Origin of the sequence: Roseobacter sp. (assembly GCF_039970775.1) — a bacterium.
GTDB lineage: Bacteria > Pseudomonadota > Alphaproteobacteria > Rhodobacterales > Rhodobacteraceae > Roseobacter.
In genome coordinates this window covers 1-57,671 of sequence record NZ_JBDVLG010000049.1, presented here as the reverse complement: position 1 = coordinate 57,671, position 57,671 = coordinate 1, and the positions used below count along the sequence as shown (strand labels likewise).

Annotated in this window: 50 protein-coding genes and 3 tRNA genes (1 of these 53 running past the window's edge); 26 read left to right on the top strand and 27 right to left on the bottom strand. The window is 58.0% G+C overall.

All coding sequences use genetic code 11. The features are described from left to right. On the bottom strand, positions 1-91 hold the beginning of the coding sequence (locus ABJH13_RS12320; RefSeq protein ID WP_348406509.1) for a GNAT family N-acetyltransferase. It extends 407 nt beyond the left edge of the window; only the first 91 of its 498 coding nucleotides appear in the window; its start codon is at positions 89-91; the stop codon falls past the left edge of the window. Between the two features lie 86 nt (positions 92-177). After that, on the bottom strand, positions 178-723 hold the full coding sequence (infC, locus tag ABJH13_RS12315; protein ID WP_348406605.1) for a translation initiation factor IF-3: 546 nt from the start codon (positions 721-723) through the stop codon (positions 178-180). Positions 724-922: 199 nt separating this feature from the next. On the opposite strand from infC, the gene ABJH13_RS12310 reads away from it, so the two are divergent. After that, positions 923-1,615 carry a translation initiation factor 3 gene (locus ABJH13_RS12310; protein WP_348406508.1) on the top strand — a complete coding sequence of 231 codons (693 nt, stop codon included), beginning with the start codon at positions 923-925 and terminating at the stop codon, positions 1,613-1,615. Between the two features lie 80 nt (positions 1,616-1,695). Here the strand turns inward: ABJH13_RS12310 and ABJH13_RS12305 are convergent, their stop codons facing one another. From ABJH13_RS12305 to cysG, 6 genes are all read right to left on the bottom strand, one after another. After that, positions 1,696-2,544 carry a ferredoxin--NADP reductase gene (locus ABJH13_RS12305; protein ID WP_348406507.1) on the bottom strand — a complete coding sequence of 283 codons (849 nt, stop codon included), beginning with the start codon at positions 2,542-2,544 and terminating at the stop codon, positions 1,696-1,698. Between the two features lie 89 nt (positions 2,545-2,633). After that, a complete protein-coding gene (locus ABJH13_RS12300; RefSeq protein WP_348406506.1) occupies positions 2,634-3,056 on the bottom strand; it encodes a DUF934 domain-containing protein in 423 nt (140 codons plus the stop codon). Beyond that, positions 3,053-3,802 carry a phosphoadenylyl-sulfate reductase gene (locus tag ABJH13_RS12295; RefSeq protein ID WP_348406505.1) on the bottom strand — a complete coding sequence of 250 codons (750 nt, stop codon included), beginning with the start codon at positions 3,800-3,802 and terminating at the stop codon, positions 3,053-3,055. The genes ABJH13_RS12300 and ABJH13_RS12295 overlap by 4 nt, the downstream gene beginning before the upstream one ends. Beyond that, positions 3,792-5,456 (bottom strand): nitrite/sulfite reductase, encoded by a 1,665-nt coding sequence (locus ABJH13_RS12290; RefSeq protein WP_348406504.1) that lies wholly within the window; start codon positions 5,454-5,456, stop codon positions 3,792-3,794. Before ABJH13_RS12290 ends, ABJH13_RS12295 begins: the two co-directional genes overlap by 11 nt. Continuing rightward, on the bottom strand, positions 5,449-5,754 hold the full coding sequence (locus tag ABJH13_RS12285) for a DUF2849 domain-containing protein (protein ID WP_348406503.1): 306 nt from the start codon (positions 5,752-5,754) through the stop codon (positions 5,449-5,451). The genes ABJH13_RS12290 and ABJH13_RS12285 overlap by 8 nt, the downstream gene beginning before the upstream one ends. A gap of 1 nt (position 5,755) precedes the next feature. Further along, positions 5,756-7,174, bottom strand: coding sequence for a siroheme synthase CysG (gene cysG, locus ABJH13_RS12280; RefSeq protein WP_348406502.1), 1,419 nt, complete (start codon positions 7,172-7,174; stop codon positions 5,756-5,758). A 142-nt stretch (positions 7,175-7,316) separates the two neighbouring features. Between cysG and ABJH13_RS12275 the strand changes: the two genes are divergently transcribed. After that, positions 7,317-7,778, top strand: coding sequence for an Lrp/AsnC family transcriptional regulator (locus ABJH13_RS12275; protein ID WP_348406501.1), 462 nt, complete (start codon positions 7,317-7,319; stop codon positions 7,776-7,778). A 72-nt stretch (positions 7,779-7,850) separates the two neighbouring features. On the opposite strand, the gene ABJH13_RS12270 is transcribed toward ABJH13_RS12275, so the two are convergent. From ABJH13_RS12270 to ABJH13_RS12255, 4 genes are all read right to left on the bottom strand, one after another. Continuing rightward, complete coding sequence (locus tag ABJH13_RS12270) at positions 7,851-9,032, bottom strand: cytochrome P450 (protein ID WP_348406500.1); 1,182 nt, start codon at positions 9,030-9,032, stop codon at positions 7,851-7,853. A 38-nt stretch (positions 9,033-9,070) separates the two neighbouring features. After that, complete coding sequence (gene tpiA / locus ABJH13_RS12265; RefSeq protein ID WP_348406499.1) at positions 9,071-9,820, bottom strand: triose-phosphate isomerase; 750 nt, start codon at positions 9,818-9,820, stop codon at positions 9,071-9,073. An 84-nt stretch (positions 9,821-9,904) separates the two neighbouring features. Then, positions 9,905-10,249 (bottom strand): iron-sulfur cluster assembly accessory protein, encoded by a 345-nt coding sequence (locus ABJH13_RS12260; RefSeq protein WP_348406498.1) that lies wholly within the window; start codon positions 10,247-10,249, stop codon positions 9,905-9,907. Between the two features lie 141 nt (positions 10,250-10,390). After that, positions 10,391-10,753, bottom strand: a complete 363-nt coding sequence (locus ABJH13_RS12255; protein ID WP_348406497.1) for an SUF system Fe-S cluster assembly protein — start codon at positions 10,751-10,753, stop codon at positions 10,391-10,393. 204 nt (positions 10,754-10,957) lie between these two features. On the opposite strand from ABJH13_RS12255, the gene ABJH13_RS12250 reads away from it, so the two are divergent. Both ABJH13_RS12250 and ABJH13_RS12245 read left to right on the top strand, forming a co-directional pair. Next, positions 10,958-12,760 carry an NAD(P)/FAD-dependent oxidoreductase gene (locus ABJH13_RS12250; RefSeq protein WP_348406496.1) on the top strand — a complete coding sequence of 601 codons (1,803 nt, stop codon included), beginning with the start codon at positions 10,958-10,960 and terminating at the stop codon, positions 12,758-12,760. Positions 12,761-12,855: 95 nt separating this feature from the next. After that, positions 12,856-13,494, top strand: coding sequence for a CDP-alcohol phosphatidyltransferase family protein (locus ABJH13_RS12245; protein ID WP_348406495.1), 639 nt, complete (start codon positions 12,856-12,858; stop codon positions 13,492-13,494). A 1-nt stretch (position 13,495) separates the two neighbouring features. Here ABJH13_RS12245 and rimK read toward each other — a convergent pair whose 3' ends face one another. From rimK to ABJH13_RS12230, 3 genes are all read right to left on the bottom strand, one after another. After that, a complete protein-coding gene (gene rimK / locus ABJH13_RS12240) occupies positions 13,496-14,878 on the bottom strand; it encodes a 30S ribosomal protein S6--L-glutamate ligase (RefSeq protein WP_348406494.1) in 1,383 nt (460 codons plus the stop codon). Between the two features lie 85 nt (positions 14,879-14,963). Continuing rightward, positions 14,964-15,239, bottom strand: a complete 276-nt coding sequence (locus ABJH13_RS12235; protein WP_348406493.1) for a hypothetical protein — start codon at positions 15,237-15,239, stop codon at positions 14,964-14,966. Continuing rightward, positions 15,239-16,132, bottom strand: coding sequence for an SPFH domain-containing protein (locus ABJH13_RS12230; RefSeq protein WP_348406492.1), 894 nt, complete (start codon positions 16,130-16,132; stop codon positions 15,239-15,241). The genes ABJH13_RS12235 and ABJH13_RS12230 overlap by 1 nt, the downstream gene beginning before the upstream one ends. A gap of 168 nt (positions 16,133-16,300) precedes the next feature. Here ABJH13_RS12230 and tgt point away from each other — a divergent pair, with 168 nt between their 5' ends. The 9 genes from tgt to ABJH13_RS12185 all read left to right on the top strand — a co-directional run bounded on the left by tgt (position 16,301) and on the right by ABJH13_RS12185 (position 23,321). Continuing rightward, the gene (gene tgt / locus ABJH13_RS12225) at positions 16,301-17,425 is read left to right on the top strand and encodes a tRNA guanosine(34) transglycosylase Tgt (protein ID WP_348406604.1); all 1,125 of its coding nucleotides are present in this window, start codon (positions 16,301-16,303) and stop codon (positions 17,423-17,425) included. Between the two features lie 129 nt (positions 17,426-17,554). Then, entirely contained in the window at positions 17,555-18,217 is a 663-nt protein-coding gene (locus tag ABJH13_RS12220; RefSeq protein ID WP_348406491.1) for a methyl-accepting chemotaxis protein, read from the top strand. Between the two features lie 198 nt (positions 18,218-18,415). After that, entirely contained in the window at positions 18,416-20,824 is a 2,409-nt protein-coding gene (gene lon, locus ABJH13_RS12215) for an endopeptidase La (RefSeq protein WP_348406490.1), read from the top strand. A gap of 277 nt (positions 20,825-21,101) precedes the next feature. After that, positions 21,102-21,176 (top strand) — tRNA-Val (locus tag ABJH13_RS12210). Between the two features lie 65 nt (positions 21,177-21,241). Then, positions 21,242-21,820, top strand: coding sequence for a histidine phosphatase family protein (locus ABJH13_RS12205; RefSeq protein ID WP_348406489.1), 579 nt, complete (start codon positions 21,242-21,244; stop codon positions 21,818-21,820). A 34-nt stretch (positions 21,821-21,854) separates the two neighbouring features. Then, positions 21,855-21,930, top strand: a tRNA-Val gene (locus ABJH13_RS12200). Positions 21,931-22,102: 172 nt separating this feature from the next. Continuing rightward, on the top strand, positions 22,103-22,402 hold the full coding sequence (locus tag ABJH13_RS12195) for a hypothetical protein (RefSeq protein WP_348406488.1): 300 nt from the start codon (positions 22,103-22,105) through the stop codon (positions 22,400-22,402). Between the two features lie 239 nt (positions 22,403-22,641). Further along, positions 22,642-22,917, top strand: a complete 276-nt coding sequence (locus ABJH13_RS12190) for a hypothetical protein (RefSeq protein WP_348406487.1) — start codon at positions 22,642-22,644, stop codon at positions 22,915-22,917. Between the two features lie 327 nt (positions 22,918-23,244). Next, positions 23,245-23,321, top strand: a tRNA-Asp gene (locus ABJH13_RS12185). Positions 23,322-23,565: 244 nt separating this feature from the next. Here the strand turns inward: ABJH13_RS12185 and ABJH13_RS12180 are convergent. After that, positions 23,566-24,936, bottom strand: a complete 1,371-nt coding sequence (locus tag ABJH13_RS12180) for a M20/M25/M40 family metallo-hydrolase (RefSeq protein WP_348406486.1) — start codon at positions 24,934-24,936, stop codon at positions 23,566-23,568. 223 nt (positions 24,937-25,159) lie between these two features. On the opposite strand from ABJH13_RS12180, the gene hemA reads away from it, so the two are divergent. The 3 genes from hemA (at position 25,160) to ispG (ending at position 28,976) form a co-directional block, all read left to right on the top strand. Continuing rightward, positions 25,160-26,383: a 5-aminolevulinate synthase gene (hemA, locus tag ABJH13_RS12175; protein WP_348406485.1), complete on the top strand. Its 1,224-nt coding sequence runs from the start codon at positions 25,160-25,162 to the stop codon at positions 26,381-26,383. 128 nt (positions 26,384-26,511) lie between these two features. Next, positions 26,512-27,759, top strand: coding sequence for a RodZ domain-containing protein (locus ABJH13_RS12170; RefSeq protein ID WP_348406484.1), 1,248 nt, complete (start codon positions 26,512-26,514; stop codon positions 27,757-27,759). 86 nt (positions 27,760-27,845) lie between these two features. Beyond that, on the top strand, positions 27,846-28,976 hold the full coding sequence (gene ispG / locus ABJH13_RS12165) for a flavodoxin-dependent (E)-4-hydroxy-3-methylbut-2-enyl-diphosphate synthase (RefSeq protein WP_348406483.1): 1,131 nt from the start codon (positions 27,846-27,848) through the stop codon (positions 28,974-28,976). Positions 28,977-28,994: 18 nt separating this feature from the next. Here the strand turns inward: ispG and ABJH13_RS12160 are convergent, their stop codons facing one another. Together ABJH13_RS12160 and ABJH13_RS12155 are read right to left on the bottom strand one after the other, a co-directional pair. Next, positions 28,995-29,738, bottom strand: coding sequence for a DsbA family protein (locus tag ABJH13_RS12160; protein ID WP_348406482.1), 744 nt, complete (start codon positions 29,736-29,738; stop codon positions 28,995-28,997). A gap of 4 nt (positions 29,739-29,742) precedes the next feature. After that, entirely contained in the window at positions 29,743-31,110 is a 1,368-nt protein-coding gene (locus ABJH13_RS12155) for a M48 family metalloprotease (protein ID WP_348406481.1), read from the bottom strand. On the opposite strand from ABJH13_RS12155, the gene ABJH13_RS12150 reads away from it, so the two are divergent. From ABJH13_RS12150 to ABJH13_RS12130, 5 genes are all read left to right on the top strand, one after another. Further along, positions 31,098-32,240, top strand: a complete 1,143-nt coding sequence (locus ABJH13_RS12150; RefSeq protein WP_348406480.1) for an aminotransferase class I/II-fold pyridoxal phosphate-dependent enzyme — start codon at positions 31,098-31,100, stop codon at positions 32,238-32,240. The two genes, ABJH13_RS12155 and ABJH13_RS12150, sit on opposite strands and share 13 nt — an antisense overlap. A 64-nt stretch (positions 32,241-32,304) precedes the next feature. Continuing rightward, a complete protein-coding gene (locus tag ABJH13_RS12145) occupies positions 32,305-33,522 on the top strand; it encodes an N-acetylmuramoyl-L-alanine amidase (protein ID WP_348406479.1) in 1,218 nt (405 codons plus the stop codon). Positions 33,523-33,630: 108 nt separating this feature from the next. Next, a complete protein-coding gene (locus ABJH13_RS12140; protein WP_348406478.1) occupies positions 33,631-36,186 on the top strand; it encodes a PBP1A family penicillin-binding protein in 2,556 nt (851 codons plus the stop codon). 69 nt (positions 36,187-36,255) lie between these two features. Beyond that, positions 36,256-37,380, top strand: a complete 1,125-nt coding sequence (prfB, locus tag ABJH13_RS12135; RefSeq protein ID WP_348406477.1) for a peptide chain release factor 2 — start codon at positions 36,256-36,258, stop codon at positions 37,378-37,380. 68 nt (positions 37,381-37,448) lie between these two features. After that, positions 37,449-38,234 (top strand): DUF2189 domain-containing protein, encoded by a 786-nt coding sequence (locus ABJH13_RS12130; RefSeq protein ID WP_348406476.1) that lies wholly within the window; start codon positions 37,449-37,451, stop codon positions 38,232-38,234. Between the two features lie 31 nt (positions 38,235-38,265). Here the strand turns inward: ABJH13_RS12130 and ABJH13_RS12125 are convergent, their stop codons facing one another. The 7 genes from ABJH13_RS12125 to ABJH13_RS12095 form a co-directional block, all read right to left on the bottom strand. After that, entirely contained in the window at positions 38,266-39,063 is a 798-nt protein-coding gene (locus ABJH13_RS12125) for a helix-turn-helix transcriptional regulator (protein ID WP_348406475.1), read from the bottom strand. 266 nt (positions 39,064-39,329) lie between these two features. Beyond that, on the bottom strand, positions 39,330-39,617 hold the full coding sequence (locus ABJH13_RS12120; protein WP_348406474.1) for a hypothetical protein: 288 nt from the start codon (positions 39,615-39,617) through the stop codon (positions 39,330-39,332). Between the two features lie 31 nt (positions 39,618-39,648). Next, positions 39,649-40,209, bottom strand: a complete 561-nt coding sequence (gene ilvN, locus ABJH13_RS12115) for an acetolactate synthase small subunit (protein ID WP_348406473.1) — start codon at positions 40,207-40,209, stop codon at positions 39,649-39,651. A 111-nt stretch (positions 40,210-40,320) separates the two neighbouring features. After that, positions 40,321-42,072 carry an acetolactate synthase 3 large subunit gene (locus ABJH13_RS12110; protein WP_348406472.1) on the bottom strand — a complete coding sequence of 584 codons (1,752 nt, stop codon included), beginning with the start codon at positions 42,070-42,072 and terminating at the stop codon, positions 40,321-40,323. A 325-nt stretch (positions 42,073-42,397) separates the two neighbouring features. Further along, positions 42,398-43,120, bottom strand: a complete 723-nt coding sequence (locus tag ABJH13_RS12105; RefSeq protein WP_348406471.1) for a methyl-accepting chemotaxis protein — start codon at positions 43,118-43,120, stop codon at positions 42,398-42,400. Between the two features lie 76 nt (positions 43,121-43,196). After that, positions 43,197-43,847 (bottom strand): response regulator transcription factor, encoded by a 651-nt coding sequence (locus ABJH13_RS12100; protein ID WP_348406470.1) that lies wholly within the window; start codon positions 43,845-43,847, stop codon positions 43,197-43,199. Then, a complete protein-coding gene (locus ABJH13_RS12095) occupies positions 43,844-45,265 on the bottom strand; it encodes a cache domain-containing protein (RefSeq protein WP_348406469.1) in 1,422 nt (473 codons plus the stop codon). The genes ABJH13_RS12100 and ABJH13_RS12095 overlap by 4 nt, the downstream gene beginning before the upstream one ends. Positions 45,266-45,515: 250 nt before the next feature. On the opposite strand from ABJH13_RS12095, the gene ABJH13_RS12090 reads away from it, so the two are divergent. From ABJH13_RS12090 to ABJH13_RS12075, 4 genes are all read left to right on the top strand, one after another. Continuing rightward, positions 45,516-46,604 (top strand): TRAP transporter substrate-binding protein, encoded by a 1,089-nt coding sequence (locus tag ABJH13_RS12090; RefSeq protein WP_348406468.1) that lies wholly within the window; start codon positions 45,516-45,518, stop codon positions 46,602-46,604. 124 nt (positions 46,605-46,728) lie between these two features. Next, positions 46,729-47,649, top strand: coding sequence for a TRAP transporter small permease subunit (locus ABJH13_RS12085; RefSeq protein ID WP_348406467.1), 921 nt, complete (start codon positions 46,729-46,731; stop codon positions 47,647-47,649). A gap of 42 nt (positions 47,650-47,691) precedes the next feature. Beyond that, positions 47,692-50,046, top strand: a complete 2,355-nt coding sequence (locus ABJH13_RS12080; RefSeq protein WP_348406466.1) for a TRAP transporter large permease subunit — start codon at positions 47,692-47,694, stop codon at positions 50,044-50,046. A 154-nt stretch (positions 50,047-50,200) separates the two neighbouring features. Then, the gene (locus ABJH13_RS12075; RefSeq protein WP_348406465.1) at positions 50,201-51,562 is read left to right on the top strand and encodes an amidase; all 1,362 of its coding nucleotides are present in this window, start codon (positions 50,201-50,203) and stop codon (positions 51,560-51,562) included. Positions 51,563-51,576: 14 nt separating this feature from the next. Here ABJH13_RS12075 and ABJH13_RS12070 read toward each other — a convergent pair whose 3' ends face one another. Beyond that, complete coding sequence (locus ABJH13_RS12070; RefSeq protein WP_348406464.1) at positions 51,577-53,580, bottom strand: DEAD/DEAH box helicase; 2,004 nt, start codon at positions 53,578-53,580, stop codon at positions 51,577-51,579. A 250-nt stretch (positions 53,581-53,830) separates the two neighbouring features. Next, entirely contained in the window at positions 53,831-55,237 is a 1,407-nt protein-coding gene (locus tag ABJH13_RS12065) for a VPLPA-CTERM sorting domain-containing protein (protein ID WP_348406463.1), read from the bottom strand. A 247-nt stretch (positions 55,238-55,484) separates the two neighbouring features. Between ABJH13_RS12065 and ABJH13_RS12060 the strand changes: the two genes are divergently transcribed. Further along, complete coding sequence (locus tag ABJH13_RS12060; protein WP_348406462.1) at positions 55,485-57,392, top strand: bifunctional diguanylate cyclase/phosphodiesterase; 1,908 nt, start codon at positions 55,485-55,487, stop codon at positions 57,390-57,392. The last annotated feature ends 279 nt before the right edge of the window (positions 57,393-57,671 follow it).

Sequence of the window (57,671 nt, the reverse complement as noted above, 5' to 3'; positions counted from 1 at the left end):
TGTGGTCTGCCACACGCGGATCCGACATATGGGTGGCGATTTCGGAGGGATCAATCGTGGGCAGGCGGGTGAATGTGATCTGGGGTTTCATATGGGGGCCGGTCAATGCGGGTGTCTCACAAAAAACGCCCCGTCCGAAAGGGCAGGGCGTTTGTGTCGTACCATCTATAGCAGCCCTTATTTCGGCAGCGGGCCGATCAACATGACCATCTGGCGGCCTTCCATCTTGGGGAAGTTCTCGACGCGGCCAAAGTCTTTGGTGTCTTCGGAGACCCGTTCCAGCAGTTCGCGGCCCAGGTTCTGGTGCGCCATTTCGCGCCCACGAAACCGCAGCGTAACTTTGACTTTGTCGCCGTTTTCAAGAAACTTGAACACGTTGCGCATTTTCACATCGTAGTCATTGGTATCCGTATTCGGACGGAATTTGACTTCCTTGATCTCGATGATTTTCTGCTTCTTGCGTGCTTCGGCTTCGCGTTTCTGCGTCTCGTATTTGAACTTGCCAAAATCCATGATCTTACAAACCGGCGGGTTTGCGTTTGGTGAAATCTCCACCAGATCGAGACCAGCGTCATTCGCCATGACCATGGCGCGATCAGGGGTGACAACACCGACATTTTCGCCATCGGCGCCGATCAGTCGAATTTCAGTGCTTCGGATTTTGTCGTTCACGCGGGGGCCAGTGTCTCTTTGTGGCGGCGCGTTATGAGGTCTGCGAGCGATGATGGTCGTCCTTGATTTGTTGGCAATATAGCACCGCAAGGTAACCGCCAAACGACGCCTCTTCAAGCCGCAAAATAGGCCGATATGGGCCGATTGCGCCGGTTTTCCCCCTTGATGGTTTCCCTGCAGATGCCCAACTGCCATCACAACATGCAATTGGGCCCACTCGGGGCACCATCGTAACAAAAGGAAGACTGCGATGAAAAATCTGGTTTGGATCGTTTTAGCGGCTGTGATCGTGGCGGGGGGCTTTGTGCTCTATTCTGGGCAGACCCCGGATGTGGGTGTGCAAAAGGCCGCACAAGACGTCGAAGAGGCGGCACCACTGGCCGCAGCACAAGAGGCCGTTGAGGCAACCACAGACGCAGCAAGCGATGTGGCAAGTGCGGTTGCCGATGCCGCCAGCGACGCCGTTGATGCAACGACACAGGCGGTCACCGAGGCTGCGACAGACGCCGCAACCGTGATTGACGATGCGGCAACCGCAACGGCAGATGCGGCAAGTGATGTGGTCGACAGTGCCGTTGACGCCACACAAGACGCCGTTGATAGTGCGGCTGCGGCTGTGGACACGGCCCAAGACACCGCTGGTGATCTGGTGGCAGGCGCCACAGAGACGTCGCAAGACGCGGTTTCTGCTGTGACGGACGCTGTGACACCCACGCCCGACGATGCCGCAACCGATGCAGTTGCCGCAGTTGATACGGCCAAAGCCGCCGAAGCGCTGACCGTGGATGGGTTTGATTTCACGAAGGTTTCAGAGCTTATCAACAACTCTGATCTGGCCGAGACGCAAAAGCTGGTGCTGACCAGCACCGTGCAGCAGGCACAGGACAATCCTGAATTGTTGCAGGCCGCGTTGCAGCAGCTGCGGGGCGCGTTGGGGTTCTGATCACCCTGTCCACCACAGGCTAAAACGCAAAACGCCCGGGTGTTACATCCCGGGCGTTTTGACATCTGGTAAGGTGGTGATCAGCCGACGAAGGCTTTTTCCACCACGTAATGTTTGGGGTCCGAATTGGCACCCTCTTCCAGGCCGAACCCTTCGAGGATTTCCTTGATGTCGGTGTTCAACCCCAAAGACCCGCACACCATGGCGCGGTCTGTGTCGGCCGAAATGCCATCAATCCCCAGATCACCAAAGACGGTGCCGTCCTTCAAAAGATCGGTGATGCGGCCCATTTTAGGCGATGTTTCGCGGGTGGTTGTGGGGTAGTAAACCAGCTTGCTCAGGTTCTCTTCGCCCAGCAGCTCGACCATCATCTCGTCGGTGCGCAGCGTGTCGATCAATTCGCGCCCGTAGTCCAGCTCGGCCACATCGCGGCAGGTGTGGGTCATGATGATCTGGTCGTAGTCCTCAAATGTCTGCGGGTCGCGCAACAACGACGCAAAGGGCGCAAACCCCGTGCCCGTCGCAAACAACCACAACCGTTTGCCCGGCAGCAGCGCGTCATGCACCAGCGTGCCCACAGGTTTGGGGCGCAGGATGATTTCATCACCGGGCTGAATATGTTGCAGTTTCGACGTCAAAGGACCGTCCTGGACCTTGATCGAATAGAATTCCAGCTCTTCGTCCCAAGACGGCGAGGCGATGGAATAGGCCCGCAGCAGCGGTTTTTGTTTGCCCGTTTCGGGGTGCGGGTCGCCCATCAGGCCGATCATCACAAATTCGCCGGACCGGAACCGCAAGGATGCAGGGCGGGTCACGCGGAATGAAAACAGACGGTCCGTCCAATGTTTAACAGAGGTTACGGTCTGCGCGTCGGGCAGGGTGGGGATTTTTACGGCGGATGCTTCGGTCACTGGGTTATGCTCTGTCATAATTATATCACCGCAGGCTTATACCTGCGGTGCCTTTATTGAAAGAAGAATGAGGAGAACGGTGCGGGCGCCCCGTCTGGATGCCCCTTTTATGTGCCAGATGCAGGTGCGGTCCCGCGCAGGCGGGCCTGATAGTTGTGGGCCTGCCAATTGGCACGGAACTGCCATTGGTCTTCGGGTTGGCGGGCGGCCAGTTCATCCGAGATCTCAACCTCGTCAAACCCTGACCGGCGCGCCATGGCGTATTGGTCGGCCAACACATGGCCCTTGGCGCGCAACCGGCCTGTGAACCCACGCAGGCGCAATTGTTTGGCGATGGTAAAGCCACGCCCATCTGCCGACGACGGGAAATCTACACGGATCATATGCAACCCATCGCACAGCGGGATCGCTGCGGGGTCTGCATCTGCGGGCACGTCCAGCGCGGTTGCGTCATTGGCGGCGTCTAGGGTGATAAAGGGTTCGTTCCAATCGTCGGCGGAAAACCCGGTGTCTGTAACAACTGTGCTCATGAGGAAGCTCCTGTGCGGATCATTTTGCCATCCACAAAGTGGATGCCACATTCGTCTTTGTCTGAATCGCGCCAGCGCCCGGCGCGGGGGTCTTCGCCCTTGGCCACGGGGGATGTGCAGGGCGCACACCCAATGGAAGGATAGCCCTTGGCCACCAACGGGTGGCGCGGCAGGCGGTTTTCGGTGATGTAATCGGCCACGTCACCCGGTTGCCAAAAGGCCAGCGGGTTGACCTTGATCCGCGCGGCACCCGGTTCGACCTCAAAGAACGCCACATCGGCGCGCTTGCCCGATTGGAACCGTTTGCGCCCGGTGATCCAGCCGCCGTATTGGTCCAGCGCGTCTTGCAAGGGCTGGGTTTTACGCAGGGCGCAACAGGCATCGGTGTCGCGCTGATGCAACGTGCCATCGGGGTCGACGGTCGCGACCTGTGTGCTGCGGATGATCTGCAGATTGCGCAGGCCCAGGCGTTCTGCCAGTTCCTGTTGGTACACCAGCGTTTCGGCAAACAGCATCTCGGTGTCGATGAAAACCACCGGGATATTGCGGTCCGCCATGGCGGTCAGATGCAACAACGCCACCGATTCCGCGCCGAAACTGGACACCAGCGCCAGATCCGGTACCGCGCGCAGGGCTGCGCGTACGACATCCGTGGCGCTGTGGTGGCGCAGCTCGTCATTGAGGCGCGCCACCAAAGCGGTCAGGGTCGGATCAACGTGCTGGGGGGCAGGGTGATCAAGCGGCATTGGCCTGCGCCTCGGGGTAGAGAACCGATTTGAACGGCGCGAGACCCAACCGGCGGTAGGCCTGCAAGAATGTCTCGGCGGGGTCATTGCGCAGTTTGAGATACCCGCGCACCAACCGTTCGATGGCAGGAATGATCTCTTCTGCAGAAAAACCAGGACCTGCGCGTTCGCCGATCTGGGCGTTTTCAGTGCCGTCCCCGCCCAGCGTGATCTGGTAGTTTTCGACACCCGCACGGTCGAGACCCAATATCCCGATATGGCCCACGTGGTGGTGACCACAGGCGTTGATGCAGCCCGAGATCTTGATTTTCAGGGGGCCCACATCGTGCTCCAGCTTCAGCTCATCAAAGCGGGTTGCGATCTCTTGCGCAATCGGGATCGAACGGGCCGTGGCCAGCGCGCAATAATCCATGCCGGGGCAGGCGATGATGTCCGAAATCAGGCCAATGTTGGCCGTGCCCAGACCGGCCTCTTTGAGGGCGGCATGCAAGGCAGGCAGGTCTGATTTATGCACATGCGGCAAGATCACGTTCTGTTCGTGGCTGATGCGCAATTCATCGTGGCCGTATTGTTTGGCCAGATCCGCCATAACGCGCATTTGATGCGACGAGGCATCGCCCGGCGTGGCGCCATGGGCCTTGAGGCTGATCGACACGATCGCATAGCCCGGCGCGCGGTGATCGTCGAGGTTGGTATCGGCCCATGCACGGAACACCGGGTCGTTTGTGTAGGCGCTCTCGAATGTGGCCAGCGGTTTTGTGACAAACTTGGGGGCCGCGAAATCCGCCTCGATGCCGGCCAGCAATTGTTGGTCGACACCCGTAAACTGGGGGCGGATCAACGCATAACGTTCTTCGACACGGGCGCGGTATTCATCAAGACCGTTTTCGTGCACGGTGATCTTGATCCGCGCTTTGTATTTATTATCGCGGCGACCCAACAGGTTATAGACGCTGACGATGGCCTCCATGTAGGGCAACAGATCTTCGCGCGGCAGGAAGTCGCGCAGCACCTTGCCGATCATCGGCGTGCGGCCCAAACCACCACCCACGATGACCTCAAACCCGGGCTGGCCGTCGCGTTCAACCATGCGCAGGCCAATGTCATGCGCTTTGGTCACGGCGCGGTCGTTGGGGCTGCCCGTGACGGCGAATTTGAACTTGCGCGGCAGGAATTGGAATTCCGGGTGGTCGGTTGACCACTGGCGGATCAATTCGGCCACAGGGCGCGGATCCGCGATTTCATCGGCGGCGGCACCGGCAAGGTGGTCGGCGGTCACGTTGCGGATGGTGTTGCCCGAGGTCTGGATCGCGTGCATCTGCACTTCGCTTAATGCGTCCAGCATATCGGGCACGTCACGCAGCTGGGGCCAGTTGTACTGGATGTTCTGGCGCGTGGTGAAATGGCCGTAGCCCTTATCCCATTTGTCGGCGATGTCGGCCAGCACATGCATCTGGCCGCCGTTCAACGTGCCATAGGGGATCGCCACGCGCAGCATGTAGGCGTGCAGCTGCAGATACAGACCGTTCATCAGGCGCAGGGGCTTGAATTCATCCTCGGTGAGGGACCCGTCGATGCGGCGTTCTACCTGGCTGCGAAACTGGGCATTGCGCTCTTTGATGAAGGCGGTGTCAAAGTCGGTGTAATTATACATTGCTAGGTGCCTCTTGTTTGCCGTGGGCATAGTTGGAGGGGCCGCGCGCGCGGAAATCTTCGCGGAAATGGGTGGGCTTTGGGGTGTCGCCAGAGACGTCAACATTGGCCAGATAGGCGCCCACAACGACCTCAAGCTGCTGGGCGGCGTCGATCAGACGCACGTCGGCAACGGCCTCGTCGGTCAAGACTTCGGCGTCGGCCAGGGTGCGGGTCCAGCCGGTTGCGGTTTGATAGATGACATCGCCTTCTATGAGAGCGTTGGCGGTCACGACTTTGGGGGTGAAGGGCTTGGCCATGTCAAAGGGCCTCCTGTGCCAGATGTTCACGTTGGATATGCGTGGGTTTCGGGGTGTGGGCCTGCGCGGCGGCCCGTGCGGCCAACCCGTAAAAGGTCAGGGCAGGGCCGGACATTGCTGCGGCCTCAAGGGCGGCGGGCAGGGCGTCGAGCGTGGTTTCCAAGATGCGTTGTTCTGGGCGCGATGCGTTTTCAATCACGGTCACGGGGGTATGGCGGTCGGCGCCAAACATGATCAGACGACCCTGAATGAACCGCGCGGATTTCTTGCCCATGTAGATTGCGGCGACCTCTCCGGGCCGGGCCAGCGTGGCCCAGTCATGATCGGCAAAGCCTTTCATGTCGTGGCCGGTCAGCAACCGCACCGATGAATTGCGCCCGCGTTTTGTCAGGCTTTGCCCAATCTCGGCAACGGCGGCCGAGGCCGATGTGATACCGGGCACGATGCTCCATGCCAGCGCGTGGGCGTCAAGCGCGTCGATCTCTTCGTCGAGCCGGCCAAATATGGTCGCATCGCCGGATTTCAGCCGCACCACCTGCGCGCCGGTTTGGGCGTGCTCTACGATTAGCGCGTTGATGGTGTCTTGCGAGGTCGAGGGGCCAAAGGCCTCTTTGCCCACGTCAATCATGACGGCCTCGCGGCGGGCCAGCTCCAAAATGGGTTGGCTGATCAACCGGTCATAGATGACCACATCGGCCTCGTCCAACAACCGGCGCGCCTTCATGGTCAGCAAATCCGGGTCGCCCGGACCGCCGCCGACGAAATGCACGTGTCCGGGGCGGGCCTTGCGTGCGATATGATCTGTGAGCAACGTATCAAGTGCCGCGTTCACGGCGGTGTCGCCACCGGTGATCGCGGCGGGGCCCGACTGAAAGTAATAGTCACGCCAGAAGTCGCGCCGCGCCCGGCCAAAGGGCAAGGCATCGGCGGCTTTGCGAAAGGTCTTGCCGATACGCGCAAGGGGACCAAGCGCCGTGGGCAGGCGCGCTTCGAGGTCGGCTTTGATCGCGCGGGCCAGAACCGGGGCTGCGCCTTCGGTGCCGATGGCGATCGTGACAGGGTCGCGGTCCACGATGGCGGGGGTGATGAATTGGCTGTCTTGCAGGTTGTCGACCACATTGACCAAGGCGCCATCGGCGCGGGCAATGGCTGCGGTGCGGGCGTCTTCGACGTCGTCCTCATCGGCGGCATAAAAGAGCGCGGCACACAGGGTATCGCCGGGCGCCATAGCGCGGCGCACCAAGCGCAGTTTGTTATCTGCCGCCCAGGCGATGATTTCAGGCGCGGGGTCCGAGGCGAAGACAGTGATGTGACCGGTGGTTTTGAACAATAAACGCAGCTTGGCCAACGCCGCTTCGCCGCCACCTGACAGCACAATGCGGCGGCCTTCGACGCGCAGAAAGATTGGGAAGTGATCCATTCGGAGGCAGCCTTTTGAATTTGTGTGGGCTTAATATAGGAAATAATCCTGTATTTTGGCTAGGTTTGGCGGTTGATAAGGATGAACGTTCTGTTTTATCTGAAAACCAGAACAGATGGCCCATTTAGAGGGAGATGATAGAATGAACGTCCGAATAGATGAGACAGACCGGAAAATCCTTGGGCAGTTGCAACGGGACGCCAGTCAATCGCTGGATGAAATTGCGGTGCAAGTGGGCTCATCCAAGACCCCGGTGTGGAACCGGATTCGAAAATTGCGCGATGCCGGGGTGATTGGTCAGCAGACAGTTGTCTTGGATGCGGATGCATTGGGGTTTGAGGCCTGCTTTTTTGTATTGATCCGCACGTCCGAACACGAAGCGGACTGGCAGGGGGCATTCTTGAAGGCGCTGCGCGACCGACCCGAGGTGCAAGAGGCGCATCGCCTGGCAGGTGATATCGATTATATTCTTAAAGTGCGGGTGAAGAATGCGCGCGCTTATGACGCGTTCTATCAGGCGCTGATCTCGGAGGTGCGGGTGCACAATGTGACGGCGCTGTTGTCGATGGAGGAGATCAAGTCGACGACAATGTTGCCATTGTAGGGCGTGATCCAAAGGCGCGGCTGGCGCCGCATTCTTTTTGTAGGTGTGTGGGTCGGGTGTGAGCCCGCCTTATCACGCGGTCACGTGGAGATGGGTGAGCCCGTGGAAGTGGTAGCTGTTTGCGTAGCTGGGCGATGTGGCGAGTTTGAGGTTGGGTGCGTGGGCAAAGAGCCGTTGCAGGCCCATTTGCAGTTCGAGGCGTGCCAGCGGTGCGCCCACGCAAAAGTGCAGCCCGCCACCGAATGCCGCGTGGGGGTGTGGCGTGCGCGTTGGGTCGAAAACACTGGGGCGGTCAAACCGCGCGGGATCGCGCCCAGCTGATCCCAGCATGAGGGCCACTTGTTGGCCGCGTTTCAGCCGGTGGCCGCCCACGTCGATATCTTGGTAGGCATAGCGGGTGAACATGTGCAGCGGCGGGTCGAACCTGAGCGCTTCTTCGGTGGTGGCGGCAATGGCATCTGGGCTGAGGGCTGTGGCGGGTGTGTCGTGTTCGAGCAGGGCTTTGACGGTGTTGCCGAGGGTGTGCACCGTGGCTTCGTGCCCCGCATTCAGCAGCAAAATACACGTACCGATCATTTCCCCGTGCGAGAGTTTTTCGCCGTCTTCTTCGGCGGCGATCAGGTGGGTGAGCAGATCATCGCGCGGTGTCGTTTTGCGTTGTGTGATGTAGCCCGCCAGGAAGGCGCTGAAATCGGCGGCGGCTTGATTGGCGGCGACTTCGGTTTGGTGGGTGCGGCCGGCTTGGTACATCGCGACCATAGCATTTGACCACTGCAGCAGTTGGTCTGACATGTCTTCTGGCACACCCAGCAATCGCGCGATCACCCGCACCGGCAGGGTCGTGCAGTAGGCGGGGATCAGGTCAAACGTTCCCTTTGGGAACTGCGCCAGCAAATCGGTGCAGATGGCGTCAATATCGGGTGCCAGAGCTTTGACGCGCCGTGATGTAAACGCGCGCAGCACAAGGCCACGCAGGCGGGTGTGGCCGGGGGGTTCCATGTCCAGCATCGAATACCGTTCGACTGCGTGGAAATCTGTGAGGTGTTGGGGCACCGGTGTGTGTTGATCTTGCGGCATTGCACGACCCAGCCGTCGGTCGCGCAGCAGCGCCTGCACGGTGGCGGCGTCAAAGACCGCCATCATGCCGTAGTGATCCCAATATTGCACAGGGTCCTCGGCCAGCACCCGTGCGTAGACTGCATAAGGGTCTTGTACGAATTCTGGGTCGAGCGGTGACTGAGAGAGTGTTTTCATCGGTTTTGGCCGCGCGCCCGTGGCGCTGTGCGACTATGTCAGCTGTCGGCCAGTGCCGTGATGATGGGGGTGAAATCGGCAGCTGCAAGGCTGGCCCCACCCACAAGCGCGCCGTCAACATCAGGCACGGCGAAGATTTCGCTGGCGTTTCCCGGCTTGACCGACCCGCCATACAGCAGCCGGATTGCGCCGCCGATCTCGGGGCCGAACCGGGCGATCAGGTCTTGGCGCAGTTGCGCGTGGACTTCGCCGATCTGTGCCATTGTGGGGATCTTGCCGGTGCCGATAGCCCAGATGGGTTCATACGCCACGACCACGTTATCGCCGGTGCTGCCCTCGGGGACCGACCCTTGCAACTGGGCCGCGATCACGTCGAGCGCTGAGCCTGCCTCGCGTTCTGCTAAGCTTTCGCCGATGCACACAATCGCCGTCAAACGAACAGCGTGGGCCGCTATGGCCTTGGCACAGACCGTTGCATCCGTTTCGCCGTAGCCCTCGCGGCGTTCGGAATGGCCGACGATCACGTGGCTGGCACCGCTGTCGGCAATCATTTCTGCGCTGATATCCCCGGTAAACGCGCCTTTTGCGGCGGTGTGGGTGTCTTGTGCGCCGATCTCAACCGCGCCGGTTGCGCAGGCCTTGGCCGCGGGGATGAGCAGATGCGCAGGTGGGCAGATCACGATATCGCAGGGGGTGCTGACATGTGCCGCATTCAACGCATCGAGCACGTCAAGGCGTGCCTGCGTTCCGTTCATCTTCCAATTGCCTGCTGCCAGTTTGCGCCGCATGATGCCGTCCCCTTGGTGATTTGGTCTGTGGTAGCAGGGACAGACGCCGCCGTCGATACGGGGTGGCGGGGATTGCGCGCAGTGTTAGCCGAATTTGATCGATTCACCACATCCGCAGGCTTCGGTCACGTTGGGGTTGCGGAATTTGAACCCGCTTTCGAGCAGCGAGGTTTCATAGTCGATTTCTGTGCCAAACAGGAACATCTGCGCCATAGGGGCGATCATCACACGGGCGCCATCTTGTTCGACGACTTCGTCGTTGGGGTCGGTTTGTTCGACGTATTCCATGGTGTATTCCATGCCCGCGCAGCCGCCCTTTTTGATGCCAATGCGCAGGCCAGCGTGCCCTGCTGACGTCATCAGTTTGGACACCTGTGCGGCGGCCTTTGGGGTCAGTGTCACAGCTTGCTTGCCGGGGATACCAAACATGAGAGCGTCTCCTTTGGGTCTAATCTAGGCAGTCTGCCCGTCTCGAACAAGCGGGCAGGCCAAGATTTCGCGCGACGGGCCTGCGCGGCCACGTCAGTTGTGACATGCAGATTACCGCCAGGTTGCCCTGACGGAGGGGGCTTACATAAAGCCCAGTTCGAGACGCGCCTCGTCTGACATCATGTCCATGCCCCACGGGGGTTCCCAGACCAGTTCAACGTTGACATGTTTCACACCGGCCAACGGTTCGATGGCGTCTGCGACCCAGCCGGGCATTTCACCCGCAACAGGGCACCCCGGTGCGGTCAGCGACATTTTGACGGCAACCTCGTTTTCGGGATTAATATCAATCGTGTAGATCAGGCCCAATTCGTAGATGTTGACCGGGATCTCGGGGTCGTACACCGACCGACAAGCCTCGACGACCTGATCAAAAAGGGGGTGGTCAGTCGAAGAGGGAGCGATTAGGGGCGCGCCTTCAAGCTGTTCTGATGCGTCGGTCATCTAGGCCTCTCACGTTTATCTGACCTTTTAGATATGGTTTGACAGCGTCGGAGTAAAGGGGCGGCAGTACAAACCGGGGGGATGGCGCGGTTGAAACATGTCAAATCTTGCGGGATGGGTTGCTGATCCGGCGGGTTGTTAAGAAATAGTCGCTAAAATTGTCGAAATCTGGTTTGTTGGTTCTCGTCTAACGGGAGGTAGATGATGCTGGATTCAACGATAAACGATCAAGTGACAGAGTTTCTGGACCGCTTTGGCGCGGCCCTAGAGGAGGGAGATATAGACGCAGCGGTGGCGCTGTTTCAGGCCGATTGCTATTGGCGCGATCTGGTCAGCTTTACGTGGAACATCAAAACTGTGGAGGGCCCCGACCAAGTACGCGACATGTTGGCGGCACAGTTGGGCAGTACCAAACCCACGGGATGGCGCATCGCCGATGGTGAGTTGCCCACCGAAGACGGTGGGATCATCACCGCGTGGATTAGTTTTGAGACAGAGGTGGCGCGGGGCTACGGGCTGGTGCGTCTAAAAGACGGGCTGGTCTGGACGTTATTGACCACCATGGTGGAGCTAAAGGGTCATGAGGAACCGTTGGGGTATGACCGCCCGATGGGTGCCAAACATGGCGCGGGCAAGCACCGCAAAAGCTGGGCCGAAGAGATCGCGCAGGAGCGCGAGACCTTGGGGTACACCGAACAGCCCTATACGGTGATCATCGGTGGCGGGCAGGGCGGTATCGCGTTGGGCGCACGGTTGCGGCAGTTGGGCGTGCCCACGATCATCGTGGAAAAGAACGACAAACCCGGCGACAGCTGGCGCAACCGCTACAAGTCGCTGTGTCTGCATGACCCGGTCTGGTACGACCATCTGCCCTATCTGCCGTTCCCGCCAAACTGGCCGGTGTTCGCCCCCAAGGACAAGATCGGCGATTGGCTGGAAATGTACACCAAGATCATGGAACTCAACTACTGGACGCGTTCGACCGTGCAGGATGCGCAGTGGGATGCGGACGCGGGGCAATGGGTCGTCAAGGTGGACCGTGACGGCGCACAGGTCACGCTGCGGCCCACGCAGTTGGTGTTTGCCACCGGCATGTCGGGCAAGGCGAATGTGCCCGATTTCCCCGGTATGGAGACGTTCAAGGGTGATCAACATCATTCTAGCCGCCACCCAGGACCGGACGCCTATGCGGGCAAAAGGGCGGTTGTTGTAGGGTCGAACAATTCGGCCCATGATATCTGTGCCGCGTTATGGGAGGCCGACGTGGATGTCACCATGGTACAGCGGTCATCCACCCATATCGTGCGCTCAGAGCCGTTGATGGAGATCGGGCTGGGGGATTTATATTCCGAACGCGCGGTCGAGGCGGGTGTGACCCACCACAAGGCGGATCTGATCTTTGCGTCACTGCCCTACAAGATCCTGCATGAGTTCCAGATCCCGGTGTATGAAAAGATCGCCGAGGTTGACGCGGCGTTTTACGCGGGCCTCGAAAAGGCGGGGTTTCAGTTGGATTGGGGTGCGGATGGGTCTGGGTTGTTCATGAAATACCTGCGGCGTGGGTCGGGGTATTACATTGACGTGGGCGCCAGCCAGTTGATCATTGATGGCAAGGTCAAGCTTAAGGCGGGGCAGGTCACGCAGGTGGTCGAAGACGGCGTGATGTTGGACGATGGCGCCACCCTGAAGGCAGACGTGATTGTCTATGCAACGGGCTACGGGTCTATGAACGGGTGGGTCGCGGACCTGATCGGCCAGGACACCGCAGACCGGATCGGCAAGGTTTGGGGGCTGGGGTCTGACACGCCCAAAGATCCGGGCCCGTGGGAAGGCGAACAGCGCAACATGTGGAAGCCCACACAGGTCGAAAACCTATGGATGCATGGTGGGAACCTGCACCAATCGCGCCATTATTCGCAATTCCTGTCGTTGCAGATCAAGGCGCGCATGGAAGGGATCGCAACGCCTGTCTATGGGGCGCAACAGGTGCACCACAGCGGCCGTTAGACCCAACACAACGCTCCGGCGCGCCAAACCTGCGCGCCTGGGTCACGTTTGCGTATAAAGATTGCATGGTGCCGCCGGATCGGCCAGAAGAGCGCATGTTTGATAGCCGATTACGCCAGTTTATGGACCCGACATTGAACGCCTTGGGGCGCCGTTTGGCGCGCGCCGGGTGCACTGCCAACGGTATGACGCTTGCGGGGCTGTTGATCGGCCTGTCTGCGGCGGTGTTGATTGCCCTTGGGCTGACCTGGATGGCGCTGGCGCCCTTAGTTCTGAGCCGGCTGGCCGATGGATTGGATGGGGCCGTGGCACGTGCCACCCAACAGACTGACTTTGGCGGCTATTTTGATATCTCGGCCGATTTTCTGTTTTACGGCAGTGTGCCCTTTGCCTTTGTCCTGCTGGACCCGGCGCAAAACGGCGTGGCGGGGGCGTTCTTGCTGGCGGCGTTCTATTTCAATGGCACCAGCTTTTTGGGCTATGCGATCATGGCCGAAAAGCGCGGCATGAGCACCACCGCGCAGGGCCTCAAGTCGTTGTATTATTCCAATGGGTTGCTGGAAGGCGCAGAAACGATCGTGTTCTTTGTGGTGCTCTGTGCGTGGCCCGCCGCCTTTGCACCGTTTGCATGGGCCTTTGGGATTGCTTGTTTTGCCACCGGTCTGTTGCGCATCTATTCTGCGCAACAGATCTTTCTGCACGTAGACAACCCAGACGACGCGCCGACGCCCTAAGTCACCCCCGCGTGCGTTTGCGCACTGGCTGGGGCCGCACACGGGTCTCGATCTCGTCATATAGCTTGCCGACGATATCCTTGCCGGTGGCCTTTTCGATACCCTCAAAGCCGGGGGATGAATTGACCTCCAGCACCTTGGGCCCGCTCTCAGAGCGCAACAAATCCACCCCCGCTTTGCCCAAGCCAAACGCCCGCGCGGCGCGCACGGCTGTCTCGCGCTCTTCTTTGGTGATGCGCACCACTTTGGCTGACCCACCGCGGTGCAGGTTTGACCTAAAATCACCCTCGGCGCCGGTGCGTTTCATCGCCGCCACAACCTTGCCCGCAATCACCAAACACCGGATGTCTTCGCCGGCGGCCTCTTTGACGAAATCCTGAACCAGAAAGTTGGCTTTGAGCCCGCGAAACGCATCAATCACGGATTCGGCGGCCTTTTTGGTTTCGGCCAGCACGACGCCTTTGCCTTGGGTGGATTCGAGCAGTTTCACGATTAAGGGCGCAGTGCCCACCAACCCCATCAAATTCGACGTGTCCTTGGGCGAGGCAGCAAACGCCGTGGTGGGCATGCCGATCTTCTTGCTCGCCAAGATCTGATGCGCGTGCAGTTTGTCGCGGCTGGCGGTGATCCCGGCAGAACCGTTCACACAATAGGTGCCGATGGTTTCGAACTGCCGGATGACCGCAGTGCCGTATGACGTCACAGAGGCGCCGATACGTGGGATCACCGCATCATAGCGGGGCAGGCGTTTGCCATCGTAGTGCACTTCGGGGGCCATGGCGTTGATCGCCATATAGCAACGGCTGGTGTTGATAACCTCGACGGTGTGACCACGCGCCTCGCCGACCTCGACCAACCGCCCGGTGGAATAGTTATCTTCCCGGCTAAGCACAGCGATGCGCAGGGCGCGTTTGGGGGCGCGCTGTTTGAGGGCGGCTGTGTGGTAGTCATCATAGCTAAGTTCGGGCTGTAGGTGCTTTTCGGTGGGCGAGATAGAGATATGATCTGATAGGGCCTGCCGCCCCAGCAACATCCGCGATGACATCGACCCCCGGTTGGTCAGCGTGATTTCGATAGGCCAGCTTTGCCCAGCGACTGCCACCGTGGAAGAAATCACAAACCGCTGCTCGGTTTCGCCGTTGGATGACGTGACCTCGCGCCGGTCCACCAACGGGGCAGAGCAGGTGATCGCCATATCTGCGCGACCGGCAATCGGGTGTACATTGAAGCGCACCTTGGGGTGTTTGGCGGGGCCGAATACTTCGATGTCATGGGCATGCAGGGCAGAGGTCCGCGCGCCAGTGTCGATTTTGGCGTTAATCGCGGGTAGGCCCAGATCGGGCAGCGACACCCATTCTTCCCATCCGAATGTCAGCTTTTCCATGATACGCCCCCCCGTGTTTTGTTATCCCTTCGGGGGTAGCAGGTGGGCAGGATGATCTCAACCGGACGGTATGGTTGTGTCTGTGTTAGGTGTCGTTGATGTCGTCATGTATGATACGTGCGCCGCTGGATTGCTTGCGAAAGGCGATGCGCAATCCGACCCACGCCACCAACGACAGCCCGGCAAAGATGGCTAACAACGCCGGTGCGCTCGCGCTGGGCGCCACAAAGATGACCACCACCATCGCCAGCGCCCCAATCGCAAAGCCAAGAAAGATGAACCCCGGTGCCAGGACCTCGACAACGGCCAAGGCCAGCGCTGCGGCCACCCAAACCCACCACAGGTTCAGCAGGTCGCCCATTATCCGCGCCCTTTGAGCATTTTGAACGCATCGCCAAACGCCTCGATCGCTTGGGATGGCACCAGCACGGTCTGTTTGCCTTCGCCCGCGCCCAATGCGTTTAACGCTTCTACCTGTTTCAGGGCAATCTGGTACTGCGCCGCCTCAAGCCCGTTTTCGTTGATCGCCTTGGCGACTGTTTGGGTGGCGTAGGCTTCGGCTTCGGCCAGAATACGCCGCGCCTTTGCCGTTTGTTCCGAGGCATAAAGCTCTGCATCGGCGGCCAGTTCCACCGCGCGCTTAGATCCCTCGGCCTCGGTCACCTGGGCCCGGCGGGCGCGTTCTGCATTCAGCTGTTGCAGCATGGCGTCGCGGGTGGCCTGATCCAGGTTCACATCCAGGATCTCGGCGCGGGTGACTTCGATGCCCCAATCATCCACCTGACTTTCGACCAGCGATTTGATGGTGGTGATCAATTGCGCCCGGTTGGATTGCACCTCGTCCAGATCCATCTTGCCGATCTCGGCGCGCACGATACCCGCAACCGTCGTGGCAATCGCCGCATCGACATCGCGGATCCGGTAAACCGTGCGTTCGGGTTCGGTGATGCGGTAAAACACCGAGGTTTCGACCTGCACCAGCACGTTATCCTTGGTGATGGCGTCTTGGCTGGCGTTGGGCAATTGCCGTTCCAGAATAGAGATCTCATGCGCCACGCGGTCGATAAACGGAACGATCAGGTTGATGCCCGGTCCAAGGACCGCGCGCAGCCGGCCAAAGCGTTCGATCACGTATTTCTCGGACTGCGGCACGATCTTGACGGCCTTGAGGACCAGCACAATGAGCAATGCGGCCAGCAGTAAAAACACAAGCGAGCCTTCGACGGCAGAGATGATAAGCGCTTCGATATCCAAGACGGGTCCTTCCGGTTGATCTGACACAGATGTGATCACTTGCGAGCCGAATTGCAAGATTTGAACGCCGGGTTCCCATTTGGCCATCATACCATGACGCGGCGTATCGGAAGGGCCGCATGTATCAAGGGGGTTGGAATGGCGCGGGATTTGCGCCAAACGAACGGCATGAGTTTTTCCTTTGATCTGCAGGCCACCGATGGCCAGGCCCGCACCGGGGTGATTTCCACTCCGCGTGGGGATATTCGCACGCCCGCCTTTATGCCCGTGGGCACCGCCGCCACCGTCAAGGCGATGATGCCCGGGTCCGTCCGCGAGACGGGGGCCGATATTTTGCTGGGTAATACCTATCATTTGATGTTGCGACCGACGGCGGAACGCATTGACCGGTTGGGGGGGCTGCACCGTTTCATGAACTGGGAGCGCCCGATTTTGACGGATTCTGGCGGGTTTCAGGTGATGAGCTTGGCCGCCTTGCGCAAGCTGACCGAACGTGGCGTGACGTTCAAAAGCCATATTGATGGCTCCAAACACGAGATCACGCCAGAACGGTCAATGGAGATCCAGCGCCTGTTGGGGTCTGATATTGTGATGTGTTTTGATGAATGCCCTGCGCTGCCTGCGGATCGCGCGGCGATCTCTGAGAGCATGCGTTTGTCGATGCGCTGGGCGCAGCGGTCGCGTGATGCCTTTGGCGACCGGCCGGGGCATGCGCTGTTTGGCATCCAGCAGGGGGGCTTGGAGGAAGATTTCCGCGCCGAAAGTGCCGCAGCCCTGACCGAGATCGGGTTTGATGGGTATGCCGTGGGCGGGCTGGCCGTGGGTGAGGGCCAAGAGGCCATGTTTGGGTGTCTGGATTTCGCGACGGGGCAATTGCCGGTCGATAAACCGCGCTATCTGATGGGGGTCGGTAAACCCGATGATATCGTGGGGGCCGTGGCGCGGGGCATTGATATGATGGATTGCGTTTTGCCCAGCCGATCAGGACGCACGGGGCAGGTGTTCACCCGCCGCGGTGTGGTCAATATCAAGAACGCGCGCCACGCAGATGACCCACGCCCGCTGGACGAAGACTGCCGTTGCCCGGCGTGCCGCAGTTATTCGCGCGCCTACCTGCACCACGTGTTCCGCAGCCAAGAGATTATTTCGTCGATGCTGCTGACGTGGCACAACCTGACGTATTATCAGGATCTTATGCAGGGGATGCGAACGGCGATTGCGCAGGGGCAGTTTGCACAATGGGAATCAGATTTTCACGCAGGGCGCGCGCAAGGAGACATCGCACCGTTGTGAGTGTGGCATTTTTTACGAATTTTCTGTTTTGGTGGGGTGGGGTTTAAGACATGCTTAATATCCAAGGGACTATATGAGGGCTGAGTAAGAGTTAGAGGTGCAGAGATGTCGTCGAAATCGGATAAACGAATGCAAGACGGGGACCTGTCGCGCGACCAAACGCTAAACCTGATCTTGTCAACAATTTCGCCACTGCGCGTGGCCGCTATGGAAATCCTGATTTACCATATGGAAACGTTTGACGAAGCAGACAGCAACGTCACGGTTCAGGATCTCGCGGGTGCAGCGAAAGTTGTCGAACAAGGCTGGCGAACGTTACAAAATATGGTGGGCGAGCAGCTCGCTCCACATGATGTGCAATTGCCAGAAGAGCTGGCACGGCAAAAAGATGAAGTCATGGCATCTGTGGATGAATTGCATCGCATGTTGAGCCGCTGCACCATCACCAAAGAAGAAGTGCGTGGATTTCGCCCTGCCGACAACATGTATGACCTGTGTTGTGTGCGGGTGAGCCGTGGTGTGAGTAAGTTGTGCTCTAAGCTCGGCGACTTTTTTCTGGAACTGACCGACAAAGACCGGTCAAACGTGGATGATCATACCAGCGCAATCGCGACGGAAATTGGCAAAATCGGCCGCGTCATCAATATGGTCGCGACGAACGCTTCCATCGAAGCCGCGCGCGTGGGCGATGCGGGTAAGGGTTTTTCGGTCATTGCGGATGAGGTTAAGACGCTCTCGTCGCGGGTGTCGTCTTTGTCGGTGTCGTTGTCTGACAACCAAGTCGTTGGATGATGCATGTTGGTTGGCAGGGTAGGCCAATTGTAGTCTTGTGATTCGGGCGTTCACTGGCCATGTTGTGGCCAGTCAAAATTGACGGTGAGGTTGATTTCAGGGCGGCGCCGCCCCACCTGTATCATCTGATCCCGGAGACGGTCGAGTGTTGCTGCGTATGCGGGGCCGGAACCGTCTTGCCAATAACAAGGATAGAGCATGCAAGAGCCCTTAAACGCCTCGTACCCGGTATTGCCGTTGCGCGATATTGTGGTTTTCCCTCACATGATTGTCCCTCTCTTCGTCGGTCGCGAAAAATCGGTTCGTGCCCTAGAGGAGGTCATGGCGGACGACAAACAGATTTTGCTGTCCAGCCAGATCGACCCGGGCGTTGATGACCCTGATAACGATGGCATCTACAAAGCGGGCGTTTTGGCCAACGTGTTGCAGTTGCTGAAACTGCCGGACGGTACCGTCAAGGTATTGGTCGAGGGGCAGGCGCGTGTGCGTATCGCTGAATACTTGGAAAACGATAATTTCTTCGAGGCGCGCGCTGAGTACCTGACCGAGATGCCTGGTGATGTGGCAACGACCGAAGCGTTGTTGCGCACTGTATCAGATGAATTTGAGCGGTATGCAAAGGTTAAGAAAAACGTCCCCGAAGAGGCGCTTGCGGCGGTTGGAGAATCGACCGAACCTGCAAAATTAGCCGACTTGGTTGCGGGCCATCTGGGCATTGAGGTCCATCAAAAACAAGACCTTCTGGAGACACTCAGCGTCTCGGAGCGTTTGGAGAAAGTATATGGCTTGATGCAGGGCGAAATGTCTGTGCTGCAAGTCGAGAAGAAAATCAAAACACGTGTGAAGTCTCAAATGGAGCGGACCCAACGTGAGTATTATCTGAACGAACAGATGAAGGCGATTCAGCAAGAGCTTGGGGATGGCGAGGACGGTAAAAATGAGGTTGCCGAGCTTGAAGCCAAAGTCGCTGAGACCAAACTGAGTAAAGAGGCCCGCGAGAAAGCGGACGCTGAGATCAAAAAGCTCAAAAATATGAGCCCAATGTCAGCCGAAGCGACTGTGGTGCGCAACTACCTTGACTGGATGTTGTCGATTCCGTGGGGCGTGAAGTCTCGGGTGAACAAAAATCTGGGACGCGCGCAAAAAGTCTTGGATGACGATCATTATGGGTTGGAGAAAGTCAAAGAGCGCATTGTCGAATACCTCGCTGTGCAACAACGGTCCAGCAAGCTGAAGGGGCCGATCATGTGCCTCGTTGGCCCGCCCGGAGTCGGCAAGACGTCACTTGGTAAATCAGTCGCTAAGGCGACGGGGCGTGAATTTATACGCATTTCGCTTGGTGGCGTTCGGGACGAGTCCGAGATACGCGGACACCGTCGTACGTATATCGGGTCTATGCCCGGCAAGATCATTCAGGCTCTGAAAAAGGCGAAAACAACCAACCCGCTTATTTTGCTCGATGAGATCGATAAAATGGGCCAGGATTTTCGAGGCGATCCTGCATCTGCGATGTTGGAAGTGCTTGATCCAGAACAAAATTCTTCATTTGTGGACCACTATTTAGAAGTCGAGTACGACCTTTCCAACGTGATGTTTCTGACGACATCCAACAGCTATAACATGCCAGGTCCATTGCTTGACCGGATGGAGATCATCTCTTTGGCAGGCTACACCGAGGATGAAAAACGTGAGATTGCGACGCAGCATCTGTTACCGAAGCAGGTGAAAAACCACGGGTTGAAAGCCAAGGAATTCAGTCTAGAAGAGGCCGCGATTACGGAGATGATCCGCACCTACACCCGTGAGGCAGGTGTCCGGAACCTGGAGCGGGAGATCGCTAAAGTCGCACGGAAGGCTTTGACGAAGATTGTTAAAAAGGAAGCCGAAGAGGTGGCCGTCTCGGGCGAAAATATCGAAGAGTTCCTTGGCGTGAAGAAATATCGCTATGGCTTGGCGGAAAAAGAGGACCAGATCGGGGTTGTGACTGGCCTGGCCTATACGTCTGTTGGTGGTGAGTTGCTAAGCATTGAGGCGCTGCGTTTGCCGGGTAAGGGGCGGATGAAGACGACAGGTAAATTGGGCGATGTGATGAAGGAGTCGATCGATGCGGCGTCGAGTTATGTGCGTTCGATCAGCCCACAGATTGGCGTTAAACCACCGCAATTTGACAAGATCGACATTCATGTACACGTCCCCGACGGCGCCACACCAAAAGATGGCCCAAGTGCTGGCCTTGCAATGGTGACGTCGATTGTTTCAGTCCTCACCAAAATCCCAGTCCGCAAAGATATCGCGATGACAGGCGAGGTATCGTTACGCGGCAATGCAATGCCAATCGGAGGACTAAAGGAAAAACTCTTGGCGGCACTCCGTGGTGGCATCAAAACCGTGCTCATTCCGCAAGAAAACGCCAGAGATCTCCCGGAAATACCGGACAATGTGAAAGAGGGATTGGAGATTATTCCTGTCACTCACGTGTCTGAAGTGCTCATGTATGCGTTGGTGTCCGAACCGGAAGCGATTGAATGGGATCAGGAAGCCGAAGAAGCCGCCGCCGCAGCCTTAGCTGGATCCAGCGAGCCGGGCGATGCCGCGACCGCGCATTAACTTGACAAGAAACGCGGCCCTCGCTGGCCGCGTTTCGTCGTCTTGACGTCTAAAACCACCCAAAACCGACTGCAATTTTATCGAAGTGCAGCACTCAAGGTCCGTTCAAGTGGATAGAATGTCCCAATACCTGGGCCGCGTATCCTCATGCAAACCACAACATATGTGCAAGGAGAGCGTTGGTTTGGGAAATGATGCGTCGGTTCATTGTCGAATATACAATTATTCTTCTTAGTCACTTGCATGCATGTGTTGCTTTAGATAAATCACGGCGCGCGGGTGATTAGCTCAGTGGTAGAGCGCTTCGTTCACATCGAAGATGTCAGGAGTTCAAATCTCTTATCACCCACCATATCCCCATCCATAGGGGACAGTGCTTGCGCCGCGTAATTTCCGAACAAAATGAGTCATCACGACGTGTTTCCACCTGTTTATATTCTGCGCCACGGCCAGACTGAATGGAATGCGCAATTGCGGATCCAAGGACGGTTGGACTCTCGACTAACCGATTTAGGCCGCGATCAGGCGCGGGCGCAACGCGGCATCCTGCAGGCGCGCGACTTGTCTGGGTTTGGGGCGCTTAGTAGTCCGCAGGGGCGGGCGTTTCACACCGCTGCCATCGCGCTGGAAGGCATCGCACCCTGTATCGAAACCGATACCCGTCTGATGGAAATCGGTGTTGGCGCATGGGAGGGCCTGTACCGCGTGGACCTTCCATTGACCCAGCCCCAAGATCAGAGCGAAGAAAGCGCGCTGGAACTGTACCGGATGGCCCCCGGCGGTGAAGGATTCGCCGCATTACACCGCAGGTGCCATGAGTTCTTAACCGACCTATCCAAGCCGTCCATTTTGGTCACGCATGGGATCACGTCGCGCATGCTTAGGTTGGTTTTACTGGGCCGAGATATCAGTGAAATTGGTGATTTGCCGGGCGGGCAGGGTGTCATTTACCATTTAGAGCACGGCAAAATGCATCAGCTAACGATAGGGGCTTGAAGCCCGTCGCGTCATTGGCTAATACGCCCGCATCGGGTCGTTAGCTCAGTTGGTAGAGCGCTTCGTTTACACCGAAGATGTCGGGAGTTCGAGCCTCTCACGACCCACCATTTTCATACACGGTTCTGTGATGTCGGAAGCTGTGTCATGTTTTTCAAGTTCTTTTTCTGCTCGAAGATGAGGCAACAGCTGCCACAAACTGTGGCTTGCCAACCATAGGGTGCTGTGGTCCATCTTAGAAAAATGATCGGAATGATCACTAGGATTAAAAAGGGGACTGGTATGGGTGCGAGCAAACAGGATGGCATGCAACGCGATGTTGCGATGGATCAAACCGGGGAAGACCCTGTCGAATCTTTGATCGATGTGCTGCGCACTTTGCCTGCGTCCGCTCGGACAAGCAGTGCCCTTGGTATCGCATCACGATTGATCGAATTTGCGGCGTTTGAAATGGCGGGCAGAGAGTCCGCTACAGATGTGGCTGATTTGATTAATTGCGCGGCGCGTATGGATTTCGCGTCGACTGATTTGCAATCGCTACCATGTCTGCGGGCCAAGGTGCAGCCGCGCCGATTGCAATAGCGCTTTCCGGTCACTGCGATGATTTATAAGAATAAAATGGCGATACATTCCCTCTTTGGGTTGACACCCGTCTACACCTAAAGTTGAGTGATCTTTAAGAGTGTGAGCGAAGGTGGCGTGAATAGTCCTGATTTTGTGGTGTTGCCCTTGGGGGAACCTCGCATGTTCAGTGGCCATCAAGGCGGGATAGCGCGACGCGATTTTTAATCGTCTGCGCCTAAGGTGAGAACGGACGCGACATGGCCGTGCCGAAAGACGATTCGCCCGCTGGAGCTGCGGGTATAGAGCTGGTATTTGCCGCGCTGGATGAGATGTCCAACCCGTATCGTGTGCAGCGTGCAATGGAGTGCGCGGCAAAGTTTCTCGAATATGCGGCTTACGAAATGGCGCTTGATCAACCGGCGGGCGATGTCTCTGAAATCATCCATATTGCCGCGCGACTGGACCAGGCAGCCCGGCGGATCGAGGCGACACAAATGCATGCCGAACCTCGCGCCGATGGGGCCGACGTTTAACCGAACCTGCCAAAGGTTGGTGCGTTTTGCACAAAGCGGGTTGTCTGGCACGGCAGGGCGCGCGTGTTAAGATCAGCGTAGCACATCACTCAATCTGAACAGACCTGGCGTGCGACGCGACACGAAACACCGATGGTCCGCGTGACAGCGCCCCTGACGGCCCCACATCAACATTGCCGAAGGGTGTCGCCCTGCGAAAGGGGCCTTTTTCGACCGCAAATGAAATTAATTTAAAAAATGTGCTGTGCAGCTCGCTATGCCGCTTGACGCGCCCCGATACCCCGCATAATACACCCAAACGCGCAACAAGACGCGCTGATGCAGTGGGCGGTTGTAGCTCAGATGGTTAGAGTACCGGCCTGTCACGCCGGGGGTCGCGGGTTCGAGCCCCGTCAACCGCGCCACCGCTGCTTCAAAGGGACCTTCGGGTCCCTTTTTGCATTTTAAGACAAAGAGTTGCGCGATATGCCTGCCACGTTCAGGGGGCGGGCCGAATGATTTTAAACCCCTGATGCGTCATCCGCACGACCTATCCCTGCGTGAGGGTCTGAAGGCTATGTGCTGTGCGCTCCAGGCTGTTCGTGGCGGGTTGGTGGGGGTGTTCGCCACCGCTACACAAGGGGCCGTGTGGCCCCCTGTGAGGCGTCATTATGTCAACGCGGCTAGAATGCGCGCCCAGCTGCGGATCCCTTTGTGAAAGCTCTCCATGTCGTATTTTTCATTTGGGGAATGCAGCGCATCGTCGTCCTTGCCAAACCCGATCAACATGGGCGTCGACCCTAAAATGGATTGGAAATGCCCCGCAATTGGGATCGACCCGCCACAGCCGACATAGGCTGCGGGCACTTGCCATTCCTCGCTGAGGGCTTGGCGCGCGGCCTCAAAGCTGGGATCGTCGGTTTCGGTCATGGATGCCGCACTGGCGCCGTGATCGGAAAACGTAACCTCGCAATCGGATGGCAGCATATCGCGGACCATGGCGCGGAAGTTGTCACGAATCGCAAGAGGGTCCTGCGTGCCAACCAGCCGGAAGCTGATCTTGGCATGGGCGGCGGATGGCAGCACGGTTTTGAACCCATCGCCGGTGTAGCCGCCCCAGATCCCGTTAACCTCGCAGGTGGGGCGCGACCAGATCATTTCCAGTGGGGTGCGGTCTTGTTCGCCGGCAGGCGTCGATAGGCCGACGTCGCCCAGAAAGCTGGCGTGATCAAAGGACAACCCTTGCCATTGCGCCTCTATGGCATCGGGCAATTCGGGCACGCCGTCGTAGAACCCCGGCACCGTCACGCGTCCGGTATCGTCATGCAGGGCCGCCACGACACTGCTTAGCGCGCGGATCGGGTTCATCGCGATGCCGCCATACATCCCCGAATGCAAATCGATTTTGGGGCCTGTCACGGTGATTTCTTCGCCCAATAACCCGCGTAACATGGTGACGATGGCTGGGGTTTTACTCTCGAAAAGGCCGGTGTCGCAGATCAACGCGAGGTCTGATTTCAACTCGTCTGCATGGGCCTGCATGAACGGCACCAGTGACGGCGAGCCGCTTTCTTCTTCGCCTTCCAAAAAGAACGTCAATTTGCACGGCAGGCTGCCATGCACGGCTTTCCACGCGCGGCAGGCCTCAATGAAAGTCATCAACTGGCCTTTGTCATCTGACGACCCGCGGCCCCGAATGACCGGGCCTTTGGCTGTGTCTTCGATGCGCGGGTCAAAGGGGTCGTTGTCCCAAAGGTCAATCGGGTCAACCGGTTGCACATCATAGTGACCATAAAACAACAGATGCGGGCCAGGGCCGTCTATGTGCCCAACGACCATCGGATGGCCCGGTGTTGTGCGTTTTTCGGTGCGGACGCCTAGGCTGTTCAGGTCATCGACCAACCAGTCGGCGGCGGTGTCGCAATCGTCCTTAAACGCGGGGTCGGTAGAGATCGACGGAATGCGCAGCAGATCCAGTAGGCGGTCGGTTGCGGCGGGCAGATCGGTATCGATTCGGGACAATACGGCATCAAGTGACATTGAGGGCTCCTTTTTGGTTGGTGGGAACCTAGCAGCCGCGCGCAAAGGGGCAAGCCGCATCGCCAAAGCGCCTTTAGATACTTTGGCTTATTTGATTTAGGTCAAGGCTGCGACATGGTGCCCCCCTTAATGTTATTGAACCTTAAGACCGTGGACTATATTTAGCGTTTAGAAAGATTCCAAATGCGCCGCGCGGCCAAGGATCGAACCGAGGAGAGACCTGGTGAACTACGACGACAAGCTGGATCAGGCCATCGCGCGTCTGCACGATGAAGGCCGCTACCGTACGTTTATTGATATCGAACGGTGCAATGGCCACTTTCCTCATGCTGCGCGCACGCGACCGGATGGCAGCAAGCAAGACGTCACCGTATGGTGCGGCAATGACTACCTTGGGATGGGGCAAAACCCCGTTGTTCTGGATGCCATGCATGCGGCGCTTGACGCGACGGGCGCGGGGTCTGGCGGCACGCGGAATATCTCAGGCACAACGATTTTTCACAAACGCCTAGAGGCAGAACTGGCCGATTTGCACGGCAAAGAAGCCGCGCTTTTGTTCACATCTGCCTATATTGCCAATGACGCGACCCTGTCGACATTGCCGAAATTGTTCTCCGGTTTGATTATTTACTCGGATGAACGCAACCACGCCTCGATGATCGAAGGCGTGCGCCGGAATGGTGGCGCCAAGCGTATTTTCCGTCACAATGACGTGGAACACCTGCGCGAATTGTTGGCGGCTGACGATCCGGATGCCCCAAAGATCATCGCATTTGAATCGATTTATTCGATGGATGGCGATTTTGGCCCAATCAAAGAGATCTGCGATCTGGCCGATGAATTCGGTGCGTTAACCTACATCGACGAGGTGCATGCCGTCGGTATGTACGGTCCACGGGGCGCTGGTGTGGCAGAGCGTGATCGCCTGATGCACCGGTTGGATATCATCAATGGCACCCTGGCCAAAGCGTTTGGTGTGATGGGGGGCTACATCGCTGCATCTGAAAAAATGTGTGATGCCATAAGGTCTTACGCGCCTGGATTCATCTTTACCACATCCTTGCCACCGGCGGTTGCGGCGGGGGCTGCGGCGTCGGTTGCGTTTTTGAAAACCGCGCCTGAATTGCGTGAGCAGCACCAGACGCAGGCCAAAATCCTGAAGTTGCGCCTTAAAGGTCTGGGCATGCCGATTATCGACCATGGCAGCCACATCGTACCGGTGATGGTTGGCAACCCGGTCCATACCAAGTTGCTGAGCGATATGTTGTTGGAAGATCATGGGATTTACGTGCAACCCATCAACTATCCGACGGTCCCTCGGGGGACCGAACGCTTGCGGTTTACCCCGTCACCCGTGCACGGCCCCAAAGAGATCGATGCTTTGGTGCACGCGATGGACAATTTGTGGTCACATTGTGCGCTGAATCGCGCCGAGGCTGCTGGTTAGGTCGGTCCTGTGTGATATTGCAGTTGTCTTGTGTTAACCTAGCATAAACAACAGGTCAGATACGAATCGTGGGGATGATTCTAAGTTTGGCGCAGGCATTGAGCAGGCACGCAGAAACGGGGCAGACTATGATTGGGCGCAAGCACTCTGAGAGTGTGCAGGATGAGGTCGAACAAAAAGCGTTCGATGACTTCGACTTGCGACTAGGCGACATCATGCGTGGTGAGCGTGCGACGATGGGTAAATCGTTGCTTGACGTTCAGCGTGAGCTGCGGATCAAGGCGGCGTACATCGCGGCCATCGAAAACAGCGATCCGGATGCGTTTGACACGCCGGGTTTCATCGCTGGGTACGTGCGATCTTACGCGCGGTATTTGGGGATGAACCCTGACGAGGCGTTCGATACTTTCTGCGAAGAAAGCGGTTTTTCGGTCGCGCATGGGATGTCCTCTAAGGCGTCGGTCGTCAAGAAAACAGGGCGCGATGCCAGTGCCGCTCGTGCGATGGACACGGATATGTTCAACCGCCCAGGCACGCCTTACGTCCCCACCCGAGAAGGCTTTTTCTCTGGCATCGAAGCCAGCGCTGTTGGGTCTTCACTTGTGTTGGTGGCGTTGATCGGCGCTATCGGGTTTGGCGGCTATTCGGTTCTTCAAGAAGTGCAACGCGTTCAGGTCGCACCGGTCGAGCAAACGCCGATTGTGCTATCCGATCTTGACCCTCTCGATGGGGTCTTGGCTGCTGCGCCAGACGACACTGCGGCCGCAGGTACCCCCGGCGCATTGGCTGAACCACGCGTAGAAGCGTTGGACCGGCTTTACCGGCCACAAGCACTGGATGTTCCGGTTCTTGTCGCCAGAGACGCCCCGATTTCAACAATTGACCCGCGTTCTTTTGGTAGCTTCGCGCAGTTCGTTATCGAAGAGCAATCGGCACCGCAACAACCCAGCTTGGCTGGTGTGTTGGATACAGAGATTTTGACAGCGCTTGAAGCCGCACCTGCACCTGTCCCGCAGGTCGTTGAAAAGCGGGGACCTGCGTTACGTATGGTCGCTGTGCGACCGTCATGGGTGCGCGTAAGGGCCGCAGACGGTACGGTGATTTTCGAGACGATCATGGAGCCGGGAGAGACCTGGGATGCGCCCGCGTCTGAGGTTCCCCCAACTCTGCGGACGGGCGAAAGCGGTGCGATCTATTTCTCGCTAAGCGGTGAGTATTACGGACCAGTGGGTGAAACGGGCACGGTTACGTCCAAACTTCCGCTGGAAGTTGATACCCTGAAAACCCGATACGAGGTCGCTGATCTCGGTGCGGATGAAGCTTTGGCCACAACGGTCGTCGAGTTGCAAACACCCCGGTCTTCCCCGATCGAATAACAACCCTTTTCTGCAAAAGCTTCCATTGCAGCCGACGGCGTGACTGTCTATTTTGGCATCATATCTGTTTGGCAGGGGAGAGGCTGATGTCACTGAACCACGTGCGCCCGTGGCGCAATATTTACCGCCGAACATCACGTCAAATTATGGTGGGTAATGTGCCCGTGGGGGGCGACGCACCCATCACGGTGCAAACCATGACAAACACTCTCACGACAGATGTCAAAGGTACCATCGCGCAGGTGCAGGCCGCGGCAGATGCGGGCGCGGATATCGTGCGCGTTTCGGTTCCCGATGAGGCGTCGTCCAAGGCACTGCGTGAGATCGTACCCGAGGTGTCGGTGCCTCTCGTGGCGGATATCCATTTTCACTACAAACGTGGCATCGAGGCTGCAGAGGCTGGCGCGGCCTGCCTGCGGATCAACCCCGGTAACATCGGTGATGAAAAGCGGGTCAAAGAGGTCATCAAGGCGGCGCGCGATCACAACTGTTCTATCCGGATCGGGGTGAATGCGGGCAGTCTGGAAAAACACCTTTTGGACAAATATGGCGAACCTTGCCCTGATGCGATGGTCGAATCCGGCCTCGACCATATCAAGATACTGCAGGACAACGATTTTCATGAATTTAAAATCAGCTGCAAGGCATCTGATGTGTTCATGGCCGCCGCTGCATACCAACAATTGGCCGATGCAACGGACGCCCCTATTCACCTTGGCATCACCGAGGCGGGGGGGCTGACCTCTGGCACGATCAAATCTGCGATTGGTCTGGGCAATCTGTTGTGGATGGGCATCGGAGACACCATTCGTGTGAGCCTGTCGGCAGACCCAGTCGAAGAGGTGAAGGTGGGTTATGAAATCCTGAAATCTCTGGGTTTGCGCCACCGCGGCGTGAACATCATCAGTTGCCCCAGCTGTGCGCGCCAAGGTTTTGATGTGATTAAAACCGTCGAAAAACTGGAAAAGCGGCTCGAACACATCAAAACACCGATGAGTTTGAGCATCATTGGGTGTGTGGTCAACGGCCCCGGCGAGGCATTAATGACCGATGTTGGGTTTACAGGTGGCGGTGCCGGATCGGGCATGGTGTATCTGGCGGGCAAACAAAGCCACAAGATGAACAACGACGAGATGGTCGAACACATCGTTGAACAGGTGGAACGCAAAGCCGCAGAGCTTGACGCCGAAGAGGTCGCTGCGAGCGCCGCGGAATAGCTGCGCCCACAGTTTCTATCACAGCTTCCGTTTGTCTTCGATGATCGCGCGCAGCTGATCGTGGGGCAGATATCCACGCAACATTTCATCCTGCACGACAAATGTAGGCGTGCCGGTGACACGCAATTGTTGCGCCAGTGCGCGGGTTTGGCTGATTTCTTGGGTGACGGCGTCGTCGTCCATACGTGCCTCGATCGCAGTGCTGTCTAGGCCATAAGTATCGGCTAGACGTCTCAGCGCGCGTAACGTGATGTCGCCGTTGAATGTCATCAAGGCGTCGTGCAGTGGTTTATAAGCCTCGGCGCCTTCAAGTTGCTTGGCGGCGATCACATAGCGCGATGCCAGCAAAGATTGGTCGCCCAAAATCGGGAACTCTTTGATAATAAAGCGAACGTTACCATCTGCGGCGAACAGTTTTTCAAGCTCACCATAGGCGCGTTTGCAATACCCACATTGGTAATCCATGAACTCGACGATGGTGATGTCGCCATCAGGGTTTCCGCCAACGTAGGAAAATCCATCGTCAAAAATGGCTTTGGCGTGATCTGTCACCAAGGTCAAATCTGCCTGTGCCTGCGCTTGGGCCTGCTGATTTTCCAACGCTTGCACCGCCTCCATGATCACCTGTGGGTTTTCCATTAGATAGGATCGGACCTCGGCGCCAAATACTGCGCGCTCCTCTTGGGTCATGCTGTTGATGTCCAATGCGGCAGCGGGCAGGGCCGCGGCCATAAGGGCAGGTAGGATCAAGCGGTTTAGCATTGTGTTATCTCCGTTTTGCGGCGCGTTCGGATGCAATCAACACATCCTGGGCGCGTTGCCAAGGGGCGGCGCCGGTGGACAGCAATCCAACGGCGCGTTTGGCGTGAACACCGGCGTCTTTGAGACGTCCGGCAAGGGCATAGCGTTCAGCGGTCACCAAAGCGGCCATGCCGTTTTGGCCCGATTTGGCATAGGCGACGGACAGATCGCGCAACATCGACCCGTCGCGAAAATCGATGCCGCGGGCTTTTTCTAAGACACTGCGTGCGCGGCGTATGTCACCAGAGGCCAGCAATGCGCCCCCATATCCCGACAACAGCAATGCATCATTGGGGGCCAATTGCACCGCGCGCCCGTAAGCCGCTGTTGCCGCCTGAAAATTACGGGTTTCCAACAGTATTTGCCCGCGTTGATCATGCAAGAACGGGTCATTGGGGCGCTGCGCAATGGCGGCGTCTATGGCGCGCATGGCTTGTTTGGTACGCGATTGGCGATGCTCTGCGATGGCCTCGCGCAGCAGCCGCACGTCAGCATAGGGGCTGTCTTTGAGGCGGCCCAAGGTCCATTTGGGGGATCTCGTGTAGGCGTTTAACTTGCCTTTGACGCGTTCAAACCAATAGGCGGCAGATGGGTCTTCGGTGCCTGTGTTGCCATAGGCCGCGACAAATCCCTGCACTGCGCGCAGCCGGTCCCGCGATAGAGGGTGGCTGCGCAGGTAGGCGTCTTGGCGGGTTTCTGCCAGAATTTCTTGGCCACGAAAAAGATCGAGCACATCGGCCATCCCCTGTGGATCGACGCCCGCGGAGGCCATAAACCGGATGCCAGATTGATCGGCAGAGCCTTCCTCGGCGCGTGTGTGTTTGAGAAACCGCGCCCGCGCCGAGCCTTGTGTCCCCAGCGCGATCCCGCCTGCCGCGTCTCCTGCACCGGCCACCGCCGCCACGGCCGCCAACGCCAACCCCAAGCCAGACGCGGTGCGCGCGCTGGCAAGATTGGTCATGCGCCGGGTGATATGCCCGTTGGCGATATGGGCGGCCTCATGCGCCAGAACCGCCTGCAGCATGGCCGCAGATTGCATTTGGTTGATCAGCCCGTAATGCACAAATATAGCGTCGTTGCTGACCACAAAGGCGTTGCGCGATGGGGCGTTTACCACCAGGATCTTCACCCGCGACGGGCTTAGACCTGCGGCACTGAGAATCGGCGTGGCCAGCTGTTTCAACCCGTATTCCAGATCGGCATCGCGCAGCAGCCCTTGTGCCTGCAGCGGAGCCGCCAGCAGCCAGATCAGAAACGCCGGGATTGACGCCAGTCGGAAGAACAGGTGAAAGACCATGACACACAGGTTGGAGCGAAACGATGCGTAGTTCAAGGCGATCCAAGGTCGATCCCTTTATTGTGATGGATGTCATGGAGGCCGCGCGCAGGCTGGAAGACGCCGGACGCCACGTTATTCATATGGAAGTGGGTCAACCGGGCACAGGCGCGCCCAAGGCCGCAACCGAGGCGTTGACCCATGCGATGCAAGACGATGCGCTGGGGTATACGGTCGCATTGGGGTTGCCTGCGTTGCGCGCGCGGATCGCCAAAATGTACGGCGATTGGTACGACGTTGATCTGGACCCAAACCGTGTGGTGATCACGCCGGGGTCTTCGGGCGGGTTTTTGCTAAGCTTTACGGCGCTGTTTGATACTGGCGACAAGGTGGGCATCGGCGCGCCGGGGTATCCCAGCTACCGGCAAATCCTGCGCGCGATGGATCTACAACCGGTGGATTTGCCCACCGCGTTGGAAAACCGGTACCAACCCGTGGCGCAGGATTTTGCGGGGCTTGATCTGGCGGGGCTGTTGGTCGCGTCGCCTGCGAACCCCACGGGCACCATGCTGGATGCGCCCGCCATGCGGCACCTGATAGAGGCCACCCAAGCGCAGGGTGCTGCGTTTATTTCCGATGAAATCTACCACGGCATCGAATACGAGGCCAAAGCCGTCACCGCGCTGCAGATCACCGATGACGCCTATGTCATCAATTCGTTCTCCAAATATTTCTCTATGACGGGGTGGCGCGTGGGCTGGATGGTGGTGCCCGAAGACCACGTGCGCATCGTCGAACGGATCGCCCAAAACATGTTTATCTGCGCCCCGCATGCCAGCCAGATCGCCGCATTGGCCGCGATGGACGCAGGCGATGAACTGCAAGGCAATCTGGATGTGTATAGCGCCAATAGGCTGTTGATGTTGGACGGGCTGCGCGATGCGGGCTTTACCAAAATCGCACCGCCTGATGGCGCGTTTTACGTCTATGCCGATGTGTCAGATCTGACGACAGACAGCCGCGCCTTTGCCGCCGAAATTCTGGAACAGGCGGGGGTGTCGGTGACGCCGGGGTTGGATTTTGATCAGGCGCGCGGGCACACCACGTTGCGGTTTTCCTATGCGCGCAGCACTGCCGACATGATCGAAGGGCTGCAGCGGCTCAAAGATTTTATGAACCGGCGCTGAACGGGGATTCCCCCGTCCGTTTGGTTTTGGTACCTTGGCAAAAAACCGAAGGGCGCAGTCGTTGATGATCCGGTACCTGATGTCTGTGGCGACCGCCGCGTTGTTCACCGCGACCTGTGCGCCTGCGCAGGATCTGTCGGCCATCGCGCGCGTCGACGTCACCCAAAGCGGCGTTGAAACGGGCTGGCTGGGGGGCGCGAGCTTTGCGTTGTCTCTTAGTCAAGGCGTGCCGTTTCGGGTGTTCACGTTGGATGCGCCACGGCGTTTGGTCATCGATTTCCGTGAGGTCGATTGGTCGGGCGTGCGGGCCGACGATCTGCACCAAGAGCAGGGGCCGCTAAGCAGTATCCGGTTTGGGAATTTTCAACCGGGTTGGTCGCGGCTGGTTGCGACGTTGACCAAACCGGTGGTGCCCGACGATATCGGTATGACAATCGACGACACGACCGGGCGGGCGTTGTTGCAGATGGGGTTCAAAGACGTCACCGAGGCCGAATTTGCTGCGCGGTCCGGCGCGCCTCAAAATGCGCTGTGGCCGGACCCGCCGGCGTATGATCTGGCGGCACCGGTGGCCGACGACCGATTTGTGGTGGTCCTTGATCCCGGCCACGGCGGGGTTGATCCGGGCGCAGAACGCGAAGGTCACAACGAAAAGAAACTGATGTTGCAGATGGCGCTGGAACTGCGCGAAGCGTTGCTGCGGGCCGATGATATGGACGTGATCCTGACCCGCGACCGTGATGTGTTTGTGTCGCTTGAGGGGCGCGTGGCGTTGGCGCATCAGGTGGGTGCAGATCTGTTTTTGTCGCTGCATGCGGATGCGCTTAGTCAGGGCGGCGCGCAGGGGGCCACGATTTATACCCTGTCGGATGCCGCCAGTGACACCGCAACCGCGCATCTGGCCGCACGTCACAACCGTGCAGATGTGATCGCAGGCACAGATTTGACCGGATCTGACGACGAAGTGGCCAGCGTGCTGTTGGATCTGGCGCGTCAGGAAACAGAACCTCGGTCGCAGGCTTTGGCGCGGGCCTTGGTGGATGGGCTGACAGAGGCAGGCGGCCCGATGAACAACCGCCCCCTGCGTTCGGCGGGGTTTTCGGTGCTGAAATCGGCCGATATCCCGTCGGTTTTGGTCGAGGTGGGGTTTTTGTCCAGCGCGCGGGACCTCAAGAACCTACGTGACCCGACGTGGCGTGTGCGCATGGTCACGGGTATCGTGCGGTCTGTGCTGGCATGGCGCGATGGCGATGACGCCAAGCGCCCCTTGGTCCGTCAATAACCCTATTCCGGCAGGTTTTGGCCAGCGCTATGTGGTTTCGTGTTTTGACGGGGGCGGGCGCACTCTCTATATGTACCGAACAAGTTTCAAATAAGGCGTATCTAAACAGTGTTGCGGTTCATTCTATCGTTTTTTGGCGGTATTTTCACGATGGTTACCATGGCCATCGCTATGGTGGCGCTGACGGTGGGCGCGATTTTCTGGATGTATGGCCGCGACCTGCCCAGCCACGAATCATTGGCGCAATACGCCCCCCCGACGATCAGCCGGATTTATTCAGGCCAAGGGCAGATCATCGACGAATTTGCCAAGGAAAGGCGGCTGTTTGCCCCGGCCGAAACCATCCCCGATCTGGTCAAACAGGCGTTTATCTCTGCCGAAGACAAGAATTTTTATCAACACGACGGGTATGATCTGCGCGGGATCGCGGCGGCCGCCTATGATGCGGTGGCATCGCGGGGGCAGGACGTGCGCGGGGCCTCGACGATCACGCAACAGGTGATGAAAAACTTCCTGCTGTCGGGCGACCGCCACGCCGAACGCAAGATCAAAGAGATCATTTTGGCGGCGCGGTTGGAAGAAACCCTAAGCAAAGAGCGCATTCTTGAACTGTACCTGAACGAGATTTTTCTAGGCCAAAATTCCTATGGCGTTGCTGCGGCCAGCCAAACCTATTTCAACAAACCGCTGAATGATCTGGCCCCGCACGAAGCCGCGTTTTTGGCGTCCCTGCCCAAAGCGCCCAGTGATTATCACCCGGTCCGGCAAAAAGAGCGCCTTCTGGCCCGGCGCAATTTCGTCCTCAAAGAGATGATGGAAAACGGCTATATCACCCAGGCCGCGCTGATCACGGAATTAAACGCGCCGCTGCGGTCTGTGCAAAACGGTGACTTCGAGAGCTTTAAGGCAGAACTGCCGCCGCGTGATTATTTCACCGATGAAATCCGCCGTCAGCTGACGGATAACTTTGGCGAGGGTGAATTTTTCACCGGCGGCTTGACCGTGCGCGCGACGATTGATCAAGAATTGCAGCCGCTGGCGGCCAATTCCTTGCAGCAAGAGCTGGAGAAATATGACCGCGGCCGGGGGCTATGGCGCGAACCGCGGATCAAAATTGACCCTTCCGAACTGGACGGCGAAGACAATTGGCGCGCAGCACTGGCCGACACAGATATGGCGCGCGACATTGATCTGGAAGGGCCTTGGTATCCGGCGGTCGTGCTTTCGGTGGGCAACAACGATGCGCGCATCGGGATCGAAGGCGTGGCCGAAGACGACGATGGCCATTACATCGCGGCGCAAGATGTGACCTGGGCGCGTAAACGGGCGCAGGATGGCAGCACCGGCAACCAGGCAAAAGTGGCGGGCGACCTGCTTGAGGTCGGCGATGTGGTGCATGTGCGCGCGATCACGTCCGACGATGACGGAACGTTCGTGCGTTGGTCGCTGCGGCAGGTGCCCGAAGTGCAGGGCGGCTTTGTCGCGATGGACGTCAACACCGGCCGGGTGATCGCGATGCAGGGCGGGTTTTCGTATCAATCCAGCGTGTTTAATCGCGCCACCCAAGCCAAACGGCAGCCCGGATCGAGCTTTAAGCCCTTTGTGTATGCTGCCGCTCTCGACAGTGGGTATTCGCCCGCGACCATCGTTGTGGATGCGCCGATTGAGGTAAACACGCCGCAAGGCCTATGGCGCCCGCGCAATTCCAGCCGTGAATTTTATGGCCCAACGCCCCTGCGCACCGGCATTGAACGGTCGCGGAACCTGATGACGATCCGGCTGGCACAACAAATTGGCATGGATCTGGTGGCCGATTACGCCGAACGTTTTGGCGTGTACGACAATATGGGAACGTTCCTTGCGAACTCGCTTGGATCCGAAGAAACGACGTTATACCAGATGGTTGCAGCCTACGCGATGTTTGCCAATGGCGGCGAACGGGTGCAGCCCACATTGGTTGACCGGGTGCAGGACCGGTACGGCAAAACGATCTACCGCCACGACGATCGCCAGTGTTTTGACTGCGCCGTGCCGCGTCTGGATGTGGGCGTGGCGCCGAATATCATCTCTAACCGCGAACAGGTGATGGATCCGATCACCGCGTATCAGCTGACATCGATGATGCGCGGCGTGGTGGATCGCGGCACCGCATCGCGCACGGTCAACCTGCCGGTGCCGACGGCGGGCAAAACAGGCACAACCAATGACGCCAAAGACGTGTGGTTCATCGGGTTCACCAGCAACATCGTGGCCGGGTGTTATATAGGCTACGATCAACCACGCAGCATGGGGCGCGGCGCGGCGGGGGGCACCATGTGCGGCCCGGTGTTTCAACGGTTCATGGAAGAAGCCACACAGAAATACGGCGGCGGCCCATTCGAAGTGCCACCCGGTGGTCAATTCATCAAAATTGATCGGTTCACCGGCGCCCGTCTGAGCCCTGATGCGACGGGTGACGCGGTTGTGGCCGAATATTTCCGTCAGGGCGAACAGCCCATTTTCGGGATCACCTATGACGGTGGGTTTGCGATGGGGCAAAACCTGCCTTTGATCGAGGAATTGGGCAGCCGTCAAACCGAACAGGTCACCACATCCACCGGCGAAAGCGCCACGGTTGGCCCCAAGGCCGATTTTGGAACGCTGAGTTCGGGCGGTCTTTATTAGCGGGGTGCTTGCTGCGGGCAGGGGGCTGGTCTATCACAGCGCTCAGACCTAACGCCAAAGGCCAATACCATGCGTGCTGACGCCCAAAACACTGTAGAAAAGATCGAGAAGTCGCTGGATCTGCTGGCGCAGCGGCTCGATGTGGAAACCGCGCCGTACCGGCTTGAGGAATTCAACGCGCGGGTCGAAGACCCCAGCCTGTGGGACAACCCCGAGGCCGCGCAAACCCTGATGCGCGACCGGCAGATGTTGGTGGATGCGCTAGCGGTCTATGATGGCATCAAGCAAGAGCTTTCCGACAATATCGAGCTGATCGAGCTGGGCGAAATGGAAGACGACGCAGAGGTTGTCGACGAGGCAGAGACCGCGCTGAAGGCATTGGAAATCACCGCCGCGCAAAAGGAACTAGAGGCGTTGCTGGATGGCGAGGCCGACGCCAATGACACCTTCCTTGAGGTCAACGCGGGTGCGGGCGGCACCGAAAGCTGCGATTGGGCCAATATGTTGGCGCGCATGTATGTGCGGTGGGCCGAAAAGAAGGGCTACAAGGTCGAACTGCAATCCGAAAGCGCGGGCGAAGAGGCGGGTATCAAATCGGCCACCTACAAGATCAGCGGTCTCAATGCCTATGGCTGGCTGAAATCCGAAAGCGGCGTGCACCGGTTAGTCCGGATTTCACCGTTCGATTCGGCGGCAAAACGGCACACGTCGTTCACATCGGTTTGGGTCTACCCGGTGGTGGATGACAATATCGACATCGCCGTAAACCCCGCCGATATTCGGATCGATACCTACCGGTCTTCCGGGGCGGGTGGGCAGCACGTAAACACCACCGATTCTGCGGTACGGATCACCCACCACCCCACCGGGATCGTGGTGACCAGTTCTGAAAAATCACAACACCAGAACCGCGATATCGCCATGAAGGCCTTGAAATCACGGCTCTACCAGCTCGAGCTTGATCGGCGCAATGAAGCCATCAACGAAGCGCATGAAAACAAGGGCGATGCGGGGTGGGGCAACCAGATCCGGTCGTATGTTTTACAGCCCTACCAGATGGTGAAAGACCTGCGCACCAACTTTGAGACGTCCGACACCAAAGGTGTGTTGGATGGCGATTTAGATGGGTTGATGGCCGCGACGCTGGCGTTGGATGTGTCTGGTAAATCGCGTGCCGAAGCGCAAAATGGCTGACCCTCGGGGCTAGCTATTGCGGCAACATGTGGTGTCTACTTTGTTGCGGAGGACAAGGAGGAATCACCATGGCGCAATCTGCCACAGCGCAGTTGGATATCGGCGCACCCGAATTACGCGCGGCTCGGTTTGAAGATCTGCCCGAAGCGTTAAAGCGCGGCGCGCAAGATTTCCGCCGCCATCCGGTTTACGGGCTGATATTCGCGTGTTTTTACATTCTCGCCGGGTGGGTCATGATCGGCGTAACAGTGGCGACCGGGCACACGTTTTGGCTGGTGCTGGCCGCCATCGGGTTTCCCTTGCTCGGACCGTTCGCCGCCGTGGGGCTATATGAGGTGTCGCGACGGTTAGAACTGGGCATGGCCGTGCCCGCGCGCGCGGTTTTCGGCGTCATTTGGCAGCAACGTCTGCGGCAATTGCCGTCTCTTTGCACCATGATAGTGGTCATCTTTATGTTCTGGTTTTTCTTGGGCCATATGATCTTTGCGCTTTTCCTCGGACTATCGACAATGACCAATATATCAACGTCTTACGAGGTATTTGTGACCTTGAACGGGCTGAGCATGCTGGGTTTTGGCACGCTTGTTGGTGGGGTGTTTGCGCTATTGATTTACAGCATGTCGGTGATCGGCCTGCCGCTCTTGCTCGATCGCGAGATCGATTTCATCACCGCCATGATCACCAGCATCGGGATCGTACGGCGGTCGCCTGCGGTGATGTTGATATGGGCGGCGGTGATCGCATGCCTCAGCTTTGCCGCAATCGTGCCCGGGTTTTTGGGGTTGGTGATTGTGCTGCCATGGTTGGGGCACGCATCGTGGCATTTGTATCGGCTGTTGCTGACCACGCCTTAACCCGGTGTGGGGCAGGGTTAGGGGGCGGCAATCAGCGGAAGCTGTCTTTGGGTTGCAGCAGTCTTTGGTGAAATGGCATAAGGTCATCCAACGTGCAAAACCCTGCGGTGCGTGCAAATCTAAGCGCGTTTTTCGCGTTTGGTCCGAGGTATTCGTAGACGAGGCGGGTCATGCGGATACTCGATGAATTCTCGCGCACCGTACGCGCCACATACCCTACCCAAAAGTTGTTTTGAAACGATGTCACCCGGCTGAGGTAGTTGAACGATGCGGTCATGCCGTTGCGGCGCGCCACTGTCGCGGCGAACCCGTCTTCGATTTGCATGACAAAGCCGCGATATTCACGGGCGCGCGCATCAGCCGGGATCCCCTGCATCGCCATCGCCATTTTGGGTTCATAGCCGCGGACGAAAGTGTTCTCACCGTCTCTTTTTATCAAAATAATGCCGCGCACGTATTGGTCATTGCGAACAAAGCTGCGCCTCGCAAAATGATAAAACCCGCTGGGAAGGTCCTCTTCAGAAATCGGTTGAACCGTAGGGCCCATAAAATCGCGCAGGTATTCGCTCGATATTGGGCCGGTGCCGGGCGAAATCTGATCAACAGGTTCCAGCAGCACGCGGGCGTCAACGCCGAAAAACGTGCAAATACGGGCCAGAACATCTGGGCGGGGAAAGCTCTCACCGCTGAGGTAGCGATTGAATTGGGTCCGGTTGATCCCCAAGTCACGCGCCAAAGCTGAAACGGACGTATAGTCCGAAGCCAAGGTCCGTAGATTGGCCCCAAACATGCTGCGCAACTGCGCGGGTGATCTGGCGGTCAATGACATTGATGGTCCCCTGCCTTTTTTGCGGCATCGGTATACCCACCAGTATGGCGGGAAATGCCGAGAAATTATAGCTGAAATCTAGCTTTGTCGCTAGTTAGCATCAACGTTAGTCCTCAATTGTGTCATTCTTAGATCACCGCGACACAAATTCCAAGCGTGCGGTGCTGATTTTATCATGTGCTGATGTATTAACTTCTTGGTACCAATATAGGTAAGCAGAAGGATAGGAAACGATCATGATAGGAGTTGTTCTTTGGAGCGATGCATCAGACCGCAAAGCGGTTATTTGGTGTGAAGATCAGGGCGATTTGGCGTTTTTGAATTCCACTGATGACATATTTTGGCGCGATGCGTTTTTTGACGCAGGCGATGTCGTGCAGTTTGATATGGAAGTCGAGGCGTCCATGCGCCGTGCGCACAACCCACGCCTCGTGCTTGATCAGACGAGCGCTGGTTTGCCGGATGCGTTGCGTCGGACGATGCCCGAGATAGACCAGCCAAGTGGGTCGGCGAAGATTATTCCGTTCGAGCCGCGCACCAAGACTGCGCGACAAGAGTGTTTGCGTGTGTCAAAAGCGTAAGGCGCTATTCGCCGCGTGACAGGGCCGCGACGCCTGTTCGCGCGACATCCGTCAACCCCAAGGGTCGCATCAGATCAGCAAACGCATCAATCTTTTCGGGTGCGCCGGTGATCTCAAAGATGAAGCTTTCTAGCGTGCTGTCGACGACACTGGCGCGGAAAATATCCGCAAGACGCAGCGCTTCGACCCGTTTTTCGCCCGTGCCCGTGACCTTGAACATGGCCAATTCGCGCTCCACGCTGGCGCCTTCGACGGTCAGGTCATGCACGTCATGCACCGGTACGATCCGCCCCAACTGGGCCTTGATCTGCTCAATCACTTGCGGCGTGCCAAAGGTCACGATGGTAATGCGGCTGAGATGTCCGGTGTGATCCACCTCAGCGACGGTTAAACTGTCGATGTTGTAACCGCGCCCCGCGAACAACCCGATAACGCGTGCCAAAACGCCGGGTTCATTTTCAACCAAAACCGCCAGGGTGTGACGTTCGATGACATCCGAGAACGTGGGGCGAAGGTTATAGGCCGAATGGCTGGTTGCGCCTTTTTTGATTTTGAGCGGAGACATCGCGCTACTATCCTTTCATCAATTTTCTGCAGTACCGCAGACGTTCCGGTTTGAATGTGTGTCAGAGACGCGCCCTGAGGGACAGGGCCCGAGGGCCGGAGGCGCGATCTCTCACACCAAAACGCTCCCCTCGCTATCAATCACACCTTGGGTCTGCGCCTCGCCCAACAACATTTCGTTGTGCGCTTTGCCCGACGGGATCATAGGGAAGCAGTTCTCGTGCTTTTCGACCAAACAATCGAATATGACCGGCCCGTCATGGGTGATCATCTCGATGATCGCGTCGTCGAGATCATCGGGGTCAGAGCAGATAATACCCTTAGCACCAAAGGCTTCGGCCAGTTTCACGAAATCGGGCAAGGCTTCGGACCACGATTGTGAATACCGCTCGCCGTGCAGCAATTCTTGCCATTGCCGCACCATGCCAAGGCGCTCGTTGTTGAGGATGAACTGTTTGACGGGCAGGCGATATTGCACGGCTGTGCCCATCTCTTGCATGTTCATCAGCCAACTCGCTTCGCCGGCCACGTTGATCACCAAGGCATCGGGGTGCGCCATTTGCACGCCGATGGACGACGGAAACCCATACCCCATGGTGCCCAACCCACCGGAAGTCATCCAGCGGTTCGGATCTTCAAACCCGAGATATTGCGCGGCCCACATCTGATGCTGGCCGACTTCGGTGCAGATATAACGGTCGTGTTTTTTGGTCAGCTCTTCAAGCCGCGCCAGCGCATGTTGCGGTTTGATAACCTTACCCTGTTGGGTGAATTTGAGGCAATCGATAGCCTTCCAGCTCTCGATTTCGCGCCACCACTGCGCCACGGCCTCTGAGTTGGTCTTGCGGCCGCGCGATTTCCACACCTTGAGAATGTCTTCCAGCACATGCCCCACATCGCCCACAATCGGGATGTCGGTTTTGATCACCTTGTTGATCGATGACGGATCAATATCGATATGCGCCTTGATCGAATTTGGGCTGAACGCATCGAGCCGGCCGGTGATCCGGTCATCAAACCGCGCGCCAATGTTGATCATCAGGTCGCAATCATGCATCGCCATATTGGCCTGATAAAGCCCGTGCATGCCCAGCATACCCAACCAATGTTCGTCCGACGCAGGGTAGCACCCCAGCCCCATCAACGTCGAGGTGATAGGAAAGCCGGTGGCCGCGACCAGTTCGCGCAACAATTGGCTGGCGGCCGGGCCCGAATTGATAACCCCCCCGCCGGTGTAAAAAATCGGTTTTTTGGCGGTTTCGAGAGCGGCGACCAGTTCGGTGATCGCATCCATGTCGCCCTTCAATTGGGGCTGGTAATGCGACACCGACGGTTGCGGTTTTTCATATGTGCCGGTGGCGAATTGCACGTCTTTGGGGATGTCGACCAACACAGGACCGGGGCGGCCGTGGGTGGCCACATGGAACGCTTCGTGGATCACGCCCGCAAGCCGGTCGGTTTCTTTGACCAACCAGTTGTGTTTGGTGCAGGGGCGGGTGATGCCAACGGTGTCGGCCTCTTGGAATGCATCAGAGCCGATCATGAAGGTGGGCACCTGGCCGGTCAAAACCACCAGCGGGATCGAATCGAGCAGGGCATCTGTCAGCCCGGTGACCGCATTTGTGGCCCCCGGCCCAGACGTGACCAAGGCAACACCCGGTTTGCCCGTCGACCGCGCATACCCTTCAGCAGCGTGCACGGCACCTTGTTCGTGGCGCACCAAAATATGTTTGATCGAATTTTGCTGAAAGATCTCGTCGTAGATCGGTAGCACGGCGCCTCCGGGGTAGCCAAAGACGGTGTCCACACCCTGATCAATCAAGGCTTGGACAATCATTTTTGCTCCGGACATCTGCCGTGTCATATCATTTTCTCCGTGGTGGCCGCTTTGGGGCCGGTTGTTAGCGTTACACATAAAAAAGCCCCCGTTTTTGGCGGGGGCGCATGGGTCAGAAGATGGTCTACCGTTACCGGCCCAAGCGCGTATATCCTACATTGACGACTAGCAGTGTCATACCCAAAGGCCCCTTCATGCTGAAGAGACATTATGAGCGGTGCCGGGGGGCGTCAAGCGTCTTATGCGCAAAATAAATGTCACGTAGGCACAAAAATACGTCATATCCTTGCGCGCAGGGGCCGTTCCCCGACATTTATTGAAAGGTTGGGCGTGTTTGGTGACGCAATCAGGGTCAACCGTTTTCGATTGTCTCGATATCTTGACGGGCAGATAGGGTCAGTTGCTGCACTTCTTCGGCCAGAACTTTGAATTCCTGAGCGATAATAGCGAGCCCTTTGCCCGCTTCACCCGCACGCGATGCCTCTACCGATGCGTTGATCGACATCGAACGCACATATTTCCCGATCCGTTCCAAACGGCGCAGGTCTTCCCCAAGGCGGGTGGCGGATTGCAACGACCGGTCTAGTTGCTCTTTGCGCTCTGTCTCAATCTGGGTCCAGACGCGGTCTACGAGATCACTGACGGCCACGTAAAAGTCACCCTGACTGAAGGCGATGTAGCTGTCCAATGTTTGGGTGTCGACGTTTTCGTCTTTGGCCAGAGCCTCGCACAGCGCATCTGTTTTTGTGGTCATGCGGCCGATGGTCGTCAGGTTTTGCGGCTGATCCTTGACGGCGCTGGCCAACCAGATGCTGAGCTGTTCGGGAAAGGACGAAAACACAGTATCCCCGCGCAACACGTCCAAGGTGTGGCGCAGTTGTTCTGCCTGAGTTTGCGCCTCTTTTTGCAGGGTTGCACGTTCCCCGTCAGATCGGTCCGTTGCCATCTGGCTGGCGCAAATAGCAACGCGCATCACCAGCGAACGTAAATTCAACACCCGATCGATTGCACTGCGATAGGCGAGGGTGTCGGTGTCTGTCGTTTCCGACGCGTCGATATTGGCTTGTACATTCATGCTGCCGATTTAGCTCAAATTTACTTAACAAATCTTGAAAGCAATCCCGCGTCTGGCGAATTTTTTACAAGGCCCGCTAGAACCGCGCGCCAGTGCCTTGCAGCACGCCATGTTCAAGCGCGTAGCGGGTCAAACCGGCGGTGCTTGATATCCCCAGTTTGCGCTTGATATTCTTGCGGTGGGTCTCGACTGTGCGCACCGATATATCGAGGGTCAGCGCCACGGCTTTGTTGGATTTACCCTGCGCCAGTTGCAACAAAATGGTCTGCTCGCGGCCGGTAAGAGCTTCGCGCGTATTGGTGTCTTTTGGTTCCAACGACCCACGGGCGCCGGTACACAAGTAGCGTTCGCCAGACATCACCACATCAATGGCCTGTTTGATTTCGTCGGTGGGCACATCCTTGAGCACATACCCCATCGCGCCATGGTCCAGCGCCGAAGAAATATATTCGGGGCTGTCGTGCATCGACAACACCAAAATCCGCGTGGCCGGGCGCTGTTCGAGGATAATCTCGGTCGCGGTCAGCCCGCCCATATCGGGCATGTTCAGATCCATCAAAATCACATCCACGTCCAGCGCAGGCAGCTGTGCAATCGCATCCCGCGCGGCGTTGCAGGTGCCAACGACATCAATATCGTCATAGCTTTCTAATATAGACTGAATGCCTTCAGCCACCATTGGGTGGTCGTCGACGATAAGGATTTTGATCGGGGGCTGGTGGGTCATACGGGGACTTCTGGTCTGGGGGTTGCGTCTTTTTCGGGGGCCAGCAGGTGAGACAGCGGTACGCTTAATTCGATCACTGTGCCAGTGCCACCGGGTGGTTTGAAAATCTGCAACGTGCCTTCCAGTTGTTCCACACGTTCTTGTATATTCCGCAGGCCCAACCCGCCCGACGGGCTGCTGCTGGGCAAACCGCACCCATTGTCTTCGATCCACAAGGTGGCGCCTTTTTTATGACCCCGCAGATGAATTTTGACGTGACTGGCGCCCGCGTGGCGTTCGATGTTGGTCAGCGCCTCTTGGGCGATGCGGTACATGGCGATCTTGGCTTCTTCGTCCAGCCGATTGCGAAAAACCACGGTTTCAAACCCGATGGTCACGCCGGTGCGTTCCTGAAAATCATCGGCCAAGGCCTTGAGCGCGGGCCCCAACCCCAGGTCATCCAACACGCCGGGTCGTAAATCGCGGCTGATCCGGCGCACCTCCGAGATCGCCTGACCCAGTGTTTCGATGCCTTTGTTCAGCGGCGGGTGGGCGCTGCGGTCGCCGCGGTCCAGTTTGCGCCGTGCCGTATCCAGCGCGTATCGCACCCCCACCAACAGCTGGCTGATGCCATCGTGCAATTCGCGGGCAACGCGGCGGCGTTCTTCTTCTTGGGCGTCCAATACCCGTTGGGTCAGCTTTTTGAGCTTTGCATCCGCCAGCCGCCGTTCGCGGATGTTCAGCCCCATGCCCGTCATAAACACCGCCAGCAACGCCGCCAGCGTGATCATCCCGATATAAAAGAACGTCTGCTGTACCCGTGCCTGAACCTCGGCGCGGGCAGAGGCGACCGTTGCCAGCACGTCGTCGATAAAAACACCGGTCCCCACGGCCCACCGCCAACTGGGGAAACTGGTGACATAGCTGATCATGCGGGCCTCTTCGCCTGTCGATGGTTTGGGCCACAGATAGCTGTGATATCCAGACCCTGCGCGCGCAATGCGGATGATCTCGTCGACGACAGGGGTGCCTTCGCTGTCGGTCAGCCCGGACCAATTGCGGTTGATCAAGTCGGTTTTGCGAGGGCTGACCAGATTGGTGCCGTCATAATCATAGACAAAAAAGGACCCATCCGTGCCGTAGATCATCGCAGATAAAATTTGTGCAACGCGGTCTTGGGCGTCGCGGTCATCGGGGGCGGCGTTACCATAGATAAAATAGAACCCGTTGCGCGCCTGCGTGACGTAATTGGCCAACTCGGCTTTCTTGGCCTCCAGCAGCTGGATTTCCAACGCCTTGATCTCGCGTTCTGCAAGGGTGCGCGATTGCCAAGCCACCAACATCGCAATCGCCGCCACCGCAGCGATCAACGGCACCGTCGCCACCAACGACAGTTTTTGCGCATAGCTTGGGCGGAAAAGGGCACGAGGGCGTTTCATGACGGCCTGACTACGGGGAAACGGCGACGAATCAAAGCCCGCTCCCGCGGATGTGACCCCGGTTCATCCCGTTTGGGTTGTATATGCAGGGAAAAACTGGCCAAATTAGTTGACCAAATGTTAACAAAGTCGTCCAACTACGCAGTAGTAGGTATTTTCATTGCAGCGCGTATCGCTAGTGTACCGACACTTGAAACGACCCACGCGGTTTTCACGCGTTACGGGCGATTTTACTGGGAGGAGTATCCAAATGGACCGTCGTTCATTTTTAAAGACATCCGCATTGGGCGGTTCCGCCGTTGCGGCCACCACGCTGGCCGCACCTGCGATTGCCCAAGGCAACCGGACATTAACAATGGTCACATCCTGGCCACGCGGCTTTGCCGTTCTGGATGACGCCGCCACATATTTCGAAGAAATGGTTGGCGCGATGTCTGGTGGCACATTGACCATCGACAAAAAAGCACCCGGCGAATTGGTCGGCGCGTTCGAAGTGTTTGATGCTGTGTCGTCCGGTCAGGCCGATCTGTATCACTCCGCAGACTACTACTTTATCGGTCAGCACCCAGGGTACGCCTATTTCACGGCTGTGCCTTTTGGCGGCACCGCACAAGAGGTCACCAACTGGTACCACCACGGTGGCGGCCATGATCTGCACTCCGAACTGGGCGATATCTTCAACCTGAAATCTTTCCTGTGTGGTAACTCTGGGTCGCAATCTGGTGGGTGGTTCCGCAAGGAAATCAACTCAGCGGCAGATTTCAACGGTCTGAAATTCCGCATGCCCGGTCTGGGTGGCAAAGTGCTGGGCGAACTCGGCGCATCTGTGCAAAACATCCCTGGCGGTGAATTGTATCAGGCGTTGTCTTCGGGCGCTTTGGACGGTCTGGAATGGGTTGGCCCGTTCGCGGACGAACGCGCAGGCTTCCAGGAAGTCGCCAAAGTCTACTACACGGCGGGTTTCCACGAGCCAGGCTCGGCGCTGTCATGCGGTATGAACCTCGACGTCTACAACGACCTGAGCCCCGCGCATCAGGCGATCATCACCAACGCATGTATGGCGACCACGCACTTCCAGCTGGCCGAAACACTGGCCAACAACGGCGCGGCATTGGCTCGCCTGCAAGCGCAAGGCGTCAAAGCGTTGCAATTCCCGGATGATGTTTGGGATGCCTTCGGTGCGGCCTCGAAAACTGTGTTGGACGAAAACATGGGCGACGAACTGTTTGCCAAAATCCGCAATTCCTTTGAGGCATCGCTCGCGCAAAGCTCCGACTGGTTGCTGAAATCAGATGGCTTCTACGTCGAGCAACGCAACCGCGTTCTGGCCAAAGGCTAATCGCGATTTGTAACACCCGGAGGGCTGCCAATCTGGTGGCCCTCTGAACAAACGGGGCACCTTTGCCTCACGACAGGGCGAGACCCCGACATGTGCCAAGCCGCACAATCGGGGAGGGGGACATATGGAAAACGACGCAGGCTCACTCTCGGTCATTTTGGACGGGGTGCTTTGGTTCTTCACCAACATCGGACTGGCGGGTTATAACCTCTTTTACGCCATCACCCACACATCGCTCTGGCTGGACTGGTCCAACAAAGAATCCATCATGCGGTTCGTCTATTACGGCGGCTCGGTCGAGTTCTTCTTTGTTGTGTTCACGACCTTCCTGATCGTTTTTGCCTTTGGCGTGTGGCGCAACACCTTCATGTGGGGATGCGTGCGGGTGCTGGAAGGATTTGCCAATACGCTGGGTCGGTTCTTTGCCTGGGCAGGGCTGCTGATGGTGCTGCAACAGATCGTCATCGTCTTTATGCAACGCATCTTTACCCGGCCCGATATTTCTATCGGCTTTGGTATCCCGCTGCAGTTCGACATCAGCTGGTTCGCCGAAGAGCTAAAACTTTATAACGCCATGGTCGTGTGCCTGTGCATGTCCTACACCTTTGTGCAGGGCGGCCACGTGCGGGTCGATCTGGTGTATTCGGCCGTGAAATTCCGCACCAAACGGGTGATCGACATGTTCGGCGCGCTGTTCTTTATGATGCCGGTGGCCGTGTTGATCTGGATGTACGGTTGGTTTTTCCTGTGGCGCCACCTGATCGTGCCGAACCCATCCGCATCGGATGGGTTAGACAGGCTGTTGTCCAAATCGCGGGCCCTGCGGTGGAACGTCGAAACCATCGGCTTTAGCCCCAACGGGTTTAACGGGTATTTCCTCTTTAAAATCCTGCTTTGTGCCTTCACCGCGATGTTGTTTTTACAAGCGATATCGATGTTCTTCCGGTCCTATCTGGAATGGAAAGAAGGCCCCGAAAGCGAAGCCAAATACCTCGACCGTGATACGTTGGGTGACGGCGAAGAAGCCTATGAGGGCACACACTAATAGCCGCCGCGAACCACGCAGCGCAGCAAGGGACTATAAGACATGTTTTTCGGTCTAGACGGCGTCGAAATTGGCCTGATTATTGTATTCGCCTGCCTGTTTGGCGGCATCCTCTCGGGGTTTCCGGTGGCTTTTGCCATCGCGGGCGCAGGGATGATCTCTTTTGGGATCATCGCGGCCCTCGACAGCGCGGGGCTGCTGATCCACCAAGCCATTGATACTGGCAGTCAGGTCTACCGCGATTTGGTTAATTCGGGCGTAAAAGCCGACACGATATCGACCTTCAGGTACCCCGATTTACCGCGGATCGAAGAGGCCGTGTTCCCCAAAGGGTGGGAAGACGCGATGAACCGCAACGTGTCGTTTGTGGTCAACCGAATGAACGAACGCGTTCTTGCGGGTCAATCCATCGAAACCCTGCTGGCGGTGTTGATGTTCGTTCTTATGGGCATCACGCTCGAACGCTCCAAAATCGCCAACGACCTGCTGACAACAATGGCGCGGGTCTTTGGCCCGCTGCCGGGTGGTCTGGCCGTGTCGATCGTTGTTGTGGGCGCGTTCCTTGCGGCGTCGACGGGTATCGTGGGTGCGACCGTTGTAACGATGGGCCTGCTGGCGCTGCCGACGATGTTGCGCAATGGCTATTCGCCCGAATTGTCCACCGGTGTCATCGCGGCGTCGGGGACCTTGGGGCAGATCATCCCGCCGTCGATTGTGATCGTTCTTCTGGGCACCCTCGCGGGCGATCTATATTCCCGCGCCCAAGAAGAGCGCGCCCAGCTCGAAGGCTGTACCGATGCGTTGACCTATCTGGGTGAACCTGCGGTTTTGTCTGTCGGTACGTTGTTTCAGGCCGCATTGCTGCCGGGGATCTTGCTGGCGCTGCTTTATGCGCTTTATGCCTTTGGCTATGCGCTGCTGAACCCCGAAAAGGCGCCTGCCGTCGCAATGGGCAGCACCAACGCTGAACCAGTGACCCGCAGCGAAGCATTCACATGGTTCCTTGGTGCGCCGGTTGCCATTGTTGTGGGTGCGGTGTTGCTGGGCAATCTGGGTATTATCGGTGATCAATCCACCGAGGTGTCGCGCTATTCCGACATCGGCGAAGGCGCATCGTTGCGCACGAACGTCAGCCCCGAATGCCAGATCTCGATGATCGAACTGCACGGCCAATCTGCGTGGGATGTCGCAGTGGCCGAACAAGCTGCCATCAACGAAGCCGGTGGCGTGCAGGCGTCTGAGCAGCTGACCGCAGAAGAACTGGCCGCGTCGCAAGCCGCCAAAATCGCCAATGCAGCGCCCATCGGGACAGGCATGGCGATCATCTTGGTGCTGACGTCGTTGTTTCTGACCACGGCGCGGGGCGTGTCGCCATCAAGTGCCACGCGACCTTTGTTAATCGGGGCCGTTGGCGCGATTGTTATGGTCTTGATGGATATCGCGGTGATCTCACCCACCACCAGTGCCGGGGCGACGGTTGTGTTGATGGCGCTGCCCTTTGCGGCGCTGATGTACGGGGTGGTCTATGCGACCAAACTGTGCGCGCGCAACGAATTGATCCGCGTGGTGTTTCCGCCGCTGATATTGATCGTGGCTGTTTTGGGCTCGATCTTGGGGGGGATCACCAACCCGACGCCGGCTGCGGCATTGGGGGCAGGGGGCGCGATTATGTTGGCCGCCTACCGCAAGCTGACAGAACAAGACCGCACACCCAAGGTGATCATCTGGTCCACCCTCGCGATTGTTGTGTGCATCTTGGTGGGCATCAATTTCGACCTGCGCATCAACAATGATGTCGTCAGCGTCGAAAGCTGGTTCGCGTTTTTCGTGGCCTATGCGGCGTACCTCTATGCGCTGTTTGGTCTGCTGTTTGCGTGCTGGGTTCTGTATACGTCGGGCGTGCTAAGCCCGGTTGTGCGTGAAACGGCCAAAGTGACCAGCATGGTGTTTACCATCCTCATCGGCTCGCAATTGCTGAACATGGTGGTGATCTCCTTTGGCGGCGAACACTACATTCAGGACTTCCTCAAAAGCTTTGACGACGAATTCAAAGTCTTCTTGCTGGTCATGGTGGTGTTGTTTGTTTTGGGCTTTGTGCTCGACTTCCTCGAGATCATCTACATCGTGATCCCGATCGTCGGGCCGGTGATCTATGGCGGCAGCTATGACCCCAAATGGGTCACGATCATGATCGCGGTCAACTTGCAAACCTCGTTCCTGACACCACCCTTTGGGTTCGCGTTGTTCTACCTGCGCGGGGTCGCCCCAAAAGAGGTGACCACGGGACATATCTACCGCGGTATCATCCCGTTTGTGCTGATCCAGGTGGCCGGTCTGGCGCTGCTGTGGTTCGTGCCCGGCATCGTGACATTGGTGCCGGATTTGATCCCGAACTGATGAAAACATTGCCGGGCCCCAATGCGCAACATGCCGCAAGAGGGCCCGGTGATCCGCATCGTGCGGATGGCGTGCACCCTGTGCGCAGGCATTGTCGCGCATCGCCCCCCACATATCGCCGTAACGCAACACTCCGCAAATCCCAGACCGCGCCATGACACCACATTGGTCACAGACCGAATGGGCAGATGGGCTAGATCACTACGGGCATCGTCTTAGGCGGGGTGACACAACCGTGCGGGCCACTGTCGAACATGCGCTGGCGCGGATCGCGCGGCATGACGATCGGTATCAGGCCTTTGTGCATGTGGCCGCCGACACCGCGTTGCAAACGGCCCAAGACATCGATGCGTGTCTGACACAGGGCCAAGATCTGGGGCCATTGATGGGGGTACCTATCGCGGTCAAAGATCTGTTTGCGGTGCGGGGCATGCCCACCAAAGCGGGTTCGCGGATGGATGTTGCACATGCCATTGGGCCCGAGGGTCCGGTTGTTGCGCGGCTAAAGGCAGCGGGGGCGATCATCTTGGGCAAAACGCGCACCATTGAATTTGCCGCAGGTGCGCACAACATCAGCCATCCGACACCATGGAACCCCGCCGACCCATCGCATCACCGCAGTCCGGGCGGGTCCAGCAATGGGTCGGCTGTCGCGGTTGCGGCGGGGTTTTGCCCGTTGGCCATTGGGTCGGATACCGGCGGATCTGTGCGGGTCCCGGCGGCGCTATGTGGGATCGCGGGGTATAAAGCGTCCGTTGGCGCGCTGTCGTGTGACGGTGTGTTTGCCTTGTGTCCGCAGATGGACAGCGTGGGCGTGTTGGCGGTGTCGGCGCATGACGCGATGCGGGCGGGCGCCGTTTTGTTGCACCAAGAGCCGCAGCACGGGTCGCTTGTGGGGCGGCGGTTGGGCGTGCCGCATGGCGATATGTTGGATGGGTTAACCCAGCAGATCGCCACAGAGTACGCGCGCGTGTTGCAGCGGCTTGGCGATGCGGGTGCCCATCTTGTGCCGCTGGATTGGCCGCGCACGGATGAGATCACGACGGTTGGTGAGATCTTTGCAGGGGTGGTCCCGCGCGATCTAATCGCGACGCTAGGGCCTGACCGCTTGGCCCTTGCGCAAGATCTGATCGACCCGGTGGCGCGGCACCGTCTGGCCGTTGGGGCAGGGGTCTCAGCATCGGATTACACCGCGCTGGAGGCTCAAAGAGCCGTATTAAACGACCGCGCCGTGCACCGTATGCAAGATCTCGATGGTGTTGTTTCCCCCACGTCACCCATATGCGCGCCGCGCGTGGATCGCGTGCAAACCATCGACACCGCAGTGGCGTTTACAGGCCGGGTGCTGTCGCTGACACGGCTCGCAAATGTGTATGGTTTGACCGCATGCACCATCCCGCTGCGCAGGGCGGGCGGTGGCCTGCCCGTTGGGTTGGATATCGCAGGCCCCAGCGGGGCTGACCTAGACACGCTGGCCCTGGCCGCCGCCATTGCAGAGGTGTTGCAAGGCGGCTGACCAAAGGGGTGCGTTTAAGACGCGTCGCGGCGGGGTTTTGGTGGGCCTTTGCGTGGGGGGGCCCCTGCGCCACCGCTTTTGCCGCCGCCGTGTTTGCCAGCGTTCAATTTGCGCGCCTTGTTTTTCTTGCTGGACGGTTTTCCCGCCGGTGGTTTGGGCCCACGTGGGCGATCATCGGACCTATCTGCGGGTTTGGGCTTGCCGTGGCGCGGTTTGCGGGGGGCGTCTGTTGTGGTTTCCGCAGGATGCACCGCAGGTCCGCCTGCGTGCTTGGGTTTGCCGGGTTTGGCGCCATCACGTTTGGGCTTTTTGACCCGTGGAACCGGTGCGTCGTTCCAATCAACCGGCTGCGTCGTCCCCGGTGCCGGCGCGTCTGATCTTGGGCCGCGCGGTTTTTCACGGTCTTTGGGGCGCGGGCCATCTGTGCGGCGCTGCGGTTTGTCGAATTTGGGCGCGCTGTCCAATTGGGTCAGCGCAGCACCGTCTTCGAGCTCCATGCCGGGCCCGACAGACTTGATAAAGGACGCAACCGACGGTTTGCGCACCTCAAATACCGAACTGTTGCTTTGAATGCGGATCGCGCCGATATCTTCGCGCGACAGGTTGCCCATTTTGCACAACATCGGCAGCAACCGGCGTGGCTCGGCGCCTGTGGCGCGCCCGCCCGCCACCGAAAACCAAACGCTGGGCCCAAAGGCCTGACGGGGTTTCGCGGCTTCAGCAGAGACATCCGATAGCTCTTCGGGGGCGGAATGGCGTTCGCGGTAAAGCCGCAGGTAGGCGGCGGCGATTTGGTCAGGCGTAAAGCTGGCGGTCAGTTTTTCAACGGTGCCGCGATCGGCCTCTTCGACACCGGCCTTCAGGTCGGGGTTGGCCAGAATGCGCGTCTCGTCTTGGGCAAAGACGGCCTCGGCGCTGGGGGCATCGGCCCATTCGGCGCTTAGTTTGGCCCAGCCCAACAGGCGTTCGGCCTTTTTGCGCACGCTGGGCGGGACGATCATCGCGCTGACGCCTTTGCGCCCGGCGCGGCCCGTCCGGCCTGATCGGTGCAGCAGCGTTTCTTGGTTGGTTGGCAGTTCCGCATGAACCACCAGATCAAGGTTGGGCAGGTCGATGCCGCGCGCGGCGACATCGGTGGCCACACAGACCCGCGCACGCCCGTCGCGCATGGCTTGCAGGGCGTGGGTCCGTTCGCTTTGGGACAATTCGCCCGACAGTGCCACAACAGAAAATCCACGGTTAGACAGGCGCGTCGTCAGCCGGTTGACCATGGCGCGGGTGTTGCAAAAGACGATGGCGTTGGGTGCTTCGTAGTAGCGCAGCACGTTGATAATCGCGTTTTCACCATCGCGCGGAGACACCCGAAACGCGCGGTATTCGATGTCGGAGTGTTGTTTGTTGCCGCTGGTGGTGGCGATGCGGATCGCGTCACGCTGGTAGCTTTTGGCCAGCTTGCCGATCGCCGCCGGTACGGTCGCGGAAAACAGCAGGGTCTGGCGGTCGGCCGGGGCGGATTCGAGGATAAATTCGAGATCCTCGCGAAAGCCCAAGTCTAGCATTTCGTCGGCTTCGTCCAGCACCACGGCTTTGAGCCCGCTCAAATCGATGGACCCGCGCATGATGTGGTCGCGCAACCGTCCCGGTGTGGCCACAACGATATGGGCCCCCCGCGCCAATGCGCGGCGTTCGTCGCGCATGTCCATGCCGCCGACGGTCGATGCAACAACGGCGCCTGCTTTTTCAAACAGCCACGCCAGTTCGCGTTTGACCTGCAACGCTAATTCGCGCGTGGGTGCGATGACCAAGGCCAAAGGCGCGTTGATTTGGCCAAAATGGTCGCTGTCGCCCAGAATGCCCGGTGCGATGGCCAGACCAAAGCCTAATGTTTTGCCCGACCCGGTTTGCGCGGAAACAAGCAAATCCTTGCCCTGAACCTCGGGGTCGCTCACGGCCTCCTGCACGGCGGTCAACGATGTGTATCCGCGCGCTTCTAGCGCATCTGCCAGAGTTTTCTTCACTGTCGGTCCCCGATTTTCCTGAATGCGCAATACCGCGCGCCCACTCTTCCGCATGTGCGGTCAACAAGGCGTTGCGCATAGTGGGTTGGTGGGGGGATGTACAGGTCAATTGCGTGGTCTGTCCAGCGACACGTCAAGGAAAGGTTAACCGTCGAGGTCCGGGCCGGATCAGCAGCCTACCGCCGCTCCCTGTGGCGCGGCGGTGGGTGTGGTGCTGCACGCGCTCAGGGCGTGCAGTTCCTGTACGGGCCTAGGCGGTTTTTGCGTTCTTTTTGCGCAACAATCCCATGCCACCCAAGGCAAGACCCAACAACCACGCGGATGCGGGCAGGGGCACGGGCGCCGGGGCCAGGACCTCATACCGCAGACCATCCGCCGTTCCTTCGGAGAACCCTGCCCAATAGGTGTGGTCATCCGCAAAGGTGCCGTCATCGTTGAGCGACCACAGCCCGTCTTCTCCGGTTTCGAGCAGGTCCAGGTAGCTGGCTTTGTCGGCATCGCCCTTGAGCTCTTTGTCCAGCCACGCGTTCACGAAATGCTGCGCGACGTTGTTCATGAACACAGTGTCCCAGACGGGATCGGTGTAGTGTTCTGACACGTTGAACCCAAGCGCATCGTTGAAGTAAAAGCTTTCTTCGGGCGCGGGGATCGGAGCCGCAGTGTTGTGGCCGCCGCCCTCAAAGGTCAGCAATGCGCGCTCTACGCTGGACGCGTTTTCCCAGATGTCGCGCACACCGCCGTCATATAGCGACGTCGCATCTTCGGAGCCTGCGATGAACATCATCGGGATATCGATGCCCGCCAAACCTTCGGCGTCCCAAAAGCCTGCGTTCATGCCCCATGGCCCAATGGCGACGGCGGTTTTGATCCGTGGGTCTGTCAGTTCTTCGTGGCTTTCGGTGCCATCCTGGTGAATGGCCAACGTCCCTTGGGGGCCGCTGAAAGGATAGCCAACAGATGTTTCTGTCACACCGCCACCGGCTGTAATAACCGCACCGTATCCCCCCATCGAATACCCGATCAGGCCGGTGTTGTCTGCGTCGATCAACCCTGCCAAATCCGACCCGGTATTGGTGTTCAACTGGGCCAAAGCATCGACCACAAACAGCTGATCCAACGGTCGGTTCACCAAAGTGGACCCAAACGCTGACTGGTCACGATAGGTGGAATCTGTGTGGTCAATCGCAGCCACAACATACCCCTTCGAGGCCATGCTTTCTGCCAGATGAGACATCAAAAACCGGTTGCCAGGGTATCCGTGGCTCATGACGATAAGCGGGAAGGGATCGTCAGACGCAATAGGGGCGGCATCGCGCATTGCCTGACCCTCAAGGGTGACTGCCGTCGTTCCGTCACGCAGGTAGGTGTTGTAGGTGGTGTCGCCCGTGGCATCGGCGGCGGCTGGGTACCACATTTCAACCGTCAGCGGGCGGTCATAGGTGGGCAATGGGGCTGATGGATCAGCGGCAGGATCAATCGCCAAAATGTCGATTTGGTCTTTGTTCACCAATTCAATCTGGCGCACGCCAACATTTAACCCACCATAGCCCGCAAGGGCCGGGGCGTCTGGGGATAGGCCGTCAATTCTGTTTTCCGCGACAAGCGGTGTTGCGACTGTCGCTGTGATCATCGCTGCTGAAAACGCGATTTTTTTCATTATTAGTCCTCCATAGGTTGTTTGTTAACCATATGGCCCGTCACCTGACAGGGCCACAACTTAATATGATATCTCATACGAACGTAACGTTTTTTTGGACCTCGGGCCTGTGAACTGGGTGTTAGACGTAAACGCGCGCAGGGTCGCGGACCGCCGATGGGCAGGTATCAGACGGCATTCAGAGGATATTCAGGTTTGATTGGTAGGTGTGTGGTGAACGATTGCAATTAATTGGGTTAGGGTACGAATGACGCTGATAATGCGCGCATGCGCTTTTGGCATTCTGGCGATTGCGCTGATCTGGGTGATGGTCACCTTTACCGTCGCCCGGTCGGTGGACCGTGCGATTGTCCGCGAATCGGTCGACAAGGCGGAATATTGGGGCCGCTATATGGCCAGTCGCGTTCCCGATTTGCCGGGGCTGATCATGACCGGTATCCCGACCCAAGAACAGCGGCGCGTGATCCGCGAGGTCCGCGATGTTGGTGATATTTTCAGGTTCAAACTCTTCGACGCCACGGGGCGGCTGGCCTTGGTTTCAGATGATGTAAACATCGTAGGGGCGGCTGGCCTTGCGGAAATTGCCGATGCCGAACCTATGCAGGTCGCGCAGACCCGCATGCCCATCGTTGAGGTGTTCGACGGAACGGCCAAACCAGACCGTCCTGATTTATATTCGGAGGCGTATATCCCCCTGATGGATGTGCGGGGACGTTTGATAGGTGTTGTCGAGGTTTATGTCGACCAAACCAGAACCAGGTCGTATTTTGCTAAGAGTTTCCACGACTTCAGCCTTATGTTGGTAGGGGTGATCGCGGTTGTCCTTGCTGTGCCGGGAATTGCGTTTTGTGTCCAACGCGTATTTGCGCTGCGGGCGCACCGGGACGCGACATTCTTGGCTCAATTTGATCCGTTGACCGGTGTTTTGAACCGGCGAGAGTTCTCCCAGCGGACAGAGACGTTGCACGCCGAGGGTCGTTTGACAGTGGTTTGTTTTATCGACGTTGACCGTTTCAAGAGCATCAATGACACCCATGGACACGCGGCGGGTGATGCGTTTTTAGCCCATGTATCTCAGGTGTTGCGCAGCAATTGCCACCCGGGGGATCTGCTGGGGCGTTTTGGCGGCGATGAGTTTGTCATCGGGTTTGATGGTATCGATATCGAAACGGCTGTCCACCGCGCGCGCGCGATGCTGAAGCATTCTGCCGAACAGGTCGAAATCCGAGGGGTAACGCTGTCGGGGTCCATAAGCATTGGCATGGCAAAGCTTGAGCCAGGTGATAGTTTCGAGACGGCCCTCAACAATGCGGACGCGGCGCTGTATCATGCGAAGTCCGCCGGGCGGAATGATTTTGCCGTTTACGGTGAGGAAATGGGCGCAGAATTACGACTGAGGCATGCGTTAGAAGCCCGCATTCGTGCGGCGGCCCGTGATTGCGAGTTTGAAATCGTGTATCAGCCTTTGGTCGATGGGCGCACCCGGAGCGTGATTGGTCACGAGGCACTGCTGCGTCTGTCTGATGTGGATGGGTCTGCGATCTCTCCTTCGGTGTTTGTTCCGCTGGCAGAAGATCTGGGGCTGATCACGGAAATCGGCGCATGGACGATCCGAACCGCGACACAGCAAGCCGCCACTTTTGCGGCAGACCACATGTTGGCCATCAATCTTTCATCGACCCAGTTTCGCAGCGGCGCATTGGTGGACACAGTCCGAGAGGCCTTGGAGGCGTCTGGATTTCCTGCAGCGCAACTTGAGCTAGAGATAACCGAGTCTCTCTTGCTGGACGACAGCCCAATGGTTGCCTTACAGATCGATTCGCTCAAAGAAATGGGGGTTGCGATCGCCATGGATGATTTTGGCACCGGGTTTTCTAGTCTGAGCTACCTGTGGAAGTATGGCTTTGATCGGCTCAAAATCGATAGATCGTTTGTCGCAGCACTTGATGATCACTCTCAAGCGTCCCGTGAAATCATCGAAACCGTTGTGTTGTTGGGCGAACGATTGGGGATGAACATCACAGCAGAAGGGGTCGAAACCGTAGAGCAGGCTCGCCTTTTGTCAGACTTGGGGTGCGATGTCCTACAAGGGTATTATTTTGGCAAGCCGTCGTATCTTTGTGATCAACAGGAAGGTCTGGAAACCTCCTTTTGACCCCAAAGGCGTGTCGGCAGACATCTGCGAAATCATATGTACACCTGTTTTGAACCTTAAAACGGGTTTGGGAATTTATACGTTTCCGAGTAACGTCGAGATGCCGCCAAGTTACGGATAAGCAACACAGATGAACGTATGGACCTGTCGCGGTTTGATACCGCTCTTTTGATAGCATTTACTGCACCAAAGGAGATTTACTATGGGACTGAAACGGACGGACGAATTCCGCCAGGATGCGGTGCGGATCGCGCTAACCAGTGGGCTTAGGCGCAAGCA

Excerpts from the sequence above, each read along its gene's own strand:
- ABJH13_RS12110 (WP_348406472.1), bottom strand. The coding sequence starts at position 42,072 with ATGACACGGCAGATGTCCGGAGCAAAAATGATTGTCCAAGCCTTGATT.
- ABJH13_RS12160 (WP_348406482.1), bottom strand. The coding sequence starts at position 29,738 with ATGCTAAACCGCTTGATCCTACCTGCCCTTATGGCCGCGGCCCTGCCC.
- ABJH13_RS12085 (WP_348406467.1), top strand. The coding sequence starts at position 46,729 with ATGGAAAACGACGCAGGCTCACTCTCGGTCATTTTGGACGGGGTGCTT.
- prfB (WP_348406477.1), top strand. The coding sequence starts at position 36,256 with ATGCGTGCTGACGCCCAAAACACTGTAGAAAAGATCGAGAAGTCGCTG.
- ABJH13_RS12065 (WP_348406463.1), bottom strand. The coding sequence starts at position 55,237 with ATGAAAAAAATCGCGTTTTCAGCAGCGATGATCACAGCGACAGTCGCA.
- ABJH13_RS12080 (WP_348406466.1), top strand. The coding sequence starts at position 47,692 with ATGTTTTTCGGTCTAGACGGCGTCGAAATTGGCCTGATTATTGTATTC.
- ABJH13_RS12190 (WP_348406487.1), top strand. The coding sequence starts at position 22,642 with ATGGCCGTGCCGAAAGACGATTCGCCCGCTGGAGCTGCGGGTATAGAG.
- tgt (WP_348406604.1), top strand. The coding sequence starts at position 16,301 with ATGAGTTTTTCCTTTGATCTGCAGGCCACCGATGGCCAGGCCCGCACC.
- ABJH13_RS12090 (WP_348406468.1), top strand. The coding sequence starts at position 45,516 with ATGGACCGTCGTTCATTTTTAAAGACATCCGCATTGGGCGGTTCCGCC.
- ABJH13_RS12305 (WP_348406507.1), bottom strand. The coding sequence starts at position 2,544 with ATGACAGAGCATAACCCAGTGACCGAAGCATCCGCCGTAAAAATCCCC.
- tpiA (WP_348406499.1), bottom strand. The coding sequence starts at position 9,820 with ATGCGGCGCAAACTGGCAGCAGGCAATTGGAAGATGAACGGAACGCAG.
- ABJH13_RS12250 (WP_348406496.1), top strand. The coding sequence starts at position 10,958 with ATGCTGGATTCAACGATAAACGATCAAGTGACAGAGTTTCTGGACCGC.
- ABJH13_RS12125 (WP_348406475.1), bottom strand. The coding sequence starts at position 39,063 with ATGTCATTGACCGCCAGATCACCCGCGCAGTTGCGCAGCATGTTTGGG.
- ABJH13_RS12095 (WP_348406469.1), bottom strand. The coding sequence starts at position 45,265 with ATGAAACGCCCTCGTGCCCTTTTCCGCCCAAGCTATGCGCAAAAACTG.
- ABJH13_RS12145 (WP_348406479.1), top strand. The coding sequence starts at position 32,305 with ATGATCCGGTACCTGATGTCTGTGGCGACCGCCGCGTTGTTCACCGCG.
- ABJH13_RS12220 (WP_348406491.1), top strand. The coding sequence starts at position 17,555 with ATGCAAGACGGGGACCTGTCGCGCGACCAAACGCTAAACCTGATCTTG.
- ABJH13_RS12270 (WP_348406500.1), bottom strand. The coding sequence starts at position 9,032 with ATGAAAACACTCTCTCAGTCACCGCTCGACCCAGAATTCGTACAAGAC.
- ABJH13_RS12255 (WP_348406497.1), bottom strand. The coding sequence starts at position 10,753 with ATGACCGACGCATCAGAACAGCTTGAAGGCGCGCCCCTAATCGCTCCC.
- ABJH13_RS12150 (WP_348406480.1), top strand. The coding sequence starts at position 31,098 with ATGCGTAGTTCAAGGCGATCCAAGGTCGATCCCTTTATTGTGATGGAT.
- ABJH13_RS12235 (WP_348406493.1), bottom strand. The coding sequence starts at position 15,239 with ATGGGCGACCTGCTGAACCTGTGGTGGGTTTGGGTGGCCGCAGCGCTG.
- ABJH13_RS12295 (WP_348406505.1), bottom strand. The coding sequence starts at position 3,802 with ATGCCGCTTGATCACCCTGCCCCCCAGCACGTTGATCCGACCCTGACC.
- ABJH13_RS12100 (WP_348406470.1), bottom strand. The coding sequence starts at position 43,847 with ATGACCCACCAGCCCCCGATCAAAATCCTTATCGTCGACGACCACCCA.
- ABJH13_RS12245 (WP_348406495.1), top strand. The coding sequence starts at position 12,856 with ATGTTTGATAGCCGATTACGCCAGTTTATGGACCCGACATTGAACGCC.
- ABJH13_RS12195 (WP_348406488.1), top strand. The coding sequence starts at position 22,103 with ATGGGTGCGAGCAAACAGGATGGCATGCAACGCGATGTTGCGATGGAT.
- ABJH13_RS12060 (WP_348406462.1), top strand. The coding sequence starts at position 55,485 with ATGACGCTGATAATGCGCGCATGCGCTTTTGGCATTCTGGCGATTGCG.
- ispG (WP_348406483.1), top strand. The coding sequence starts at position 27,846 with ATGTCACTGAACCACGTGCGCCCGTGGCGCAATATTTACCGCCGAACA.
- ABJH13_RS12130 (WP_348406476.1), top strand. The coding sequence starts at position 37,449 with ATGGCGCAATCTGCCACAGCGCAGTTGGATATCGGCGCACCCGAATTA.
- ABJH13_RS12275 (WP_348406501.1), top strand. The coding sequence starts at position 7,317 with ATGAACGTCCGAATAGATGAGACAGACCGGAAAATCCTTGGGCAGTTG.
- ABJH13_RS12310 (WP_348406508.1), top strand. The coding sequence starts at position 923 with ATGAAAAATCTGGTTTGGATCGTTTTAGCGGCTGTGATCGTGGCGGGG.
- ABJH13_RS12180 (WP_348406486.1), bottom strand. The coding sequence starts at position 24,936 with ATGTCACTTGATGCCGTATTGTCCCGAATCGATACCGATCTGCCCGCC.
- ABJH13_RS12075 (WP_348406465.1), top strand. The coding sequence starts at position 50,201 with ATGACACCACATTGGTCACAGACCGAATGGGCAGATGGGCTAGATCAC.
- ABJH13_RS12300 (WP_348406506.1), bottom strand. The coding sequence starts at position 3,056 with ATGAGCACAGTTGTTACAGACACCGGGTTTTCCGCCGACGATTGGAAC.
- ABJH13_RS12290 (WP_348406504.1), bottom strand. The coding sequence starts at position 5,456 with ATGTATAATTACACCGACTTTGACACCGCCTTCATCAAAGAGCGCAAT.
- ABJH13_RS12285 (WP_348406503.1), bottom strand. The coding sequence starts at position 5,754 with ATGGCCAAGCCCTTCACCCCCAAAGTCGTGACCGCCAACGCTCTCATA.
- ilvN (WP_348406473.1), bottom strand. The coding sequence starts at position 40,209 with ATGTCTCCGCTCAAAATCAAAAAAGGCGCAACCAGCCATTCGGCCTAT.
- lon (WP_348406490.1), top strand. The coding sequence starts at position 18,416 with ATGCAAGAGCCCTTAAACGCCTCGTACCCGGTATTGCCGTTGCGCGAT.
- rimK (WP_348406494.1), bottom strand. The coding sequence starts at position 14,878 with ATGGAAAAGCTGACATTCGGATGGGAAGAATGGGTGTCGCTGCCCGAT.
- ABJH13_RS12170 (WP_348406484.1), top strand. The coding sequence starts at position 26,512 with ATGATTGGGCGCAAGCACTCTGAGAGTGTGCAGGATGAGGTCGAACAA.
- cysG (WP_348406502.1), bottom strand. The coding sequence starts at position 7,174 with ATGGATCACTTCCCAATCTTTCTGCGCGTCGAAGGCCGCCGCATTGTG.
- ABJH13_RS12105 (WP_348406471.1), bottom strand. The coding sequence starts at position 43,120 with ATGAATGTACAAGCCAATATCGACGCGTCGGAAACGACAGACACCGAC.
- ABJH13_RS12260 (WP_348406498.1), bottom strand. The coding sequence starts at position 10,249 with ATGTTTGGTATCCCCGGCAAGCAAGCTGTGACACTGACCCCAAAGGCC.